The organism is Streptomyces sp. NPDC059909 (genome assembly GCF_042730885.1).
GTDB lineage: Bacteria > Actinomycetota > Actinomycetes > Streptomycetales > Streptomycetaceae > Streptomyces.
This window is the reverse complement of sequence record NZ_JBHWKX010000010.1, coordinates 1-56223: the sequence shown is the minus strand read 5'-3', so window position 1 is coordinate 56223 and position 56223 is coordinate 1. Positions and strand designations below refer to the sequence as shown.

Annotated in this window: 47 protein-coding genes and 5 pseudogenes; 25 read left to right on the top strand and 27 right to left on the bottom strand. The window is 71.4% G+C overall.

All coding sequences use genetic code 11. From position 1 onward, the window contains the following. Positions 1-215: 215 nt before the first annotated feature. Together ACFV9O_RS10030 and ACFV9O_RS10025 are read left to right on the top strand one after the other, a co-directional pair. Positions 216-527 carry a DUF1490 family protein gene (locus ACFV9O_RS10030; RefSeq protein ID WP_385414797.1) on the top strand — a complete coding sequence of 104 codons (312 nt, stop codon included), beginning with the start codon at positions 216-218 and terminating at the stop codon, positions 525-527. 229 nt (positions 528-756) lie between these two features. Then, positions 757-1065 (top strand): antibiotic biosynthesis monooxygenase, encoded by a 309-nt coding sequence (locus tag ACFV9O_RS10025; protein WP_385414795.1) that lies wholly within the window; start codon positions 757-759, stop codon positions 1063-1065. A 35-nt stretch (positions 1066-1100) separates the two neighbouring features. Here ACFV9O_RS10025 and ACFV9O_RS10020 read toward each other — a convergent pair. After that, positions 1101-1356: pseudogene (locus ACFV9O_RS10020) on the bottom strand (LLM class flavin-dependent oxidoreductase); the annotation flags it as partial. Positions 1357-1545: 189 nt separating this feature from the next. Here ACFV9O_RS10020 and ACFV9O_RS10015 point away from each other — a divergent pair. From ACFV9O_RS10015 to ACFV9O_RS10000, 4 genes are all read left to right on the top strand, one after another. After that, a complete protein-coding gene (locus ACFV9O_RS10015; protein ID WP_385414793.1) occupies positions 1546-2334 on the top strand; it encodes a VOC family protein in 789 nt (262 codons plus the stop codon). A 400-nt stretch (positions 2335-2734) separates the two neighbouring features. Beyond that, the gene (locus ACFV9O_RS10010; RefSeq protein ID WP_385414790.1) at positions 2735-3181 is read left to right on the top strand and encodes an SRPBCC domain-containing protein; all 447 of its coding nucleotides are present in this window, start codon (positions 2735-2737) and stop codon (positions 3179-3181) included. Beyond that, complete coding sequence (locus tag ACFV9O_RS10005) at positions 3178-3561, top strand: ArsR/SmtB family transcription factor (protein WP_385414788.1); 384 nt, start codon at positions 3178-3180, stop codon at positions 3559-3561. The genes ACFV9O_RS10010 and ACFV9O_RS10005 overlap by 4 nt, the downstream gene beginning before the upstream one ends. Continuing rightward, on the top strand, positions 3533-4330 hold the full coding sequence (locus ACFV9O_RS10000; protein WP_385414785.1) for a DUF899 domain-containing protein: 798 nt from the start codon (positions 3533-3535) through the stop codon (positions 4328-4330). Before ACFV9O_RS10005 ends, ACFV9O_RS10000 begins: the two co-directional genes overlap by 29 nt. A 462-nt stretch (positions 4331-4792) precedes the next feature. Here ACFV9O_RS10000 and ACFV9O_RS09995 read toward each other — a convergent pair whose 3' ends face one another. From ACFV9O_RS09995 to ACFV9O_RS09980, 4 genes are all read right to left on the bottom strand, one after another. Continuing rightward, complete coding sequence (locus tag ACFV9O_RS09995; RefSeq protein ID WP_385414784.1) at positions 4793-7021, bottom strand: molybdopterin cofactor-binding domain-containing protein; 2229 nt, start codon at positions 7019-7021, stop codon at positions 4793-4795. 9 nt (positions 7022-7030) lie between these two features. Further along, positions 7031-8014 (bottom strand): FAD binding domain-containing protein, encoded by a 984-nt coding sequence (locus tag ACFV9O_RS09990; protein WP_385414782.1) that lies wholly within the window; start codon positions 8012-8014, stop codon positions 7031-7033. Further along, complete coding sequence (locus ACFV9O_RS09985) at positions 8011-8580, bottom strand: 2Fe-2S iron-sulfur cluster-binding protein (RefSeq protein WP_385414779.1); 570 nt, start codon at positions 8578-8580, stop codon at positions 8011-8013. The genes ACFV9O_RS09990 and ACFV9O_RS09985 overlap by 4 nt, the downstream gene beginning before the upstream one ends. Positions 8581-9785: 1205 nt before the next feature. Further along, a complete protein-coding gene (locus tag ACFV9O_RS09980; protein WP_385414777.1) occupies positions 9786-11021 on the bottom strand; it encodes an IS1634 family transposase in 1236 nt (411 codons plus the stop codon). Between the two features lie 47 nt (positions 11022-11068). Between ACFV9O_RS09980 and ACFV9O_RS09975 the strand changes: the two genes are divergently transcribed. Continuing rightward, on the top strand, positions 11069-11464 hold the full coding sequence (locus ACFV9O_RS09975) for a hypothetical protein (RefSeq protein WP_385414775.1): 396 nt from the start codon (positions 11069-11071) through the stop codon (positions 11462-11464). 381 nt (positions 11465-11845) lie between these two features. Here the strand turns inward: ACFV9O_RS09975 and ACFV9O_RS09970 are convergent. Further along, positions 11846-12040, bottom strand: a pseudogene (locus ACFV9O_RS09970) (LysR family transcriptional regulator); the annotation flags it as partial. Here ACFV9O_RS09970 and ACFV9O_RS09965 point away from each other — a divergent pair. Next, on the top strand, positions 12014-12334 hold the full coding sequence (locus ACFV9O_RS09965) for a hypothetical protein (protein WP_385415001.1): 321 nt from the start codon (positions 12014-12016) through the stop codon (positions 12332-12334). The pseudogene ACFV9O_RS09970 and the gene ACFV9O_RS09965 overlap by 27 nt on opposite strands. Here ACFV9O_RS09965 and ACFV9O_RS09960 read toward each other — a convergent pair. From ACFV9O_RS09960 to ACFV9O_RS09940, 5 genes and pseudogenes are all read right to left on the bottom strand, one after another. Beyond that, on the bottom strand, positions 12288-13220 hold the full coding sequence (locus tag ACFV9O_RS09960; protein ID WP_385414772.1) for a hypothetical protein: 933 nt from the start codon (positions 13218-13220) through the stop codon (positions 12288-12290). The genes ACFV9O_RS09965 and ACFV9O_RS09960 overlap by 47 nt on opposite strands. Then, the gene (locus ACFV9O_RS09955; protein ID WP_385414769.1) at positions 13217-13702 is read right to left on the bottom strand and encodes a hypothetical protein; all 486 of its coding nucleotides are present in this window, start codon (positions 13700-13702) and stop codon (positions 13217-13219) included. The genes ACFV9O_RS09960 and ACFV9O_RS09955 overlap by 4 nt, the downstream gene beginning before the upstream one ends. Positions 13703-13705: 3 nt before the next feature. Beyond that, positions 13706-14929, bottom strand: a complete 1224-nt coding sequence (locus ACFV9O_RS09950) for a macrolide family glycosyltransferase (protein WP_385414768.1) — start codon at positions 14927-14929, stop codon at positions 13706-13708. Then, a complete protein-coding gene (locus ACFV9O_RS09945; protein ID WP_385414765.1) occupies positions 14926-15825 on the bottom strand; it encodes a patatin-like phospholipase family protein in 900 nt (299 codons plus the stop codon). The genes ACFV9O_RS09950 and ACFV9O_RS09945 overlap by 4 nt, the downstream gene beginning before the upstream one ends. Before the next feature lie 427 nt (positions 15826-16252). Then, a pseudogene (locus ACFV9O_RS09940) lies at positions 16253-16912 on the bottom strand (nitroreductase); the annotation flags it as partial. Positions 16913-17052: 140 nt separating this feature from the next. On the opposite strand from ACFV9O_RS09940, the pseudogene ACFV9O_RS09935 reads away from it, so the two are divergent. Then, a pseudogene (locus ACFV9O_RS09935) lies at positions 17053-17381 on the top strand (FMN-dependent NADH-azoreductase); the annotation flags it as partial. Positions 17382-17698: 317 nt separating this feature from the next. Then, positions 17699-19093 carry an MFS transporter gene (locus ACFV9O_RS09930; protein ID WP_385414762.1) on the top strand — a complete coding sequence of 465 codons (1395 nt, stop codon included), beginning with the start codon at positions 17699-17701 and terminating at the stop codon, positions 19091-19093. 126 nt (positions 19094-19219) lie between these two features. Here ACFV9O_RS09930 and ACFV9O_RS09925 read toward each other — a convergent pair whose 3' ends face one another. The 4 genes from ACFV9O_RS09925 to ACFV9O_RS09910 all read right to left on the bottom strand — a co-directional run bounded on the left by ACFV9O_RS09925 (position 19220) and on the right by ACFV9O_RS09910 (position 23633). Beyond that, positions 19220-21115, bottom strand: a complete 1896-nt coding sequence (locus ACFV9O_RS09925; RefSeq protein ID WP_385414759.1) for a helix-turn-helix domain-containing protein — start codon at positions 21113-21115, stop codon at positions 19220-19222. A 177-nt stretch (positions 21116-21292) separates the two neighbouring features. Continuing rightward, positions 21293-22120, bottom strand: coding sequence for a 3-hydroxybutyrate dehydrogenase (locus ACFV9O_RS09920; RefSeq protein ID WP_385414756.1), 828 nt, complete (start codon positions 22118-22120; stop codon positions 21293-21295). An 84-nt stretch (positions 22121-22204) separates the two neighbouring features. Further along, positions 22205-22687, bottom strand: a complete 483-nt coding sequence (locus ACFV9O_RS09915) for an NUDIX domain-containing protein (protein ID WP_385414754.1) — start codon at positions 22685-22687, stop codon at positions 22205-22207. Positions 22688-22697: 10 nt separating this feature from the next. Continuing rightward, positions 22698-23633, bottom strand: a complete 936-nt coding sequence (locus ACFV9O_RS09910; protein WP_385414753.1) for a hypothetical protein — start codon at positions 23631-23633, stop codon at positions 22698-22700. Positions 23634-23758: 125 nt separating this feature from the next. Here ACFV9O_RS09910 and ACFV9O_RS09905 point away from each other — a divergent pair, with 125 nt between their 5' ends. Beyond that, positions 23759-27199, top strand: coding sequence for a tetratricopeptide repeat protein (locus tag ACFV9O_RS09905; RefSeq protein ID WP_385414750.1), 3441 nt, complete (start codon positions 23759-23761; stop codon positions 27197-27199). A gap of 68 nt (positions 27200-27267) precedes the next feature. Here ACFV9O_RS09905 and lnt read toward each other — a convergent pair whose 3' ends face one another. Next, positions 27268-28878, bottom strand: coding sequence for an apolipoprotein N-acyltransferase (lnt, locus tag ACFV9O_RS09900; protein ID WP_385414747.1), 1611 nt, complete (start codon positions 28876-28878; stop codon positions 27268-27270). 236 nt (positions 28879-29114) lie between these two features. Here lnt and ACFV9O_RS09895 point away from each other — a divergent pair, with 236 nt between their 5' ends. Beyond that, positions 29115-30287: an O-antigen ligase family protein gene (locus ACFV9O_RS09895; RefSeq protein ID WP_385414744.1), complete on the top strand. Its 1173-nt coding sequence runs from the start codon at positions 29115-29117 to the stop codon at positions 30285-30287. A gap of 36 nt (positions 30288-30323) precedes the next feature. On the opposite strand, the gene ACFV9O_RS09890 is transcribed toward ACFV9O_RS09895, so the two are convergent. Then, positions 30324-30884, bottom strand: coding sequence for a hypothetical protein (locus ACFV9O_RS09890; RefSeq protein WP_385414743.1), 561 nt, complete (start codon positions 30882-30884; stop codon positions 30324-30326). Between the two features lie 133 nt (positions 30885-31017). Beyond that, complete coding sequence (locus ACFV9O_RS09885; protein WP_385414740.1) at positions 31018-31821, bottom strand: glutamate racemase; 804 nt, start codon at positions 31819-31821, stop codon at positions 31018-31020. Positions 31822-31879: 58 nt separating this feature from the next. On the opposite strand from ACFV9O_RS09885, the gene ACFV9O_RS09880 reads away from it, so the two are divergent. Next, a complete protein-coding gene (locus ACFV9O_RS09880) occupies positions 31880-33064 on the top strand; it encodes a glycosyltransferase (RefSeq protein ID WP_385414737.1) in 1185 nt (394 codons plus the stop codon). Positions 33065-33077: 13 nt separating this feature from the next. Here the strand turns inward: ACFV9O_RS09880 and ACFV9O_RS09875 are convergent, their stop codons facing one another. After that, entirely contained in the window at positions 33078-34373 is a 1296-nt protein-coding gene (locus ACFV9O_RS09875; protein WP_385414736.1) for a TerD family protein, read from the bottom strand. A gap of 251 nt (positions 34374-34624) precedes the next feature. On the opposite strand from ACFV9O_RS09875, the gene ACFV9O_RS09870 reads away from it, so the two are divergent. From ACFV9O_RS09870 to ACFV9O_RS09855, 4 genes are all read left to right on the top strand, one after another. Next, entirely contained in the window at positions 34625-35083 is a 459-nt protein-coding gene (locus tag ACFV9O_RS09870) for a DUF6643 family protein (RefSeq protein ID WP_385414733.1), read from the top strand. A gap of 70 nt (positions 35084-35153) precedes the next feature. Then, complete coding sequence (locus tag ACFV9O_RS09865) at positions 35154-35978, top strand: MOSC domain-containing protein (RefSeq protein ID WP_385414731.1); 825 nt, start codon at positions 35154-35156, stop codon at positions 35976-35978. A 290-nt stretch (positions 35979-36268) separates the two neighbouring features. After that, a complete protein-coding gene (locus ACFV9O_RS09860) occupies positions 36269-36877 on the top strand; it encodes a hypothetical protein (protein ID WP_385414728.1) in 609 nt (202 codons plus the stop codon). 87 nt (positions 36878-36964) lie between these two features. Further along, positions 36965-39397 carry a right-handed parallel beta-helix repeat-containing protein gene (locus tag ACFV9O_RS09855; RefSeq protein ID WP_385414725.1) on the top strand — a complete coding sequence of 811 codons (2433 nt, stop codon included), beginning with the start codon at positions 36965-36967 and terminating at the stop codon, positions 39395-39397. On the opposite strand, the gene ACFV9O_RS09850 is transcribed toward ACFV9O_RS09855, so the two are convergent. Beyond that, complete coding sequence (locus tag ACFV9O_RS09850; protein WP_385414724.1) at positions 39367-41889, bottom strand: hypothetical protein; 2523 nt, start codon at positions 41887-41889, stop codon at positions 39367-39369. The genes ACFV9O_RS09855 and ACFV9O_RS09850 overlap by 31 nt on opposite strands. Before the next feature lie 190 nt (positions 41890-42079). On the opposite strand from ACFV9O_RS09850, the gene ACFV9O_RS09845 reads away from it, so the two are divergent. From ACFV9O_RS09845 to ACFV9O_RS09835, 3 genes are all read left to right on the top strand, one after another. Continuing rightward, positions 42080-42916: a DeoR/GlpR family DNA-binding transcription regulator gene (locus ACFV9O_RS09845; protein WP_385414721.1), complete on the top strand. Its 837-nt coding sequence runs from the start codon at positions 42080-42082 to the stop codon at positions 42914-42916. Then, positions 42913-43365, top strand: coding sequence for an SRPBCC family protein (locus tag ACFV9O_RS09840; protein ID WP_385414718.1), 453 nt, complete (start codon positions 42913-42915; stop codon positions 43363-43365). Before ACFV9O_RS09845 ends, ACFV9O_RS09840 begins: the two co-directional genes overlap by 4 nt. A gap of 66 nt (positions 43366-43431) precedes the next feature. After that, a complete protein-coding gene (locus ACFV9O_RS09835; protein WP_385414715.1) occupies positions 43432-43911 on the top strand; it encodes an SRPBCC family protein in 480 nt (159 codons plus the stop codon). 1 nt (position 43912) lies between these two features. On the opposite strand, the gene ACFV9O_RS09830 is transcribed toward ACFV9O_RS09835, so the two are convergent. Then, complete coding sequence (locus ACFV9O_RS09830; protein WP_385414712.1) at positions 43913-45028, bottom strand: PLP-dependent cysteine synthase family protein; 1116 nt, start codon at positions 45026-45028, stop codon at positions 43913-43915. Between the two features lie 229 nt (positions 45029-45257). Between ACFV9O_RS09830 and ACFV9O_RS09825 the strand changes: the two genes are divergently transcribed. Beyond that, complete coding sequence (locus tag ACFV9O_RS09825; protein ID WP_385414709.1) at positions 45258-45590, top strand: hypothetical protein; 333 nt, start codon at positions 45258-45260, stop codon at positions 45588-45590. 273 nt (positions 45591-45863) lie between these two features. Further along, positions 45864-46301 (top strand): annotated as a pseudogene (locus ACFV9O_RS09820) (ATP-binding protein); the annotation flags it as partial. A 358-nt stretch (positions 46302-46659) separates the two neighbouring features. Here ACFV9O_RS09820 and ACFV9O_RS09815 read toward each other — a convergent pair. From ACFV9O_RS09815 to ACFV9O_RS09800, 4 genes are all read right to left on the bottom strand, one after another. Next, on the bottom strand, positions 46660-49230 hold the full coding sequence (locus ACFV9O_RS09815; protein WP_385414708.1) for an ABC transporter permease: 2571 nt from the start codon (positions 49228-49230) through the stop codon (positions 46660-46662). Next, complete coding sequence (locus ACFV9O_RS09810; RefSeq protein ID WP_385414705.1) at positions 49227-50051, bottom strand: ABC transporter ATP-binding protein; 825 nt, start codon at positions 50049-50051, stop codon at positions 49227-49229. Before ACFV9O_RS09810 ends, ACFV9O_RS09815 begins: the two co-directional genes overlap by 4 nt. Next, positions 50048-50326, bottom strand: coding sequence for an SHOCT domain-containing protein (locus ACFV9O_RS09805; RefSeq protein WP_385414702.1), 279 nt, complete (start codon positions 50324-50326; stop codon positions 50048-50050). The genes ACFV9O_RS09810 and ACFV9O_RS09805 overlap by 4 nt, the downstream gene beginning before the upstream one ends. Positions 50327-50714: 388 nt before the next feature. Next, entirely contained in the window at positions 50715-51407 is a 693-nt protein-coding gene (locus tag ACFV9O_RS09800; protein WP_385414699.1) for a TetR/AcrR family transcriptional regulator, read from the bottom strand. A 256-nt stretch (positions 51408-51663) separates the two neighbouring features. Here ACFV9O_RS09800 and ACFV9O_RS09795 point away from each other — a divergent pair, with 256 nt between their 5' ends. From ACFV9O_RS09795 to ACFV9O_RS09785, 3 genes are all read left to right on the top strand, one after another. After that, positions 51664-52275, top strand: a complete 612-nt coding sequence (locus ACFV9O_RS09795) for a hypothetical protein (RefSeq protein WP_385414986.1) — start codon at positions 51664-51666, stop codon at positions 52273-52275. Beyond that, a complete protein-coding gene (locus ACFV9O_RS09790) occupies positions 52209-52820 on the top strand; it encodes a hypothetical protein (protein ID WP_385414697.1) in 612 nt (203 codons plus the stop codon). Before ACFV9O_RS09795 ends, ACFV9O_RS09790 begins: the two co-directional genes overlap by 67 nt. A 136-nt stretch (positions 52821-52956) precedes the next feature. After that, complete coding sequence (locus ACFV9O_RS09785) at positions 52957-53814, top strand: SDR family NAD(P)-dependent oxidoreductase (protein WP_385414694.1); 858 nt, start codon at positions 52957-52959, stop codon at positions 53812-53814. A 165-nt stretch (positions 53815-53979) separates the two neighbouring features. On the opposite strand, the gene ACFV9O_RS09780 is transcribed toward ACFV9O_RS09785, so the two are convergent. Both ACFV9O_RS09780 and ACFV9O_RS09775 read right to left on the bottom strand, forming a co-directional pair. After that, positions 53980-54765: an SAM-dependent methyltransferase gene (locus ACFV9O_RS09780; protein WP_385414691.1), complete on the bottom strand. Its 786-nt coding sequence runs from the start codon at positions 54763-54765 to the stop codon at positions 53980-53982. A 90-nt stretch (positions 54766-54855) separates the two neighbouring features. Then, positions 54856-56082: an ROK family protein gene (locus tag ACFV9O_RS09775; protein WP_385414688.1), complete on the bottom strand. Its 1227-nt coding sequence runs from the start codon at positions 56080-56082 to the stop codon at positions 54856-54858. Between the last annotated feature and the right edge of the window lie 141 nt (positions 56083-56223).

Genomic DNA, 56223 nt, shown 5'->3' with positions numbered 1-56223 from the left:
GGCCGGAACGGGAAGCCCGGCCCGCGCCGGTGATCAGTCTGCGGGGCGCCGGCCTGGCTTACGGCGACCGTGAACACACGCTCCGCACCCGAGCGGTCCGCAGCGGGTCTGAACGGTGCGCTCGACGCCGGCGGCCTCGGTTCGCCGCCGGAAGCGGCGCGGGCGCAGACTGGAAGCCGAGGTCCGTCGTTCGGCGGAGACGGAAGGAGCCCTCCATGCATCCCCTCGCTCTCGCCGGTTCCGCAGCCGGGCGTCTCGCGCACGACGCGGTCTCCGGCGTGGTGGGCGGCCTGTTCATCCAGGGGGTCTCTGAGCGCCTCCCTGACGGCACACCGGCCGTCCGGAAGGTCCGCCTCGGGGGTATCGCGAACGGCATCGTCGCCGGCCGCTGGGTCGCCTCGGCTGCCGAAGAGGCGTGGCTCGAGGCCGGGGACATGACCACGGAGGCCAGGACCACGCTCGGCGAGGTGGCACCGCCGCCCTCAGCGGTCACCGTAGAGATCCACGATCACGGACACGAGCACTGATCATGCCCGGCGTGGACGTGTGCTCCGTTGCTGCGGGCCGTGCCAGGCTGACCGTCCCCTGGGGTCGGGCCGGCTCGTCAGCCACACCCCGCGCCTGCCCCCGGCCGACGAAGAGTTGCACGCCGCCTCGCTGGAGGACCGCCGAGTGCGTTGACGCCTGCCACGAGCACCAGGTGCGCAGGAGAACCGAAAGAGCTCCGACACGGGAGCCGTTCACAAGGAGACTGCGATGCAGGAGCACTTCGTCTGGGTGACGACGCGGCGCATCAAGCCGGGCACACTCCAGGACTTCGAGCGGGCATGGCGCCCGGGCACGCCCCCCGGCGGCATGCTCCGCGCCTACGCGTACTGGTCCGAGGACGGACAGGAGATCACCGGGGTGTCGTTCTGGGACTCCAAGGAATCCTGCGACTCCTGGCGCTCCTCCGACGCGGAGAGGCAACGGCGCGAGGCCATGGCTCCCTACGTCGCCGAGGAGCGGGAGGGCTTCTACCGCGGCGGTGAACTCACCGTCCCGGCAGAGCACTCCGGAGCCTGAGGCAGCCGAGGTGCCTGCCGCACGGCATCAGAAACTGCCTCCTGCGGTTGTTCGTGCTGGTCGGCAACGCGCCCCGGAGAGTCCACGAACTGGGTGTCGACCCGCTCGGCGATCAGTGCCCGGTCCGCCTCGGTCCAGGCGTGGCGCGGGCCTGCTCCGGGGCCGGGAAGCGATGGCGCCCTCGGCGGTGCGGATGCTGCGGACCCACAGGCCGTAGCCGGTGGCGAGTTCGCGGGCGGTCGCGTCGTCCTCGGCGACGACGGCATCGGCGGAGACACTGACGTCCGGGCGTGCCCCGCCGGGGCGAAACTCCCGCCGCTCCGGTCCGGGCGGACCACTGCTCGAGAAGTCGCGGACGGCGCACTCCGTGGCATCACCCAAAGAATTGACCATGTGTTCGATTTCTTTGCCGTGTGCGGCACCTGATCCACGAATACCGTGGCAAGCCAGACACCCACTCGAGCAGGAGGCAGTCAGGCCATGGCCGTGAAACCTGAGGGCGCGCCCTGTTGGGCCGACGCGATGTTCCCCGACCTGGAGGCCGCGAAGAGCTTCTACGGTGAACTGCTGGGCTGGACCTACGGCGAAGCGTCGGAGGAATACGGCAACTACACACAGGCGTACTCCGGCGGCAAGAACGTCGCCGCACTCTCCCCCCAGATGCCCGGCTGGGAAGGCCCGCCGGCCTGGAGCATCTACTTCGCATCTCCGGACATCGACGCCACCGCCGCCAAGATCCGCGACAACGGCGGTGAACTCATGATGGAGCCGATGGCCGTCGGCGACTTCGGCAAGATGCTCATGGCCAAGGACCCGAGCGGCGCCGTCCTCGGCGTCTGGCAGGCCGGCACGCACAAAGGCTTCGAGAAGGAAGGCGAGCCCGGTTCGTACTGCTGGGCCGAAGTCACCACGCGCGACGCCGCGAAGGCTGACGCCTTCTTCCCCGCCGTCTTCGGCTACGGGGTGAGGACCATGGAGGACGAGGCCATCGACTTCAAGCTCTACAACCTCGGCGACGACACCGTGCTGGGCCGGATGAAGATGACGAAGGACTGGCCCGCCGAGGTCCCGCCGTACGTCAACATCTACTTCGCCGTCGAAAACTGCGACGAAGCGATCGCCACCGTCACCAAGCACGGTGGCCAGGTCCACTTCGGACCGCACGACAGCCCCTTCGGCCGCTTCGCTGCCGTCTCCGACCCCCAGGGCGCGACCTTCTCCGTGATCGACCTGCAGACGACACAGGGGGAGATGCCCAAGATCACCTGACCCGCGCCTGACGAACGTCCCCCTTCTCCCGGCTTCGGCCCGCGGCTGCCACAGCCGCGGGCCGAAGCTCGTTACCGGCCGGCCAGACCGTAGCCACCGCCTCGGGCGGCACCCACACATGCGACGACAAGCGGCGCCCCCAAGTCCACGACGACGCCGCGAAGATGCAGGGCTTCGCCTGCGAGGCACGTGGTACCCGTCGTTCGACGACCAGTCCGCGCGGGTGCCGCCGTACGCCGGCGGTCCAACTGGTTCGCCCTGTCCGCCAGGCGGAGCGCCGTGATGGGAAACCGGGTGAAGCGGTGTCGCTCGATCGGAGTGCAACTCACGGGTTGCACCTGGAGGGGTCGACGTGCAACTCTGGAGTTGCATCAATTGGCGACGGCGAAGGAGTCCCCTCATGAGCGAGGACCGAATCGAGCGCGAAACCCTGATCGCGGCGCCCCTGGAGCGGGTCTGGTCGCTGGTGGCCCAACCCGGTTTCTGGGTGGCCGACAAAGCGAGCCTGCCCGGCACTGTTGCCAAGGAAGGCGAGTCGATGGTGGCGAGAAACGCCGAGCACGGCGACTTCCCGGTACGTGTGGAAAAGGTCGAGCCGCCGACGTACCTGGCCTACCGCTGGACCAGCGCGTTCCCCGGAGAAGAGCTGCGCGAGGACAACAGCACCCTCGTGGAGTTCACGTTGACCCCTGAAGGCGACCGGACACGGCTGCGCGTCGTCGAGAGCGGGTTCGCGGCGCTGGCCGGGTCCGAGGAGCTGCGCACCCAGAACCTGAAAGACCACAGCGAAGGCTGGCCCCTGGAGCTCGACGCGCTCAAGAAGCGCGCCGAACAGCCCTCCACGTGACGGACGACCGTATAGGCGCCGCCGAGGCGGTCGACAGCGTCCTCGCGGCGCTGGCCGACCCGACGCGACGTCAGCTGCTTGATCTGCTCGCCGCACACGGCGAGGCCACCGCGACAACACTCGCCGCACGACTGCCCGTCTCGCGGCAGGCGGTGGTCAAGCACCTCGCCGTCCTGGACGCCGCCGGGCTGGTTTCCGGCGGCCGGGTAGGACGCGAGGTGCGGTACGCGGTGCGGCCCGCGGCTCTGGACGCGACGGCGCGGTGGATGGCCGCGCTCGCGGCCGACTGGGATCGGCGGTTGGCGAACATCAAGCGCGTCGCTGAGGCAGCAGAGCGGGAGGAGAGGAGCAATGACCGATCACAAGACCGGAACACGTGAAGAATGGCTTGCGGCCCGGCTGGAGCTGCTCGAGTCCGAGAAGGCGCTGACGCGGCGCAGCGACGAACTGGCGCGCAAGCGGCAGGAGCTGCCCTGGGTTCGGATCGACAAGGAGTACCGCTTCGCGACCGACGAGGGCACAGCGTCCCTCGCCGATCTCTTCGGAGGACGCTCGCAGCTCCTCGTCTACCACTTCATGTTCGGGCCCGATTTCGGGGCAGGGTGTCCGTCCTGCTCGGCGATCGCGGACGGCTTCGACGGCTCCGTCGTCCACCTCGCCCATCACGACGTCACGCTCTGCGCGGTGTCGAGGGCTCCGCTCGCGAAGCTGCAGGCGTACAAGCGGCGGATGGGCTGGACCTTCCCCTGGGCGTCGTCGTTCGGCGGCGACTTCAACCATGACTTCGGCACGTCGATCACCGAGGAGCAGCAGCGCTCCGGAGTCGTCGAATACAACTTCCGGTCGATGGACGTGACGCCGACGCCGGAGCCCGGCGACAGCCCCATCGCCGACATCGCCGCCGCGCTCGGAACGGACGCCGCGACGTACAGGCGCGAGTTGCCGGGGATGAGCGCCTTCGCACTCGAGGACGGCGTCGTCCACCACACCTACTCGGCGTACGCGCGCGGGCTGGACGGCCTCTGGGGCATGTACCAGTGGCTCGACCGCGCACCACGCGGGCGCAACGAGACCGGCATTTGGTGGCGCCGCCACGACGAGTACGACAACCGGCCCGAGCCTGATTCGCGAAGCTGCTGCGGATCGTGAGGGCGGTCGTGTTGCCGGAGGAGTCGGGCCGGCTTCTCCAGCCCTGAGACCAGGCGCAGTCGCCACTGCCGGTGCCCTTGCGGTGAAGCGCCTGGTGGTAAGGACAGTGAGCGGCCTGCGCTCAAGGACGGTTGGCCATCCTGCTCGGAGACGGGCCGCTGCGGTCTCGACTTCTTCGCGGCCTCAGTAGCCAGGTGGCCGGAAAGACGGCCGCTATGACGCGAAGATCAGTGACGTAGCGGCTTGCCTGGACGGCGAGCGATCCGCGGCGCCGAGCCGCACAGGTCAGCAGCACGGAGACGCCGTTCGAGACGAAGCGGCTCGCACCTACCGGCAATTGCGCCGGTGCATCGGTATCGTCCGCCCCAATGCTTCGGGCCGCGGCACGGCAGCCCGCAAGGAGGAATATCACACTGCCGGCTCACGCCTACTGGCAGGCGAACCGGCACCGTCGTCACAGATTCAGGCATCCATCGGTGGTAGACCGGGCAATAGCTTCTCGATGGTGATGGGGAAGTCGCGCACGCGCACGCCGGTGGCGTTGAACACCGCGTTCGCGACCGCCGCACCGGCCCCGCAGATGCCCACCTCCCCGACGCCCTTCGCGCCCAGGACGTTGGCCTTGTCGTCGAACCCGTCAAGGACGACGGCGTCGACGTCGGGGATGTCGGCGTGGACCGGCACCAGGTATTGCGCGAGATCCCGGTTGACGAAGGCGCCGGATCGCGGGTCGACGACGGCCTCTTCTTCGAGGGCCGCGCCGGCCCCCCAGATCATGCCGCCGATCAGCTGCGAGCGGGTCGTCTTCGAGTTGAGCACGGTGCCCACCGAGAACACGCCGAGCATCCGCCGCAGACGGATCTCCGCGGTGTCCGCGTCGACCCCCACTTCGGCGAAATGGGCCCCGTAGGTGTTGATCGAGTAGTCCGTGTAGTTCGGATCATCGGCCATGAAGCGGGTCACGCCCTCCGCCTCGACACCTTCGGGATGGTCGCGTGCGACGATCTCGCTCAGCGCCTCGGACGCGCCACCGATACCCACGTTGCCATCGGAGAACACGGCGTCTGCCGGGTCCAGGCCGTAAAGCGGAGAGCGCGTGTCGCCGCGCGCCGCGACCAGCACCTTCTCGCGCAGGGCCGTACACGCCCCATGCACCGCAGTGCTCGAGCCGGCGCCGCCCCACGAGCCACCGGACCCCCAGCTGGTGGGAAGCTCGGAACGCCCGAGCTCGATCCGCACCCGATCGGGCGGCAGTCCGAGCCCGTCGGCCGCGACCTGGGTCAGGATGGTGTAGGTACCGGTGCCGATGTCGGTCATGTCCGTCTGGACGACGGCGGTGCCGTCCGCCTCCAGCCGCACCCGCGCAGTTGTCGGCCCTTGGAAATGCCCGCGAATAGCGGCCGACATGCCGTAGCCGACCAACCACCGTCCGTCGCGCACACTCGCCGGGGTGGCGGGGCGGTGCTCCCAGCCGAACCGGCGCGCGCCTTCGCGCAGGCACTCGACCAGGTGCCGGTCGCTGTACGGCACATCTCGCTCGGGATCGACGGCGGGCTCGTTGCGGATCCGCAGCTCGACCGGGTCCATCCCGAGCGCATGGGCCAGCTCGTCCATCGCCGACTCGACCGCCAGCATGCCCGGCGCCTCGCCCGGCGCGCGGACGTCCGTCCCGGGCGGCAGATCGAGCGGCGCCAGCCGGTGGCTGGTCAACCGGTGGGGCGCGGCGTAGAGGCTGCGGGTCGTGGCGGCGGTCTGCTCGGCGTACTCCACATCGGGGTTGGTGTGCATGGTGACGTCATGGGCGATCGCAGTCAGCCGTCCGTCGCGCCCCGCGCCCAGCCGAACCCGCTGGCTGGATATGGGACGCATGCCGACGAGCTGGAAGATCTGCTGCCGGGTCATCGCGACCTTGACCGGTTGGCGCAACGCGCGAGCGGCGAGCGCTGCCAGGATCGTCTCGGAATGGATCCCCAGCTTGGAACCGAATCCCCCGCCGACGAAGGGGGCGACGATGTGAACCCGCGCCGGGTCGATCCGAAGCGTGCTGGCGATCGAGGCCCGCGCCGCATCGACGATCTGGCAGCTGACGTAGACGACCAGGTCCTCGTCGCGCGGTTCCACCAGACACGCGTGCGGCTCCATCGGCATCGAGAACTCGTACGGCGTCGTGTAGTACTCGTCGACCCTGACCGCCGCGCTGTCGAACCCGGCATCGAAATCGCCCACCGCAGTGTCGGTGGGGAGACCGGCATTGACCACTTTCGGGATGTACACCTCATCTTCCTGCTCGGCAAAGTCGAAACGTCCCCGCCCGCCGGTGTATTCGACTTCGACGAGATCGGCCGCCGCTCGGGCCTGCTCGAGGGTCGCGGCGACGACGAGTGCCACCGGCTCGCCGTAATGGTGAATGTCGGGGCCGGTCAGCACCGGCTGGGCGCGCCAGTATTCGAACGGAATGGACTCATCGCGGTGGCCTTGGGCCGGGGCATTGAGATGGGTCATCACCATGTGCACGCCGGGTGCCTGTTCGGCGCTCTCGGTGTCGATCCGCGTGATGCGGCCTTTGCCGATCGTCGCGCCGACGATGAAGCCGTAGAGCGGTTGGCCGGCCTCCCAGTGCTCGTAGGCGTAGGTGGCCCGGCCGGAGACCTTCGACGGGCCGTCGACGCGGCTCACAGCTTGCCCGATCATGCCGCCTCCTCAGCTCGTCCCTGCCACTTGCGCCAGCGTGCGGCACAGCGTGCGCTTGGCCAGCTCGATCTTGAAGTCGTTGTGCCCCTGCCCGACCGCGTCGCGCATCGCCGCCTCGGCGGCGGCGCCATAGGTGGCCATCGTGGCCGGACGGCCGGTCAACGCGGCCTCCGCCTCGACGGACCGCCACGGCTTGTGCGCCACACCGCCGAACGCCACCCGTGCCTCACTGATCGTTCCCTGATCGGTCGAGACGACAGCCGCCACGGAGACCAGGGCGAACTCGTACGACGCCCGGTCGCGAACCTTGCGGTATTTCTGCCGGCCCGGCGGCGGCGGGGGCAGGACGACGCTCGTGATCATCTCGCCGGGCCGCAGCACGGTCTCGATGTGCGGCGTATCGCCCGGCAGCCGGTAGAAGTCCGTGATGGCGACGCGGCGTACCGCCTGATCGGCGTCGAGCAGCTCGATCTCCGCCTCCAGCGCGGCCATCGCGACGGCCATGTCCGAGGGGTGGGTAGCGATGCAGGAGTCGCTGGCACCGAGGATCGCGTGTATCCGGTTGAACCCGCCGATCGCCGAGCATCCGGATCCGGGATTCCGTTTGTTGCAGCCCGCGGCAGTGTCGTAGAAGAAGGGGCAGCGAGTGCGCTGCAACAGGTTTCCACCGGTGGACGCCTTGTTGCGCAACTGGCCCGAGGCGCCGGCCACCAGCGCCTCCGACAGCACCGGATAGCGGGTGCGCACTCGGGCATCGGCGGCCACTTCGGAGTTCGCCGCCTGCGCGCCGATGCGCAGTCCGCCGTCCGGGAGCTCCTCGATGTCCCGCAACGGAAGCCGACTGATGTCGACCAGATGGCTGGGTTTCTCGATGTCGAGCTTCATCAGGTCGAGCAGATTGGTGCCGCCGCTGATGAACTTCGCGCCGGTTCTGGACACCGCGGCGACGGCGGCCTGTACATCCGTCGCTCGCTCGTACGTGAAGGACCTCATCCCGGGCCTCCCTCCGCGATGCTACGGATGGCCGCGACGATGTTCGGATAGGCGGCGCACCGACAGATGTTGCCGCTCATCCGCTCTCGGATCTCCTCATCGGTCAACGCGATCCGCGGCGAGGCCACGTCAGCGGTGGCGTGGCTGGGCCAACCCGCCTCCGCCTCGGCGAGCATTCCGACAGCCGAACAGATCTGGCCGGGAGTGCAGTAGCCACATTGGAAGCCGTCACTCTCGATGAAGGCGCGCTGCATGGGGTGCAGGCCATCGGGATCGCCCAGGCCCTCGATCGTCACGATCTCGTCGTCCTCGTGCATGACGGCGAGCGTCAAACAGGAGTTGACGCGCCGGCCGTTGATCAGCACGGTGCAGGCGCCGCACTGCCCGTGATCGCACCCCTTCTTGGTTCCGCTCAGGCGCAGATGTTCGCGCAGCGCGTCGAGCAGCGAGGTCCGCGGATCCACCTCAAGCCGCCGCACCTGATCATTGACGCTCAACCTTATCGCCGAGAGTTGGGCCATCTCGCCCTGGCTCCGCCCGGCGGCGCCCGTATCTGAATCGCTCATCACAGCCCGCCTTCCTCGCTAGGTGCGGGTGTCACGCTGGGTATGCGTCGCCGCTGTCGGGCGCGCTGCCCGTCGCCACTGCCGGGCGCGCGCCTCCCCAGCGTCTCGCAATTGCCGTCGCACCGCGATTCATACCGTTGACCGGGTCTGTGGACGCGTCGTCACCGGCACCGCGGGGTGCTGATGCCCTGCCCACGCCGGTCGTCGGTTGGGGTTGGTGGAGCCGCGCCACCCGATCGAACGACTCGCTGTCACGACCGGCCGGCGGCCGGGCTCGATGCCATGGCCGGCGGCCACCGGGTCATCTTCCGATGCCGGCACTACTGACGATGATCGAGCAGCTTCGCACCGTGAACAACTCGGGGCCTGCGGCGAGGGGTGGTTCGGGGCGGAATGGCGTGTCAGCCGGCGCGATCCGTCCAGCGCAGCCGGGCGCCGTCCGGGCAGCGGCCTGGGGCGGGGTCCCATTCGAGGACAGCGACGAAGATGCCTTCGCCGGGGCCGGCCGTGGTCCCGGGTTCGTCGGCCGGCAGACGACCGCGCAGTCCGGGCACAGCCCGCCGCCGCGAGCCGTTCGATGACGGACTGGATACAGGGCTCGTGCGGCAGCGGAGCGACCGCGGCGCACGTACCGGTTCGGGCGGCGCCGCAATCGCCGACCTGGACGACGCACGGACCCGACTGCTCACCGCCGACGCTGCCGAGGACGAGCAGGCCACCCGTGACGTCACAGGTCAGTGGCATGTCCACCTGCAGCAGCTCGTCGGAGCCGGGTCCATCACCAGCGACGACCTGCGCGACTTGCTCACCTCTTGCAGCAACTCGCCGACACCTCAGCGACACGTCGGCACACGGCACCGACCCCAGGACATCCGTGACGGCGTCCTCCACGAGGTCGAACATGAAGTTCGCCGACCTCGTCGACCGCTCCCCGCCGCTTGGAGTTGGGGTGTTCGGCGAACCCCAGTTTTTCAGCGTCTTGGTGACAACGTCCGTGAGCGTTCCTTGGGCGGACGACGGCAGGAAGGCCGCCTTGGTATCGCGCCTGGTCAGCTAGAGCTTTGACCGCATAGGTTCGCCAGGTCGAGCGATCAAGGCAATGATGACGAGCGATCTGCCTCCCCATCAATTGCCTTTCCTGCTACGGACCTTGGCGTGTTCGCATCTCGGCACGGCACTAGACCCGGACTTCGCAGGTCGTCGTTTCAGGTCTGTGGCCAGCGGGTTCGCGTGATGTCTGTTTCGAGGAGATCAAGGAGGTGGAGTTGGACGCCGCGGGTGATCTGGATGGTGGGCGGATCGGTGGTGTTGCCGATCCGCAGGGTGAGTTCGCCGAGGTGGTAGAAGATCATGCGGCCGGTGGGGCGGACCCGGCGCTGGTCCGGGTAGAGGCCGACCATGGTCTGCTCGGACCCCAGAGCGCGTCTGACCTGCCGTTCGATCAGGCTGAAAACGAGCAGGGCCAGGCAGATGACCTGGATGAGAGCGGCGACACGCCGGTTGTGCTGCACGAACACCGGCGCGACCGCCAGGGGGCCTTTGAAGTCGTGGTAACGGCGCTCGACCGCGCCCTGGCCTTTGTAATGGACAAGGATCTGGTCCGGGCCAGCCTGCTCGGCCGGGATGCTCGTCAGCAGCGCCCACCAGCCGTCCACCGCAGCCTCGGCCGCCAGGACGTCCTGGTCGAAGTGCCACTGAAGGGCGGGAGGTTCGCCTTCGTCTCCGGTGATCGTCCAGCGGAGGCAGGAGGTGACGTGCCGCTTGGCTGCGATGACCCCGATCCGGGCCGTGATCTTCTGGTGGGTGCCGTAGTGCCAGCCGCACGCCGCGCCGGCGAGCTTGTCCATTTCCTCGCCGGCCCGGGCCAGTCGCTTCTCGCGGGCCCGGCGCTGGCCCGCCGCGACAGCGGTGGAGTGCACCAGGACCCGGCGCACCCGGTGCACCGGATCCCGCTTGCGGCGCCCGGCCATGGTGTGGACGTCCTCCAGCACCCGGTAGCTCTCCCGCTCGGCGGCCGGTTTGTCCACGTCCCGCTCGGGCACCCAGTCCACCGCCTGTGCCTGTGCAAGGTCCAGGGCCGCGTAGACCTCGTCCTTGACCTGGGCAGCCGGGACCGGCGCGATGAAATCCACGCCGGCCGCGAGCAGTGCGGAGATATTCGCATAGGACACCAGCTTGGAATCGGCGACCATCAAGAACTCCCGTGCACCAGCCATGCCTTGCAGGTCCTTCATCGCGCCGACGACCTGGCTGACCTCGGCCGCACCCCCGTCGAAGACACGGGCGTGGACAGGAATGCCGCCGTCGGCGGACACCGCGAGTCCGGCCTGCACCTGCTTCAGGTCCACCCGCCGGTCCTTGGGGCGCCCGTAGCCGATGACCGGGAACTGCTCGTCCTGGTCCTCGGCGGGGAAGTCACCATGGACAGACATGCTGGTCATGTCCCAGTGCAGCCTCGACACGTCGATCCCGAACTCGGCGATCGCCCGTGCGCCGACCGTCCCCGCCCTCGGTCGACGAGTTCGGGCGGGCCGTGACCGGTCGTCCGAGGAGGAGCCGCGCGAGCGAGGCCGTGCCCCTCGCCCGCGGGCTGCTCGCCGCCGTGGGCCGGCTCCCCTCCGGGGAGGACCTGGACCGGGACGCGCCGCTGCTCGGCCGGCTGGCGGCGCTCGGCAGGAGTCTGCGACCCGCGGACGACAGCGCGACCCCCGCATGGGTGCCGCTGACCGCGCAGTTCACCGAGGTGAGGACCGCCTTCCGGAAGGTCGTGCCGGGCGGCGTGCCCCTCACCCTGCTCCCCGCGTTCGTGCCGCTCTCGGCGCACGGCGCGGAGTTCGCGGCCGGTCTCCTGAAGGAGGCGGAGGGGCGGCGCGCGCACGAGTGACCACGGGGCGGGTCACCGTCCGCCGACGGGCGGACGGTGACCTGCTTCCGGCGGGCCGTCAGGACGCCGACCGCTCCGCGCGGACCCTGCGAACCGCCGCGACCATGCACCCGGGCTTGCCCTCCTGTCGTGTGTACGGAGGCTTCCTGTGATCGCCCTCCGAGCCCATGCGACGGCGCTGCACGGGGGCAAGGCAGCGGCACGGAACACGGCCTCCCTGGACCAAGATCCAGACCGTTTGCGAACCAGTGCCCGAGCGACCACATTTCGTCCCACCTGCGCGACCTTGCCGGCCCGCCACGCGCTCATCTCCAACCCTGGGTCGGCGACTGCTCCAGGAGCAACGTCTTCCACGACAGCCCGATCTGCCGAAGATGCCGGAGTGACGGCCGCGAGGGCATCGAGGGGCGCGACGATCCGGGCCGCGAATGCGTCCGCGTAGGGCGCGGCGGCGACACCTCGCGGCAGCCGCTCGAACAGCTCGCGCCCAAGCTGTCGCTCCAGGGCGCGGATCTGGGTGGTCACCGTCGGCTGCGACAGACCCAGCAGGTGCGCGGCGGCGGTGAAGGACCCGGACCCTGCACCGCGTTCACCGCCGACCTGCGCCGCCTGCTGATCGGCCTGTTCACCGAGGCGGGCACCGCGGGCGGCACCGAGCCGCCGAAGCGAGCGTGGGCATCCCTGACGGAGGTCGCGCCGGTCAGGGAGGGCAATGTCGTGTTCGTCTCCGGCGCGGCCGGCGCGGTGGGTTCGGTGGCCGGGCAGCTCGCCCGCAAGCTCCGCGCCGACCCTGCGCTGCGCGCTCTGGCCGAGGCCCTCATGGCTACGGGTCATCCGTCGCCACGGTCGCGCTGTGGTGGGCGCGGATGAGCGCGATCACGGTGTCGGCCGTGCGGTCGAGGTGGTTGCGGCCATCGGGCAACTGAGCCGTCGGGCTGATGTAGCTGCGCGGCCCGACGTGGGTGGCCGGGTCGAGCCGATGCACGGTGATCTTCCCGGCGCGGCGGGCCCGGTTCCATCCGCTGCCCCGGAACAGCCGCCAGCGCTGAGGGAAGATCCAGGTGCCGACCCGCTCCACCCGGTCGTATGCACTGGTGAGCTGGTGGAGGTGCTCGGCGTGGGTGAGGTCGTTGGCGCCGTTGAGGAAGCCACCGAGGTTGGCCAGTACGAGCGGGGAGCGTAGCTGGGTGTGCAGTTCGTCGACCGCGCCGGTGGCGACCTGGGCGCCGCCGCTGTAGCTGAGCAGCACCACGGGGATACCGCTGTCGGGCTGGTAGCCGGCGAGCCGGAGCTGAGTGGCGATCTGGGAGCCGACGGCCCGGTTGTAGAGCGGGCGGTACCGGTGGTCGGCGGCGACGAAGATCTGCATGACGTTGTGCAGGAACAGCAGCAGCCCGATGCGGCGGCGCAGCCACGTCCACACCGGTCGATCGGCCAGCGGGTCGGCCAGTGGCGAGTAGGGCTGCACCTGGCTCAGCACCCGCAGCTCCGGCGCTCCGGCGATCAGGGCCTTGACCAGCTGGCCGCCGTCGCGGCTGTCGCGGACGCGGCGTTTGCCGATGCCGTCGAGGTAGACCAGGTAGGCATCCGGGGGACGTTCGGCGGCCGCGCCCCGGGCGTAGGGCACGCCCTCCGGGAGTACGGTGACGGGGGCCCGCCAGCCGGCGCCGTAGGCCAGCACCTCGTAGCGGGCCAGCAGAGCTTCGGCGAGCAGAGCCGGCCCAATCGCGAAGACCCAGAGCACGAAACCGTTCATGCGATCGCCCCCCGCGCCTCGGCCGCGCTGATCCTCACGACCAGACGCCGAACGGCCTCTACAGCGACACCAAGCCCGGCCCCGGCGACGGCCACGCAACCGGCGGCGGCCCACCAGCCCAGCCCGCTCGCCGCGGCGAGCGGACTGGCCAGACCGGCCCCCACCCCGACGAAGAGCAACAGGTGGAGGAGGGGCCCGAGCAACGGGAATGCAAGGACGGCGGCGAGCATCAGCGGGGCAACCAGGCCCGGTGTCCACACCAACCCGGCGCCCGGCGGTGGTGAGGACAGCAGCAGCTCGGCCAGGGTCCACGCGGTCAGCGGCCACAGCGCGAACACAGCACCCTCGACGATGCCGCCGGCCAACAGCAGGCTGGCCACCAGAGTCCGCGACATGCCGGGGCGGCGCACTGCCAGAGGCAGGATGCGCCCGGCGGCCTCCGACACCCCGGCGAGCAGCAGCAGGACGACGACGGATGACATCGCTCAGCCTCGCTGTGACGGATCGACGGGAGCCGACTGACCGGACGAGCCGGCCGCATGCAGGTACCGCTCGAGTTCGTCGGCGGCGCGCCGGTATCCACCCGCCTCGTGCTGGGCAACCTGCAGGGTGACCCCGGCTGCCCAGAACCGGGGGTCGTCGAGCAGGCGCCCGGCGAGGGCACGCACGGAGCCCTCGGTCACGTCCTGGGTACGGATCGACAGGCCGGCGCCGAGCTCGACCACGCGACGGGCCACCATCGGCTGGTCGGCGCCCTGCGGGACCACCAACATCGGAACCCCGGCGTACATGGCCTCGTTGACGCTGTTCACCCCGCCATGGGTGACGAACAGCGCCGCGCGGGCCAGCACCTCCGGTTGCGGGACGAAACGGCGGGCGAGCACATTGGCCGGCAACGGACCCAGCGCGGCGGGATCGGTCTGCCCAGTGGAGACGATCACGGTCCCGCCCAGCGGGGCCAGCGCGGTGGCGAAGCTGCGCAGCAGTTGCGGGGCCGCGTTGAACACCGTGCCCAACGAGGCATACAGCACCGGGTCCTGCAGCCGGTCGACCGGGAACGACGGGTCGACGGGGCGGGCGCCGATGCTCGGGCCGACGAACCGGTAGGACTGGTCGAAGTCCTCGGCCGAAGGCTGGAACGCCCGTGAGGTATAGACCAGATTGAGGGGCTGGCGGATGTTTGCCACGTCGACCAGTGGCAGCCCGCGCGCATCGAACTGGCGGTGCAGCCTCCATCGCGCCCGCAGGTAGCCCTGGAGGCTGCGGGGCCGAGCCGTCGCATCGGACAGCAGGTCCCACGAGCCGCGGGTGGGGCTGGGCACGTGCCGGTTGTAGGCGAACGTGGTGAACGACGACGCCGCCGGCACCTTGAGTTCGCGGGCGGCGACCGCACCCCACAAACACGCGCTGTCGTGGACGATCAGTTCGGGCTGGACGCGGCGCAGGTCGGTGAGCACCCCGGGCAGAAAGCGGACGGCGGTGCGCGCCAGCCCCTCCATCAGCGTGACCGGCACCGGCGGATCGGGGAGCGGCTGGTCGCCACCGGGGTAGAGATGCACCCTCGCGCCGGTGGCCTCGATCTCCTCACCGAAAGCGGGCGAGGTGTGGTACGTGACGGTGTGGCCGCGCCGAACAAGCTCGGCCACGACCGGCAGCGTCGGGTTGACGTGCCCGTGCATGGCGATGTTGAGGAACGAGATGGTACTCACAGGGCGACCCCCGATACGGAGGAAGTCGATGCCTCGCCCGGCCCGGCCGACGCCGCCCGAGGATCGTCGACCCGATACAGGCCCGGCCCACTGATGCGCAGCCCGTCGAGAAAGCGTCCCGCCGTGCGGGACGCGGTGCTGATCAGCCGCTGGGAATGGCCGAAGTCCCATGGGGCGGGCCAGGCCTCGATGCCGGTCGGCAGCACGACGGTCGGGATGTGCCTCGACACCTCGTGCAGATCACGCTCGATCTGATGGTGCATCAGCAGCAGCCCGGCCCTTGCGGCGATCGCGCTGGCCCGTCGGCGCGGGACGGTCGGGCGCAACGGCGAGCTCTCCGGCCCGGTCGACAGCACCACCACGCTGGCCGCCCTGGCCTGCAGGGCCGCCAGTACCGGGACATAGGCGATCACCCCGCCGTCGACGAGCGTCCTGCCCTCGCGGTCCACCGGGGGCAGGATCCCGGGAACGGCCGCGCTGGCCAGCAGTGCGGACTCGAGGTCCCCGTGGTCGAGCAACGCCGGAGCGCCGGTGCCCAGGTCCATGGCCACTGCGGTGAACGGGACGGCCAGCTCCTCGATCCGAGACGGCAGCCCGGACTGGGCAATCAGTCGACGCAGGCCGCGATCGGTGAAGATGCTGGCCCGTGAGGGCAGGTAGCCGAGCGGATACACCTCACGGCGACGCAACTGGGTCCACACGCGGTCCAGCCACGGCGCGGACCCGTCGGGGTGGGCGGCCGCGATGGCCCCGACGAGGGCGCCCACCGAGGTTCCGATGATCATGTCCGGGACGAACCCGCGCTTCTCCAGCGCGTACCCGACACCAACATGCGCCGCTCCGAGCACGCCACCGGCGCCCACCACCACGGCCACGGGACGGGGAAGGGCGCGCAAGCCCTCCGACGTGGGGTCTTCGGGCGGTCGGCTCGATGGCAGGGAACGCGTCCCCTTGTCGCCCGTCATCGTTGTACGCCTCTCGTGGCTACGACCACTCGTCGAGTCGCCCCCACTGAAGCCCGAGCGAGCCCACGAGACCGTATCCGGCCACAAGCAATCATCATGATCCATCTTTCTCGCCACGGCACGGAATCGGATTGGTTTCTCAACCAGCTCCGGGCGGCAACCCGATCTGGGACGCCGACCGCCCGACGTGTCTGGCGAAGCCGTCACTGAGACGTGCGACAGGCTGTATCCGTCGGCCGCGAGGTGCATGGCGCCTCGCGAGATCCGTGGTTCTGGTCCCAGGACCGTGAAGCTTTGAGGAAGAGCAGGTCGCTGCCGTCCCCTCCGGGGACCGAGCTCGGCGTGCGGTGTCCACTGTGTCGACGAATGTGACTGTCTCGTCGAGCGGCGCCCGGCCCGTACGGGTGTAACCCACCGTGACGTCCTCGAACCCGATCGACATGCCACAGAAGAGGATGAGCTCGTCCGGGGGTGACAGGACCTCCGCGACGGTCGTGTGATACTTCGCCCATGCCATCTGCGGGCAGCTGTGCACCCCTTCGGCGCGGAGCAGCAGCATGACGGTCTGCAGATACATGCCGAGGTCGGCCCATTGGGCCGGGCCCAGATCGCGGTCGATGTAGCAGAACAGGGCGGCGGGCGCGCCGAAACAGTCCCAGTTCGCGGAAGCGGCCCTCTGGCGCGCCTCCAGGTCCTCGCGCGGAATACCGAGTGCGCCGTAGCGCTGCTCGCCGAAGGCGGATCGGCGCTCGCAGTACGGGGACTTCAGTGCGGGCGGGTACTGCTGGTACTCCGGCTCGTCCCAGGGGTCGCCCGCGGCCAGGCGCTTGCCGGCGCGCTTCTTGAGCTCGGCCAGCGGCCCACCGGTCAGCACATAGACGCGCCACGGCTGGAGGTTCGATCCGGATGGCGCCCAAGCCGCGGCGGACAGCACGCGCTCCAGCACCTCCCTCGGGACATGCCGGTCGGTGAATCCGCGCACTGCCCGTCGGCTCGTGACCGCCTCATAGACGTCCAACATCGCCCACCTCCCATCTGCTCAATCCTTCGCTTAACTCGCGATAGTATCACTCAATACCATCTTGAGTGAAACTATCGTCGGATATGAATCCCAGCTCTTGGTTGCCCGCCTCGGGCACCGCTCTCTGGAGGAAGTCCATGGCCACGCTGCTGCACATCGACTCGTCCGTGTTCCCCGGCGAGGCGTCCTCGTCCCGTTCGGTCGCGGACGCCTTCCGCAAGGCCTGGGAGGAGCGGCACCCGGAGGGCACGGTGGTCTACCGCGACGTCGCCGCCGACCCTGTCCCGCACATCACCGCCGACGCCCACACCGCCGGTTTCGCCGCCCCGTCCGAGCACACCCCGGAGCAGTCCGCCGCGTTCGCCGCGCGCGTGAAGCTCATCGAGGAACTGGAGCAGGCGGAGCCGTCCTGATCGGCGCCCCCATGTACAACTACTCGATCCCGTCGACCCTCAAGGCGTGGCTGCCAGAAGCCGGAGCAAACCCCGGATCAGGGCGAACCTGTACACCACTTCCCTGGACGCAACCGTGATGACGTGGGCTTTCAGTCAGCACCAAACCAGCACGGGAGTCAGCACGACGTCGCAAATCATGCCCGCAACTCGGACAGCCTCCTTCGCGGGCCTCGTCGAAGCCGTCGCGGAGACCCCGGCCGCCTCCATGGTGGTCGCGCGCACAGCAGGCGACTGAACTATGGTGTCCCACCACATGTGCCACTGACCTGCGTGTTTCTACGGTGTGGCGACACGAAATCGTCCCCGTCTCCGCTCGGAAGTGGTATCCATGACCGCCTCGGCAACCGCTCCACCCGCCCCCGGCTCGCTCAAGCGCATCGTCGCCGCGAGCCTCATCGGCACCACCATCGAGTGGTACGACTTCTTCCTCTATGGATCGGCGGCGGCGCTGGTCTTCAACAAGCTGTTCTTTCCGGAGCAGGATCCCCTGGTCGGGACCCTGCTGGCGTTCCTGACGTACGCCGTCGGCTTCGCCGCGCGGCCGCTCGGGGCGCTGGTGTTCGGGCACTACGGAGACCGGCTCGGGCGCAAGAAGCTGCTGGTGCTGAGTCTCCTGCTGATGGGCGGGGCCACGTTCGCGATCGGGCTGCTGCCGACCTACGCGACGATCGGCTCGGCCGCTCCCGTGCTGCTGACCGTTCTGCGGCTGGTGCAGGGGTTCGCGCTCGGCGGTGAGTGGGGCGGGGCCGTGCTGCTGGTGTCGGAGCACGGGGACGCCAGGCGGCGTGGGTTCTGGGCCTCGTGGCCGCAGACCGGGGCGCCGGCCGGGCAGTTGCTGGCGACCGGTGTGCTGTCGGCGCTGACCGCGCTGATGTCGGACGCCGCGTTCACGTCGTGGGGCTGGCGCATACCGTTCCTGCTCTCCGGGGTGCTGGTGATCGTCGGTTTGTGGATTCGTCTGTCTGTCGATGAATCGCCCGTGTTCAAGGCGGCAAGGGCCCAGGCCGAGGAGCGGAAGGCCGCCGCGGGGATTGCCGAGAAGATGCCACTCGTGGCGGTGCTGCGGCACCACTGGCGCGACGTACTGATCGCGATGGGCGCGCGGATGGCCGAGAACATCAGCTACTACGTGATCACCGCCTTCATCCTCGTCTACGCGACCACCCAGGTCGGGCTCAGCAAGCAGACCGCCCTCAATGCGGTCCTCATCGCTTCCGCGGTGCACTTCGCGGTCATTCCGGCGTGGGGTGCGCTGTCGGACCGGATCGGGCGGCGGCCCGTGTATCTGATCGGGGCCGTCGGCGTGGGCCTGTGGATGTTCCCGTTCTTCACGCTCATCGACTCCAAGTCGTTCGGCAGCCTGCTGCTGGCCGTCACCGTCGGACTGGTGCTGCACGGCGCGATGTACGCACCACAGGCGGCGTTCTTCTCCGAGATGTTCGCGACGCGCATGCGCTACTCGGGCGCTTCGATCGGCGCCCAGTTCTCCTCGGTGGCGGCCGGTGCGCCGGCCCCGCTGATCGCGACCGCGCTGCTCAACAACTACGGCAGCTCGACGCCGATCGCCCTCTACGTGATCGCCGCCGCACTGCTGACGATCGTCGCCATCGTCTGCGCCCGGGAGACCCGTGACCGGGACCTGGCCGATGTCGCGGCAGGGCAGGGCAGCCGTGACGCGTCGCACGACGCGGTGGCGACCGCCGACGCGCCGACTACGGCCTGAGCCAGGGCAGGATCCGCAGGCAGAGCATCCGAGCCGCGTGGAACGCTGTGAAGCAGCGTTCCACGCGGCTCGCTGCGTGCCATCGCGCTGCGTGCCGTCGGCGGGCACGCGGATCGCTCCGAGCCGTCAGCGGGCGACGGCCGCCGATATCGCGTGCAGCTGGAGTGCCAGCTGGAGCTCCAGGGCGCGGGCCGGTGACTGCCAGTCGTCCCCGAGGAGCCGTCCTATGCGCTCGAGCCGCTGCGCCACCGTGTTGACGTGGACGTGGAGCTCGTCCTTCGTACGGGCAGGGCTCATGCCGCTCGCGAAGTACGCGTCGAGCGTGCGCACCAGGTCCGTGCCGCGCCGTTCGTCGTAGTCCGCGACCGGGCCGAGCGTGCGCTGGACGAAGCCCTCGATGTCGCGTGTGTCGGCGAGGAGCAGGCCGAGGAAGCCCAGGTCCTCGGCCGCCGCGCCCTCTCCGGAGCGGCGCAGCAGCCGCAGGGCCTCGACGCAGCGGCGCGCTTCGGCGTAGGCGGTGGCTGTCGCGCCACGGGCGGTGGCGGGGGTCTGGACCGGGGACGAAGCGCCGACGGTGACGGGCTCGCGGAGGGTGCCGCCGAGTTGTCCGGCGGTCTGGCGGGCGAGCTCGGTGGCGCTGCCCGTGGGGCCGAGCGGCAGCAGCAGAACGGCTCCGCCGTCGCGGGCCGCGGCGAGGCCGTGGCGGGTGGCCGCGAGGTGGGCGGCGGCGGAGGCGAGGCGCTGACGGTCGGCGGTGGCGCGCTCCGCGCTGTCCCCTGTGGGGTGGGCGTCGATCCGGGCGGCGAGCACCACATGCGGGGCGTCCAGGTCGGCGTGGAGCCGGATCGCCCGGTCCCGTAGCAGCCGGGGATCGCGGTCGGGGGCGTCGAGGAGGTCGTCGAGCAGTTCGCCCCGCACCCGCTGCTCGGCCTCGCCGGCGGAGCGCCGGGCCAGCAGCAGGAGGGACGTCACCATGGCGGCCCGCTCCAGCGTGCGCCGGTCGACGGGATCGAGGGACGGCTGGCCGTGCAGGACGAGCGCGCCCAGCAGCTCGCCACCGGCGGACACCGCGGCCACCCAGTCGTCGGCATGCGCGATCGCGTGGCCGTCGGTGCCGTCCAGTTGCAGCGCGGCGAGCCAGGGTGCGGCGGGGTCGGCGAACTCGACGGTGCCGTCGAGGACCTCGGAGAGTGCGTCGGCGACATCGTGGACACCGCCGCCGTGCAGCACGAGCTCCGTGAGCCGGTCGTGCACGTCCGAGGCGCGCTCGATGACGGCACTGTGGTCACGGATGATCTCGTTGGCCCGCTCCAGCTCGGCGAGCGCGGTGCGGGTCTCGGCGAGCAGGTTGGCGGTGTCGATGGCGACCGCGGCATGGGCGGCGAACGAGCCGAGCAGCGCCACCTGCTCGCGCTCGAAGACGCGGGCGCGGCGATCGGCGGCGAAGAGCACGCCGATCACCTGGCTGCCGAGCATCAGCGGTACGCCGAGGATCGCGACAAGGCCCTCGTCCCGCACGCCCGAGTCGATGGCGCGGGTGTGCTGGAAGCGTTCGTCGTCGAAATAGCTGTCGGTCACATACGGTCGGGCGGTCTGGGCGACGAGTCCGCCGAGCCCCTCCCCCATACCGAGCCGCAGCTGCTGGAACCGCGCCGAGACCGAGCCTTCCGTGACACGCATGTACGTGTCGCCGGCGGCCGGGTCGTTGAGGCTGAGATACGCCACCTCCGTGCCGAGCAGCGAACGGGCGCGCTGCACAATGGCCCGGAGGACCGCGTCGAGGTCGCGCAGACCCGCGAGATCGTGCGCGGTCTCGAAGAGCGCCGACAGCTCGGCCTCGCGGCGCCGCCGGCCCTCCAGCTCGGCGCGCACGCGCAGCGCGAGCTGCTTGGCATGCTCCAGCCCGGACAGCGTCTCGGGGGCCGCGCCGCTCGCACGGGCGAGCAGCAGGGGCCGGTCGTACGCCTCCGCGGCGGCGCCGCGGGCGAGGAGCTCCAGGTAGGAGGCCTGATCGTGGGACATGAACACAGGGATACCTGCCGTGCGGGGGGTCGCACCAGCCCCTGTGGACGACGCGGCCCCTGTGGACAACTCCGTCACCCCCGCCACCGCCCCGGCCGGTACGAGCCGGCATGAGTCCGTTACGAGTCCGGTGCCGGGGCGGCAGTGGGTCAGTGGCATCGCGCCGGGCGACGCGCCTCAGTGCGCCGACCAGCCTCCGTCCATCGTCAGCGACGTGCCGGTGATGAAGGACGCCTGCGGCGTGCAGAGATAGGCGACCGCCTCGGCCACCTCCTCCGGCTCGATGAGCCGCTTGAGCGCGGAGTCCTTCAGCAGGATGTCGGCGACGACCCGGTCCTCGGGAACACCATGAGCCGCCGCCTGGTCGGCGACCTGCTTCTCGACCAGTGGGGTGCGCACATAGCCGGGATTGACGCAGTTGGAGGTGACCCCGTGCGAGGCGCCCTCCAGCGCGGCGGTCTTGGAGAGCCCCTCCAGACCATGTTTGGCGGACACATACGCGGACTTGTAGGCCGAGGCCCGCAGCCCATGAACGGAGGAGATGTTCACGATCCGGCCCCACCCCTGCCCGTACATGTGCGGGAGCGCGCCCCTGATCAGGCGGAAGGGTGCCTCGAGCATGACGGTGAGCACGGTGTGGAAGACGTCCGGCGGGAACTCCTCGATGGGGCGCACCAGCTGCAGCCCTGCGTTGTTGACAAGGATGTCGGTACCCGCGGCCGCCGCCTCCGCCGCGTCGAGGTCGGTCAGGTCGAGGACGTGCGGTTCCAAGGAACCCGTTGTCCCCGGCCCCAGGGACTGCTCGACGAGGGCGTCGAGTCCGTCCGCATCCCTGTCGACGGCCCTGACCTTGGCCCCGGCGGCCGCGAGCCGCAGCGCACAGGCGCGGCCGATGCCACCCGCCGCTCCGGTGACGAGTGCGGTACGGCCACCGAGGTCGAGGGCGAGACCGACGGAGGGCGTGGACGCCAGGGCATGGGGGGCGGGACCCGGATTCATGGTCATGTTCCGCACCCTAGGCAGCGCTCACGCACCGACCGATGTGGGCAGCGCCCACAGTTCATTCAGGCTCAGTGGCGTCGAACCACGTCACTCAGGCAGGGTGGCGTCGAACCACGTCGGTCCATCGCTCAGCGCTTGCTTGATCCGGAAGAGGGCGAACTCCTGCAGCTCCGGCAGCGCGTCCACCGAGAACCAGCCCACCTCCAGCGACTCCTCGTCATTGACGCGCGCCTCGCCGCCGACAGCACGGCAGCGCAGGCACACGTCCATGAACTGGCACTGGTCGCCGTTCGGGTACGTCACCGGCTTCGGCAGCGCCTGCACGAGCACGACCCGCTCCGCGACACAACGCACCGCGGTCTCCTCGTACACCTCACGCACGGCCGCCGCCGCGGGCTGCTCCCCCGGCTCCGGGATGCCGCCGATGATCGACCACTTGCCGGTGTCGGCCCGTCTCCCCAGCAGCACCCGTCCCTCGTCGTCGAAGACGATCGCGCTGACGCCCGGCAGATACAGCAGTTGGGTGCCCGCGCTGGCCCGGATCCGACTGATGAAATCAGGAGTACCCATACCGCCGACCCTATGCGGTGATCCCGCGCGCCGCCTTCAGGGCCTCGACGAGCGGCATCACGGTCTCGCGATGGCCCAGGTACTTGACCGCAGGATGGGCGTCCAGCCCCGGGTTGCTCACTCTGCGCGTCGGCTCGAGCACATCGTGCGGCCCCAGCAGCACCTTGCGCAGCTCGAGCGAGGCCACGATGTAGTCGTCGCGGTCGGCGACGTTCACCCACCGCCCCAGCCCCTCCGGGGCGCACGGCGGCTGCGGGCGCACCCTCTCCCGGACGATCGTCCGCAGCCCGAGCGGCGAACCGAAAGTCACCAGCAGCGGCAACGACTGCGACCGCTCGAGCCGGTGGATCGCCTCGTACGCGACGACCGTCCCCAGCGAGTGGGCGTAGACGGCCTTCGTCTCGGGGCCGATCTCCGTCAGCACGGCCGCCACCGCCCGCTCGCGTACCGCCTCGTCGTCGAGGTACGCGGCCACCTGTGCCAGATTGCGCAGCAGCACGGTCTTGAGCGCGGCGAAACCGGCGCGGGCCACGACGCCGCAGCGCGCGAGGCTGCCGATCGTCAGCCGCAGCACCTCGGCCATCCCCTGCTCGGGCCCCAGCTGCTCACGGAACGCCGCCAGCTCGCGGGCCGCCTCCTCCCGGTCGGCCGGATCGCCCGCGTGCTCCTCCACGTTCAGGAGGAAACCCTCGCCGACCCTCTGGGCCGTGCCGGCCATCGACTCCGGCAGCGGGTCATCCCATTTGTCCTTGGGTTCGTACGGCTTGAACAGGTCGCGGTAGTACGCCATCGCCGTCGTCACGTGCCCCTGTGCCAGCCCGTCGGCGAGAGCGTGCTCGTCCGCCGCGCGCAGCGTGTCCGCGATGGCCGCCACCCACTCCGTGTGCAGTTCCTCGGCAGGCTGGTCGACCGGCCCGATGCCATGTACGAGTACGACTTCCGCCACGCTGCCCCGTCCCCCTCCACCTTCACCCCGGCCCGACCGTCCCGGTGCCGGACTCAGCATCGCTTCCGTCCTGACCGATGGTCAACTTCCCGCCCGGGAGCCTCGGTTGCCTGGATAATGATCCAATGCACAAGCGCTATGCACTGGTCGTCGCGTCGCAGTGGGACGCCCCGGGCCGCCATCTGGACGAGCTTGCCGCACAGGCCGAGCAGCTGCGGTCGTGGCTGCTCCACCCCGACCGGGGCCGTTGCGCCCCCGCCCACGGCGACGGACTCCTGCTCGACCCCGGCTCCGTGGACGAGGTGAGGGACGCGGTGGCCGGTGCCTTCGCGCACGCGGCCGCCTCCGCCGCCTCGGCCTCCTCCACCGGACGGGCACGGGCCACGCTGGTGCTGGCCTTCCTCGGCCACGGCGTCGGCGTGCGCGACCAGGAATTCCTCTTCCCGGTACGCGACACTCCCCTGTCCCCGGACGCCACGACGGCGTACGCACTGCCGGAGGGGCTGCGCGACGGGCTCGCCCGCAACACGGACGTCCGCGCGCTCGCGGTCGTGGTCGACACCTGTGAGTCGGGGGTCGCCGCGCTGACCGGCGCCCGCGAGTGGATCCCCGTGTCGATGGAGCAAGGGCGGGAGATCGGACTGATCACCTCGTCCTCCAGCGATCAGCCGTCGTACGGCATGGCGTTCGTCCGGGGTGTCAACAAGGTTCTGGCCGACGGTGACGCGCGGCTCGGCGAGAGTCTCTACGACGACGACGTGCGCTGGGCGGCGGGCCTCACCGTGCGCGGGCAGCAGCCGCAGACGCTGCGCCACGGCGGCAGTTACAGCGATGAGCGGGGGCCCGTCCGGCAGCACTGGATCGCCCAAAACGTCGCGCATCTGCGCCCGTACAGCGTGCTCGCGAGCACCGCGCCCGGGAAGGCCCAGCTCCAGCATCTGCGGTGGTTCCAGAAGCCCGCGCATCTGACGGAGGTGATCACGGCCGCGACCGGACACCGCGCGGTCGCGGTCGTGGGGCGCAAGGGGCACGGCAAGAGCCTGCTGACAGCCGCACTGTGCCGGCCCGAACTGCTCCCGCATACCGCCCGGTTGTCGGTCCCCGCCCTCGCCCATCTGACCGCCGATTCGGTCGACGACAGCGTGCTCGCACGGATCGGCCGCCAACTGGAGCAGTATCTCCCGGGGTTCGCCGATGCCGTGGCCGCCTTCCACCAGGAGGTGGCGAAGCCGGAGCGCGACCAGATGCCGCCGGAACTCCGGCTGGTGGCCGAGCCGTTGCGGCGGTACAGCCGCGCAGACGAGGCAGCGCCGGTACGGATCGCCGTCGACGGGCTCGACCAGCTCGAGCCGAGCGTGCTCCGCCGGCTCGCCGACGCCCTGTGCCGGCTGGTCGAGGCGGCCCCCGACTGGTTCGGGATCGTGGTGACGGCGCGCGACGGACTGGACCTGCCGCCGGAATGGCACACCGTCATCCTCCCTCCGGCCACCGAACGCGAGCTCGGCGGTTTCCTCGACGCACAGGCGTACGACCCGGAGGGGCGCGCGGATCTCCTCCGCAGGGCCGCGGGGAACTGGCAGATCGCGAGTCTGCTGGTCACCTATGGTGCCGAGGCCGGAGACCTGCCGACCGAGGACGAGCTGTACGAGGAGGCGCTGGGCCGTGCCCGCAAGCGGGCGCCCGACGGCCGGGAGGAGTGGGTCGACGCCGTGCTCACCGTGCTCGGCGCAGCGGGCCAGGGTCCGGTTCTGCCCCGCTCGCTGCTGCGCGAGGGCGCGCGACTGCTCGGCGGGCCCGAGTCGGACACTGCGCTGGACGAGGTCCTGGCGCTGCTTCCGGGGCTGCTGAGCCGCGTGCGGGTGTCCGCCGGCTCAGACGGTCACGGCCGCCCCGAGGACTTCGGGTACGCGGACGATTCCGGTGCCCCGGCGGTGGAGGTGATCGGCATCGACCACCAGACCCTCGTCGAGCACATCGAGCACTTCGAGCACGGGCTGTCGCTCGCCGAAGGACACCACGCGCTCGCCGAAGCCTTGGTGGGAATGGCCCCCATGGACCAACACAGGCAAGGAGATCCGTTGCACGACTACGCCCGCGAGGCCGAGCCGGTCCACCTGTGGGAGACGGGGGCGTACGACCGGCTGCTCGACAGCCTGGAGCAACGGGGCTCGGGCGACGCTGCCGCCAACCGCGACCGCTGGGAGGCCTGGTGCGCCCGGCTCGCGCAGCCGGGCAGGCCGGGCCCCGAGCACCCGACGACGCTCCGGGCGCGTCAGCGGGCCGCGTACTGGGCCGGGCGCGCGGGCTCGTACCGGCGTTCCCGCGCCATGTACGAGGACGTGCTCGCCGTCCAGTCCCGGGTGCTCGGCACCGACGACGAGGATCTGCTGGAGAGCCGGCACCGCATCGCCTACGCGGCGGGCCAGACCGGGAGCTTCGCGGAGGCCGTCGAGCTGCACTCCGCGCTGCTCGCCGACCAGTTGCGGGTGTTCGGCCCCGACGACCGCCGCACGCTGGAGACCCGCCACCACATCGCGTACTGGACCGGGCGCGGCGGAGCGATGGCGGAGGGCCTGCGGCTCCACGAAGAGCTGCTGCCGCACCAGACACGGGTACTGGGGCACAAGCACAAGGACGTCCTGGAGAGCCGCCACTACATCGCGTACTGGTACGGGCGCACCGGACGGCAGGAGGAAGCCCTCGTGTTGCACGAGGAACTGTTGCGCGACCGCATCGGGGTCTTCGGCGAGGCGGACGAGCAGGTGATGTTCAGCAGAATGAACATCTGCAAGTTCACCGCCGAAGCGGGGCGTCTGCGGGAGGCCCTGGACGCCTACCACGAGCTGCTGCCCGTGGTGGAACACCACAAGAGCGCCGACCACCCGGACACGCTGCTGGTGCGGCTGAACATCGCTCGCTTCACCTGGGAACTCGGCGACCGCGAGGAAGCGCTGCGGCTGCATGTCGCGCTTCTCGACGACCAGCGACGGGTCAACGGGGAGCGCCACCCCACCGCGCTGATCACCCGGCACAATCTGGCCTGGCTGCACGGCGAACTGGGCGATGCGGCGCGGGCCGCGAGCGAGCTGGCCGCCCTGTTCGACGAGCGGGCCGAGGTCTACGGCTCGGAACGTCATCCGGAGGTGCTCACGACCCGGCTCGGCGTGGCCTGGTGGACGGCGGAGGCCGGCGACCCCGCGGCCGGTGCCGCCCTGCTGCGCGAGGTGCTCGACGAGCGCGTGCGGGTGCTCGGACCGGACCACCCGGATGTGCTCGACGCACGTTCGCGGCTGGGCGAGCTGCTCGGCAGAGTGGGTGGGGAGCATACGGCCGAGGCGGTGACACTGTTGCGCGCCACTGTCGCCGAGCAGTCGGAGCGCAACGGGGCACGGCATCCGGGCACGCTGGCGTCACGGGCCCGGCTCGCCGATGCACTCCTGCGTGCGGGGCGAAGGGAGGAGGCGCGGGCACTTCTCGCGGAGCTGCTGCCGCATCAGTCGGCGGTGCTGGGACCCGAGCATCCGTACACGGTCCGCACGCGGGAAGAGCTCGGGGCGGGCGGCTGAGCGGGCCCAACGGCCCCTGGTGGCGCGCAACGCCACCAGGGGCCTCAGGGCTCGTCGGCCCGTCGGCTTCAGTCTTCCTGGCGCCCGCGTCCGCCGGCCCGGATGCGCGCGTAGCCCACCCAGCCGAGCGCGCCCGCCGCGAGCGCGGCCAGGACGCCCTCGGGCAGCGTGCCCATGCGGGTCGCGGGGGTCAGCGAGGAGCGGAGCGGGACCTCGGCGACCAGGGCGTCGGGGGTGAACATCTTCGTCTGCTGGACGATCTTCCCGTCCGGGCGGATCACCGCGCTGACGCCGCTCGTGACCGGGACGACGACGGCACGGCCGTGCTCGACGGCCCGTACCCGCGACATCGCCAGCTGCTGGTACGTCATCTCGCTGCGCCCGAAGGTCGCGTTGTTGCTGGGCACGGAGATGAGCTGGGCACCGTGCGTGACGGTGTCCCGGACCGCCCAGTCGAAGGCGGCCTCGTAGCAGGTGGCGAGGCCCACCTTGGTGCCGGCGAGGTCGAAGACGCCCACCTTGTGCCCGGGGCCGAAGTCGCGGCGGACGCGGTCGACGTTCGAGTTGAAGACCCGGACGAAGGACCGCATCGGGATGTACTCGCCGAACGGCTGGACGTGCCGCTTGTCGTACGTGGCGACGGGGCCGCGCTCCGGGTCCCACTCGATCAGGGTGTTGCGGAGTTTGCCGGTCTCCGGGGTGACGACCGCGCCGATCACGGTGGGCGCGCCGATCTTCCTCACGGCCTCGTCGATCACGAGGCGCGCGTCACCGTTGCGGTACGGGTCCAGGTCGGAGGAGTTCTCCGGCCACAGGACGAAGTCGGGCTTGGCCACCTTGCCCGCCGCGACGTCGGCCGCGAGCTGCTCGGTGCGGCGCGCGTGGTTGTCGAGGACCGCGCGGCGCTGTGAGTTGAAGTCGAGTCCGAGGCGCGGCACATTGCCCTGGATCGCGGCGACGGTCGCGGTGCCGTCCTCGGCCGAGTCGTCGACGAGCGGCAGTGCGGCGAGCGCGGCGGTGACGGGCACGAGGACGGTGAGCGCCGCTGCCGCGAGAGGGCCACGGGGCAGTTCGCCGGTCCTCCGGTACGCCACGATCCGCCGCCCGGTCTCGTACAGCCCGAAGCCGCACAGGACGACGCCGAAGCCGAGCACGGGCGTGCCCCCCACCGCGGCGAGCGGCAGGAAGACACTGTCCGCCTGACCGAAGGCGATCTTGCCCCAGGGGAAGCCGCCGAACGGCACACGTGCGCGGACGCCCTCGCCGAGGATCCAGACGGCCGCGCCCCACACCGGCCACCACGGCAGCCGGCTCACGAGGGCGATGCCCACACAGGTGACGGCGATGAAGAGCGCCTCGACGGCGGCGAGCGCGAGCCACGGGCCGGCTCCGACCTCCTCGCCGGTCCACACGAGCAGCGGGAGCAGGAAGCCGAGGCCGGAGAGATACCCGAGGCCGAGGGCCGCGCGCCAGCGGCGCCCTCGCAGGCACCAGCCGAGCAGCGCGAAGCCGGGCAGCGTCAGCCACCACAGGGGCCGCGGCGGGAAGCTCAGGAAGAGCAGCACCCCGGACAGTGCGGCCGCGCCGGGCCGTACGAGCCGCCGCAGCAGCCGGTGGGCCCGGTCTCGGGGGGCTTGGACGGGCTGCTCGGTCTCGACGGAGGTCATGGTCGCGCTCACGTGCCGGAGTCTACGGGCGCGGGATGGATGGACGGCAGTGCGGCCCAGTGCGGGCCACCCTCGACGGGGGTCGGCGGACCCGGCGGTGGTCCGCAGACCGAAGCCCCAGGGACACAGTTCCTGCGCAATCCATCCACAAACCCTCGTCCCTGCCGTTACCGTGTGCGCCAGTCCTGTCCCCCTGCCCTTCCAACAGGCGGCAGACAGGGCCCGTCACAGGTCGGGGGGTCGACGGGATGGCAGCACCGCCGGGCCGGTCGCCGGCCGTACGGGAGCACGAGGAACGGGAGCCGCAGGGCCGGGAGTCACGGGACCGGGAGCGGCAGGACCGGGGCAGCGCCCCCGACGCCGTCGGTGTCGCCGCCCTCGGCTGCTGCGCGGCCTGGGCGCTGGTCAGTGCGGCCGGCCGGGACGCACGCCCCGAGGGGGTGCTGCTCGCCGTGCTGGCCGTCGCCGCGGGGTACGCGTGCGGGCGGATCTGCGGAACGCTGCTGCCGGTGAGTGCCGCGGCCGCCGCCGCGCTCGGCGGGCTCGGCCTGGCGATCGCCTTGCCGCACGGGATGCCGGGGGTGATGACCATGGCGCCGGCCCCGCCGGGATCCACGGGTGCGGCCGCCGCGTTGCTGGTCCTGGCGACGGGAGCGGCGTGCTGCGCCGCGTCGGCGGCCCGGCCACTGGCCGTCCGCCTCGTGCTCCGGCTGCTGGCCGTCGCCGTCGTCTGTACGTCGCTCGTGCTCGGCTCGGTCGCGGGGTTCGCGGCGGCCCTCGGCGTGCTGCTGTGTTCGCTTGCGGCGGCCCGGATGCGCCGCCGGCTGCTGGGGCTCGCGGGCTTCGCGCTGGCCACGGCGCTCATGACGGGCGGCTCATGGGCGATGGCGCAGGATGCGCTGCCGGACGGGCTCACGGTCTCGCTCCAGGGGCAGCTCACCCAGCACCGGGTGCAGCTGTGGCACGACGCGGCCGCCCTCGCGGAGCAGCATCCGGTGCTCGGCGCGGGCCCCGACCGGTTCGGCGATCTGAGCCCGACGGTGCAGGAGTCGCTGTACTCCGACGGCAAGCCGCACTCGGCCCCGCTGCAGCAGGCGGCGGAGCAGGGGTTCGTGGGCGCGGGGCTGCTGGGGGCGCTGTACTGCTGGATGCTGTACGGCCTGTGGCGCTCGTCGCGGTCCACGGCGGTGGTCCTGAGCGCGGGTGCCGCGCTCACGGCGCTCGCCGCGCTGGCAACCGTCGGCAATCCGCTGAGCTTCACGCCGGTCACCGCGGGCGCCGGTCTTCTCGCCGGCCTGGCCACGGCCCGCCCGGCCGCGGACGGCTTCCCGGCCCCGGACGCGTTCCCCTTCACTCCGTTGCCCCCGGCGCGCAGCGCCGGACCGAAGGACGCCGCTCAGGACACCCGTCATCCGGCCTGACGCCGGCCGGGCAGGTGGGCGGGGATCCCCGGGGCCTCAGGCCCCTGCCGCCGTCCCCGTCGCGGCCAGGCGCAGTCGGTGGCGGATCACCCGTACCGCGGACTCGGCATCGTCGACGGTGACCGTGAAGGTCCTGCCGTCGCCGAGTCGCAGGACGATGCCCTCGCCGCGGCGCACGATGACGGCCGTGCCCTTCTCGGGGCGCCAGCGATAGCCCCAGCCTCCCCATTGGCGTGGGCAGACCCTGGGGACGAACTCGGCGCCCACCACGGACGCGAGGGGGATCCTCCGGCGGGGCACGCCGATGTGACCGCAGCGCACCTCCAGGGCCTCGTGGTCCACGGTGACCGCGACATGAACGAAGGCAAGGGTGCCGAAGAGCATCAGCAGCCCGGCCGCGACGCAGCCGATCACCGACATCAGGAGCGCGATGACGCCCGAGGTCCAGGGTGAGTCGACGGCGAGTTCGATGCCGAGCGCCATGCAGCCCGCACCGGCGGCCGCGAGTACCCATTGGATGCGGTTGCGCGCGCGGCCGGTCCAGATCTCGGGCAGTGGCTCAGCGGCCTGCCCCTCGGTTCGAGGCTGGTCCGTCATGCGTAGCAGCGTACTCACGTTCCGCTCGCGTGGCACCGGCTCCCGGCGCCCGGGAAACGCGACCGCGGCAGCCTGGCGCACCCCCGTCGTCGCAGGCAGGAACGGGGACCGTCCGGCTCGCGCCGCGGTCTGCTCAGTGCGCGGGAGTGACCGGATTCACGGCGCCGAGCAGCCGGCCCTCGGCGTACGTCAGCGCCGCCCCGGGCAGTGCTCCCTCACGCCCGCTGAGCAGCACGGTCAGCCGGGTGGTCGGGGTGGCGGCGGGCTCGGGCCTGGCGTCGATGCGGCGCAGGGCCTGGGCGGCGACGGCCCCGGCGGAGCCATGTAGCGCGACCGGCGGCAGCCCGTCCGGGCGGCCCGCGGAGACGGCGGTACGGATGCGCTCGGCGACGAGCTCGTAGTGGGTGCAGCCGAGGACCACCGCGCGTACGTCCATCGGAGTGAGTTCGGCCGCCGCGGCGACGGAACGGTCGATGGCGTCCTCGTCGGCCTGCTCGACGGCGGCCGCGAGTCCGGGGCAGGGGACCTCGGTGACGTCGGCGCCGTCGGCGAAGTCGCGGATGAGGCCGCGCTGGTAGGGGCTGCCGGTGGTGGCGGGGGTGGCCCAGATGGCGACGCGGCCGCCGCCCGCGGCGGCGGGCTTTATCGCGGGGACCGTACCGATGACGGGCAGGCCGGGCTCCAGTTCGGCGCGCAGCGCGGGCAGCGCGTGCACGGATGCGGTGTTGCAGGCGACGATCAGCGCGTCGGGGCGGTGGGCGGCGGCGGCGCGGGCGGTGGCGAGCGCGTGCTCGGTCACGTCGTCCGGCGTGCGCGGGCCCCAGGGCATCCCGTCGGGGTCGGAGGAGAGGACCAGATCCGCGTCCGGCCGCAGCCGGCGCACCGCGGCGGCCGCCGCCAGCAGACCGATTCCGGAGTCGATGAGCGCGATCTTCACCCGGTCACCCTAGCCGACGGCCCTTGCGGTCCCGCCAATGTGGGGCACACTGCGGCGAATGAGCACCATTGCGTGGATCGCCGTGGGGTCCCTGGCCGCGTGGCTGTGGCTGCTGCTGGGGCAGGGCTTCTTCTGGCGTACGGACCAGCGGCTGCCGCGGCGTACGGCGCCGCTGCCCTGGCCGTCCGTCGTGATCGTCGTACCGGCCAGGGACGAGGCCGGGGTCCTGCCCGAGAGCCTGCCGTCGCTGCTGCGGCAGTCCTATCCGGGCGAGGCGGAGGTGATCCTCGTCGACGACGGCAGCACGGACGGTACGGGCGAACTCGCCCGCAAGCTGTCCGTGCGGTACGAGGGGCTGCCGCTGACCGTGACCTCGCCGGGTGAACCGGAACCGGGCTGGACGGGCAAGCTGTGGGCGCTGCGGCACGGCATCGCGCTCGCGCGGAGCCGGGGACCTGAGTATCTGCTGCTCACCGACGCCGATATCGCGCATGAGCCGGACAGCCTGTGCGAGCTGGTGGCGGCGGCCCGCACCAACGGCCTCGACCTCGTATCCCAGATGGCGCGGCTGCGGGTCGCCACGGCCTGGGAGCGGCTCGTGGTGCCGGCCTTCGTCTACTTCTTCGCCCAGCTCTATCCGTTCCGCTGGATCAACAGGAGGCGGGCCTGGACGACGGCCGCGGCGGGTGGGTGCGTGCTGCTGCGCACGGACGCGGCCGAGCGGGCGGCGATCCCCGACTCCGTGCGGCAGTCGGTCATCGACGACGTGGCGGTGGCGCGGGCGGTGCGGCGGGCCGGCGGCCGGGTGTGGCTGGGGCTCGCCGAGCGGGTGGACAGCATCCGCCCGTATCCCCGGCTGGCGGATCTGTGGCGGATGGTGTCGCGCAGCGCCTACGCCCAGCTGCGGCACAATCCGCTGCTGCTGGCGGGGACGGTGGCGGGGCTCGCGGTGGTGTATCTCGCGCCGCCCGCCGCGGTGTGCGCCGGGCTGTTCGGTGCGGACGCCCCCGGCGACACGGTGGCGGGCTGGGCCGGGTTCCTGGCGTGGGCGGTGATGACCGGGACGTACGTGCCGATGCTGCGGTACTACCGGCAGACGCTGTGGCTCGCTCCCCTGCTGCCGTTCACCGCCCTGCTCTACCTCCTGATGACGGTCGACTCGGCGGTGCAGCACTACAGGGGACGCGGTGCGGCCTGGAAGGGGCGTACGTACGCCCGTCCCGAAGCCGCACCGGACCGTTGACGCCGGGCGTAGGTCACTTCCTGCCGGGTGTCCAGTTCATGCCCCATCCGTAGGCGTAATCGATGGTGCGCTGGGGGCTCACACCGCGCTCCGGTACGAGATAGCGCGCCTCGCGCTGGACGACGAGGTCTCCGCCCTGGTTGGTGAGGAGGGCGAGGGCGCAGACCGTGGAAGGGACGGTGCACTCGTCGAGGGAGAAGTCGATGGCGGCGCCGTGCTGCGGCTGGAGGGTGACCGTGGCGTGGAGGTCGGCGAAGCTGCGGGCGCCTTCGTAGATGGTGACGAAGATGACGACGCGGCGGAGCTTGTCCTTGTGGTCGAGGTTGATGGTGAGGTTCTCGCCGGTGGCCACGGCGCCGGTGCGGTCGTCGCCGTCGAGATGGATGTACGGGGGCTGGTGGAGCGCGCCGTACGCGTTGCCGAGGGCCTGGACGACTCCCTTGCGGCCGTCGGTGAGCTCGAAGAGCGCGCACAGGTCGAGGTCGAGATCGGAGTGCACGGCCACGGCCCGGCCGAGCTTGGCGCCCCAGCCCTTGAACTGCTTGCGCACCTCCCAGTTGAGGTTGACGCGCATGGCGCCGGATGTGCCGCCCTGTTTGTTGAGCGAAACGGTCGGCGCCTCCTTCGTCAGCGTGACCTTGGTGAGGCGCACGGGCGCGGGGGGCGCCGCGGGCGCAGGCGGGGCCATGGGCGCCGGCGGGGGCACGGGCGCGGGAGCGGGCATCGCAACCGGAGGCGCCGGGGCCGCTACGGGGGCAGGGGGCGCCGCGGCCTGCTGGGGTTCGTCGACCGTGATGCCGAAGTCGGTCGCGAGGCCCTCGAGTCCGCTCCCGTACCCCTGGCCGACCGCGCGGAACTTCCACGCGCCCTGGCGCCGGTACAGCTCACCGAGGATGAAGGCGGTTTCGACCGTCGCGTCCTGGCTCTCGTAGCGCGCGATCTCCGTGCCCCCGGCGGCGTCGAGCACGCGCACATAGAGGCCCGGCACCTGCCCGAAGCTGCCACCGTCCGCCGATGCGGCGAGGACGATCCGCTCGATGGCCGGCTCGACGCGGCTCAGGTCGACGACGAGGCGGTCGGTCGTCCCGCCCCCTGCGGTGCGCTTGCCGTCGTGGCGCACCGCGCCCGAGGCGTGTTGGGGCTGGTTGTAGAAGATGAAGTCCGCGTCGGAGCGGACCTTTCCGGATCCGGAGTCGAGCAGCAGGGCCGACGCATCGACGTCGGGTACCCCGTTTCCCGAACGCCAGCCCAACTCGACATGAACGCTCGGCGCGGGTACTGGAACATTCGCTCCCTTGAGCATGGACATTCTCGCCCCCATCACGGGTCCTCGTGCCCGGACAATTCCGTGCCGACAACCTAGCCGCGGCGTCGCCCCGGCGCCCCCCGCGACCCGTGGGTAACCCCTTCTCAGCTTGCCCTTTACACGATCTAGACATCGCGCGACGACCGTTTTTCCCGAATTCGCTCGCATTGGGGATCCACGGTCACTTGTAACACGTCAAACAACCCTCTTATCGGGCTCCCCAACCAGCACATCGTGGGCTTAACTTATGTGCCATGACCTCCCCCCGCTCCACCTACGGCGGCGGTTACTACGCCGCGCCGTCGTTCCCCGACACCCCGATCTACGACTCCCTGGTCGCTGAGCGGGGCACGCCTCAGATCGCCCCGATCCGAGTGCCTGCCGCATACGACACCGTCGGCAGCTATCTGCCGGCGCTGCCCGCGGCGCTGCCCGCCCTCCCGGCGGCTCCCTCGCACCCCACTCCCGCGCCTTCGTACGGCTACCCGCAGCCGATGCAGCAGCCCGTCCCGCTTCAGCAGGCGCCCGCGCCGTACATCCCGCAGCAGCCGGCCGCCCCCCGCGGCTACCCGGGCGCGCAGCCTCAGCCCATGGCCCGTCCGATGGCGGGCGGCTACGAGTCGATGCGCCCGGCCGCGGCACCGCGCCCGATGCCCACCCCGGCTCCGTACGAGGACCCGTACAACCGTCCGTACCAGGGCGGCGGGTACTGACCGACGGGTTCCGAGCGGGGCGGCAGGCGTCGCCCGGCGGGACGCGCGGTGTTGCTGGCAGGATGACTGTATGCCGAATCCAGTGCTCCGTTCCGTCCATGTCCACCCGGTCAAATCCGTCGCGGGATACGCGCCGGACGCTGCCGTCGTGGAGCCGTGGGGCCTCGCGGGTGACCGCCGCTGGATGGTCGTCGACCAGACGGGCAGGGCGGTCACGCAACGCCAGCACGCCCGGCTGGCCTTGGCCTCTGCCGAGCCACTCGCGGACGGCGGTGTCCGGCTGTCCGCGCCCGGCCTGGCGCCGCTGGCGGTCGCGGTGCCCGGGACCGTCGGTACGGCGGTCGTGGAGCTTTTTGGGGAGAAGGTGGAGGCGGTGCCCGTCGGCGCCGCCTCCGACGCATGGTTCGGCGCGTTCCTGGGCGTGCCGGTCCGGCTGATGCACCTCGACGACCCGGCGCACCGCCGCCCCGTCGATCCCGACTACGCGCTGCCGGGCGAGACGGTGTCCTTCGCCGACGGCTTTCCGCTGCTCATCACGTCCGTCGCCTCCCTCGACGCACTGAACTCCCTCATCGCACAGGGCGACCACGCCGACGAAGGCCCGCTGCCCATGAACCGTTTCCGCCCCAATCTCGTCGTGGACGGCACACCGCCGTGGGCCGAGGACGACTGGAGGCGCATCCAGGTGGGCGAGGTCCGCTTCCGGGTGGCCAAGCCGTGCGGCCGCTGTGTCGTGACCACCACCGACCAGCAGACCGCGGAGCGCGGCAAGGAGCCGCTGCGCACCCTCGCCCGGCACCGCCGCTTCGGGGACCGGCTGGTCTTCGGCCAGAACCTGGTCCCTGAGCACACCGGCACCGTGCGGGTCGGGGATCCCGTACGGATCCTCGGCTAAGCCGCGCCTCGTCGATCATCGGCTGCCTTCCCGAGTCCCCAAACCCGCACCACGCCGGCCGGTCGGAAACCGGGTGCGGACTGGACGGCCCCGGGCTGTTGCGGCTGACGATCGCTGCCCGGTTTCTCCGGACACGAGCATGGCACCCGTCCGCCGGCCACCCCGGGGAACCTCGCGCGGACCCCGGCACGTTGGGTAGGTGAACGGGTGAGCTTGCTCTCTCTTCGCTCCACCCGCGCGTACGCGCTGCCCTACGGGTCTATGACGGAGAGGGAAGGGGGTGCGGGACAGTGCGCGCAATCACCGGACTCTGGCGCTGGCGGCACAATCCCCTGCGTCGCGCCACCGATCTCGTCGAGGCATGGGCGGCACTGGCCGCCGTCCTGCTGCTGACCCTCGCGGTGCCGGCCGCCGGGTGGCTCTGCGGCGGGTTGGCCGACGCCGAGCTCCGCGAATCCGTGCGCGCCCAGCGGGCGGAGCGGCACGCCACGACGGCACGGGTGCTGCGCGCGGCGCCGAAGCCGCGGCAGGCCGTGGCCGATCCGGAGGCGGGGATGGACCACCGGTCCCGCCGGATGGTGGTCGCCGAGTGGACCGGTGCGGACGGCAGCCGGCACACCCGCACGATGGCCACCGGCAACCGGACGGCGGACCCCGGTGACACGTTCCGGATATGGACGGACGACGAGGGGAACGCGGTCACCCGCCCCATGGACACGGACACCGCGCGGGCGCACGCCGTGCTCGCGGGCTTCGGCGCGGCCGTCGTCGCGGCCGGTGCGGTGGAGGGCGCACGGCGGTTGTTCGTATGGCGGCTGATACAGCGGCGGTATGCGCGGCTCGACCGTGCGTGGGCGAAAGCCGGTCCCGACTGGGGCCGTACGGGCGCGGGCAGCTGACCGGTCAACTCCCGCCCGCCGCGCGCGCTACGGTGGTGCGACGCGTGGCACGGCAGTCGACCGACGGGGTGGGGGCAGATCAGCACCATGGCACAGGGCACGGTCCAGGTGACGCACACCGGCACATCGCGGTGGCGGCGCCGCACGGGCGAGTACGCCTCCCTCGCCGCAGCCCTCGAGGCCGCCGGTGACGGTGACGTCCTCACCGTCGCGCCCGGTACGTACCGGGAGAATCTGGTGGTGCAGCGCGCCGTGACCCTGCGCGGGACCGAGGGGTCGGTCGGCTCGGTGCGGATCGCCCCGCCCGAAGGGGTTCCCCTGACCGTGCGCGCCTCGGCGACCGTGCAGGACCTTCATGTCGAGGGCCAGGACACGGCGGCACCCGCGCTGCTCGTCGAGGACGGCGCACCGGAACTGACGGACCTGCGGATCGTCACGCGGTCCGCCGCGGGCATCGAGGTGCGTGGGGCGGCGCGCCCGACCGTGCGCCGGTGCACCGTCGACAATCCGGCCGGGGTCGGCATCGGCCTCCTGGACGGCGCGGGCGGTGTGTTCGAGGAGTGCGAGGTCGTCGCGGCCGGACAGGCCGGCGTCTCGGTGCGGGGCGGCGCGCATCCACGCCTGGAGCGCTGCCGGGTGCACCACGCCTCAGGCGCGGGGCTGAGCGTCACCGGCGAGGCCACTGCGCTGGAGGCGCTGGGCTGCGAGGTGTACGAGATCAAGGGCACGGGCGTGCAGATCGCCTCGCGCGCCACGGCCCATCTCACCGACTCCAGCGTGCACCGCACTTCGTCGGACGGCATCACCCTGGACACGGACGCGGTGCTCACGCTCTCCGACTGCGACATCCACGACGTTCCGGAGAACGCGGTGGATCTGCGGTCCCGTTCGGTGCTCACCCTGACCCGGTCGACGGTGCGGCGGTTCGGCCGCAACGGGCTGTCGGTGTGGGACCCGGGCACCCGGGTGGACGCCAACCAGTGCGAGATCCACGACAGTACGGGCGACTATCCGGCGGTCTGGGTCAGCGACGGCGCGACCGTCGTCCTCGACTCGTGCCGCGTCCACGATGTTCCGGATGCCCTCTTCGTCCTCGACCGCGGATCGCGGGCCGACGTCGTCGACAGCGATCTTTCCCAGGTGCGCAACACGGCGGTGTCGGTCAGCGACGGCGCCACCGCCCAGCTCGACGACTGCCGTATCCGGGAGGCCTCCACGGGCGCGTGGTTCCGCGACCACGGAAGCGGCGGCACGCTCAGCAACTGCACCATCGACCAGGCCCAGACGGGCGTCATCGTCACCAAGGGCGCCGATCCGTCGATCGAGCGCTGCACGGTGACATCCCCCGCCGAGGCCGGTTTCTACGTCTCCGCGGAAGGCCGCGGCACGTTCCACGGCTGCCGGGTGACCGGCAGCGGCGGCTACGGCTTCCATGTGACGGACGGCTGCCGTACGACGCTGACCCGCTGCCGCACCGAGCGATGTGCGCGCGGTGGCTACGAGTTCCCCGCAGAGGGCCTCGTCGTGGAGGACTGCACCAGCGACGAGAGCGGCGTACGGTCCGCACCGCGGCGGACACCGGCGGTGCTGACGACGCCCCCGGCCGACCGCTCGTCCGGCGGACTGCTGGGCACGATCCCCGGACAGCGCGTCGCCGAGCCCGCGCCCGGCCCCGCGCCCGCTCCCGAGGCGGACGCGGCGTCCCCCGTCCGTGCGTCGGCCGCCGTGCTCGGTGAACTCGACGGCCTGGTCGGCCTGGAGAGTGTCAAGCGGGAGGTCCGTACGCTCACGAACATGATCGAGGTCGGCAGGCGGCGCCAGGAGGCGGGCCTGAAGGCCGCCTCCGTCCGCCGTCATCTGGTCTTCACCGGCTCCCCCGGCACCGGCAAGACGACGGTCGCCCGCCTGTACGGCGAGATCCTGGCGTCGCTCGGGGTGCTGGAGCGCGGGCATCTCGTCGAGGTGTCCCGGGTGGACCTGGTCGGTGAGCACATCGGCTCGACCGCGATCCGCACGCAGGAGGCCTTCGACCGGGCACGCGGCGGGGTGCTGTTCATCGACGAGGCGTACGCGCTCTCCCCCGAGGACTCCGGACGCGACTTCGGCCGCGAGGCCATCGACACCCTGGTGAAGCTGATGGAGGACCACCGGGACGCGGTCGTGGTCATCGTCGCCGGGTACACGGCGGAGATGGAGCGGTTCCTGTCCGTCAACCCCGGTGTGGCGTCCCGCTTCTCACGCACCATCACCTTCAGCGACTACGTCCCGGACGAGCTGCTGCGGATCGTGGAGCAACAGGCCGAGGAGCACGAGTACCGGCTGGCCGACGGCACGGCCGAGGCGCTGCACAAGTACTTCACGGCGCTGCCGAAGGGGCCCGCGTTCGGCAACGGCCGGACCGCGCGGCAGACCTTCGAGTCGATGGTGGAGCGGCACGCGGGCCGGGTCGCCGAGCTCACCGAGGTGAGCACCGACGACCTGACCCTGCTCTATCCCGAGGACCTGCCCGAACTGCCCTGAGTCCGCAGGGTCCCGCCGGCCGCTGCCGCGCCGTCGCTGTCGACGGTGGTCCCGCCGCCCTCGCCGGCCGTCCCTCCGCGCTGGCGCGGCAGTGGGGGTGGCAGCCGGTCCAGAAGCTCCTCGCGCTCCTGGGCGAAGGCCGGGTCGGCCTGGTAGTCGGAGTGCCCGAGGACGGGCTCCGGCAGCGGATGCGTGTCCGTACGCCCGTACACGACCGGGTCCTTGAGGGCTTCCCGGTCGACCTCGGGCTTGCCGTCCTCGGCGGGGACCCGGACCGGGCCGCCGATCGGGTCGGTGTGCCGCCAGAGGTTGCGCCAGCAGTGCAGCTCCTGGTGGAGCGCGCGCAGCGGGGCGGGCCCGAAGTAGGCGGGGAACCAGCGGCCGTAGAGCCGCTCCAGCGGGGAACCGTAGGTGAGCAGGGCGACCCGGTGCCGGGTGCCCGGCGGGAGCTGCCAGACCGCGGCGGCGGCCAGCACACTGCCCTGCGAGTGGCCGGAGATGACGAGCCGTCCGCCGGTGCTGCCGGTCCAGGAGGCCATCCGCCAGGTGAGGTCGGGCACGGCGCGCTCGGCGTAGCAGGGCGGGGCGAAGGGGTGCGCGGCGCGCGGCCAGAACGTGCCGACGTCCCAGAGGATGCCGATGGTGCGGCGGGCGGATGCGTCGCGGTACGCCCGCCGGCCCCAGGTGACGAAGAGGAGGAAGCCGAGCCCGACGAGCCAGGAGCCGAGGGTCTGGGCGGCTTCGGCGGCGGCCTCCACGACCGGGTGGGCACGCTGGAACGCCTCCCCCGGGACATCGCCGCTCACCCAGGCACCGACCACCGCGCCCGCTCCGAGCAGCAGGGTCGCCACGCAGACGATGCCGATGACGGTGGGAGCGGCGTCGGTGAGCGCCGCCCTCGCCCTGGTGCCGGCGATCCGCCGGGTACGGACCTCGTCGGGCCGCTCGTCCGGGTAGTCCCCCTCGACCCGGGCGGCGAGGGCCCGGGCGGTTCGCCAGGTCCGTACGCCGAGGGCCGCGAGCGGGGCGAGCAGCAGGAACAGCAGTACGGGGATGACGGACGCCTGCCAGCTCAGCAGCACCGGCGGTCCGACGATGGGCCCTCCGCCCACGCCGGGGGTGCCGGCGCCGTCCAGCCAGTCGGCGACGCGCTGGGCGACCCCACCGGTCATGACACCGCCCAGGGCACAGGCGAGCAGCGCGACCGCGGGGCCGCCCATGCCGTACATCGCGGTACGGGAGTGCCGGACCCGGCGGTACAGGACGTGCGCGGTGACGGCGAGGGCGACGATCAGGCCCCCCTGGGCGAGGGTGATGACGCGGAAGGCGGTGTCGCCGGGGAGGGTGCCGTGGGAGACCCAGCCCGGCCGCGACCAGGACGCGTACAGCATCGACAGGGCGAGCAGGCCGAGGGAGACGCCGGGCAGCCAGCTGACGACGGCGTGGTCGATGCGGTTGTCGATGACCTTCTCGCTGCGGCCCCGGCGGAAGACGACGCCGACGACGACGGCCCCGGCGAGGACGAGTACCGACTCCAGCGCCCAGCCCGCGACCTCGAGGGCGAGTGTGTCGGCGCTGCGGTCGTGGCGTGCGGCCGCCCCGGCGACGGCGGCGGCGATGACCAGGAAGCCGGCGCCGGTGTGCGCGGCCCGAAGCCGGGCGACGACGCGCCGGCCGTACCAGAAGCCGGGTCGCCCGAGCGCGGGGTGAACCGCCGATTCCGCGTCCCGCGCGGTGTGTTGCTCACCGTCCTCGCCGTTCTCGCCGTTCTTCTCCTGGCCCTTGTCCGCGCCCTGCTCGTCATCCTTGTCCGCGTCCTGCGTCGTGGTGATGTTGGGCGGGCGCTGCGACTCGTACGCGCTCCACGTGCGGTTGGAGAGGTACCAGAGCAGCCCCACCAGACCGGCCGGCACCAGCGCCGCGAGCGAGAGGCGGCGTCCCGGCTGCGTCCACCAGCCGTCGCCCGCGGCGGAGAGGAAACCGAGCCAGGAGCGGTTCGCCGAGCAGGCGGCCGAGCCTGCGCACTGCCAGGCGGTCAGATCGAGCGCCACCTCGCAGGCGGCGGCGGTGAGCAGGGCGGTGAGGCTCAGCGCCACGAGCCGTACGAGCATCCCGTAGAAGCGGACCGCCCTCGCGGGACCCTTGGTCGTGGGCCGCATCCAGTGGGCCAGATTGCCCACCATGAACGGCAGGAGCAGCAGCCAGAGCGCGCGGGCGCCGTTCCCCGAGGTGAGGTTGGACCAGCAGTACGCCTCGGGGACGGGCCCGTTCCCGTACCGCTCGGGGTGGTTCTCGGCGTCGGCGTCCTCGGGCCGCCGGTACACGGCGGCGGTCGCGTCGCCGGTGATCCGGACCGTACGGGGATCGTCGAGCATGTCCTGCGGGGTGGCCCCGCCGACGCCGTGGACCAGCAGCTCCAGCGCGGCACCGCCGCGCTGCTGGACCGGGTCGGCCGGGACCGGGTCGGCCGGGACCGGGGTGGCAGGGGACACTTCTGTGACTCGCTCTCTGGTGGGATGATCGGCGCGCGACCAGAATCCCCGATCATGGGCCGCACCGCACCGTTCTCACCGAATCTCCCCCCACCCGTCGCGAACGGGGCGTGGCAGGATGAGCAGCCCTGATGAACAGCGGTGATGCGGCGAAGTCGAAGAAGTCGAAACGGAAGGACCGGCCCGGGCGGTGAGCGACAATCAGAACCTCCTCGCGGAACAGCGGCGCGCCCTGATCCTCGACGAGGTACGGCGACGGGGCGGCGTACGGGTCAACGAGCTCACCCGCAAGCTGAACGTCTCCGACATGACCGTGCGCCGGGATCTCGACGCCCTCGCCCGGCAGGGTGTCATCGAGAAGGTGCACGGCGGCGCGGTGCCCGTGGTCGAGGCCAGCACGCACGAACCGGGCTTCGAGGCCAAGTCGTCACTGGAGCTCAGCGCGAAGGAGGACATCGCGCGGGCGGCCGCGGCGATGGTGGTCCCGGGCAGCGCGATCGCGCTCTCCGGCGGGACCACGACCTACGCCCTGGCACAGCATCTCGTCGACGTCCCCGATCTCACGGTGGTGACGAACTCGGTGCGGGTCGCCGATGTTTTCCACGCGGCACAGCGGGCGGGCGCGGCGAGCGGTCAGCGGGCCGGGGCGGCGACGGTGGTGCTCACCGGTGGCGTGCGCACGCCCTCCGACTCGCTCGTGGGCCCGGTCGCGGACCAGGCGATCCGATCGCTCCACTTCGACGTGCTCTTCCTCGGGGTGCACGGCATCTCCGTCGAGGCAGGGCTGTCGACGCCGAACCTGGCGGAGGCGGAGACGAACCGGCGGTTCGTCCGGTCGGCGCGGCGGGTGGTGGTCGTGGCCGACCACACCAAGTGGGGGACGGTGGGGCTGAGTTCGTTCGCCCGGCTGGACGAGGTCGACACCCTGGTCACGGATGCGGGGCTGCCGGCGGAGGCGCGGGCGGAGATCGCGGAGCATCTGCCGCACCTGGTGGTGGCGGGCGAGCCGGCCGAGCCCCCGGAATGACCGTCTTCCGGGTCGTCCGCACGACGCCGCTGCCGGCCGGTGAGGCTTGGCGGCGGCTCACCGACTGGCCCGCCCACGCGGCACAGGTGCCGCTCACGCGGATCTCGGTGCCGACTGCGGGGTCCATGGCCGAGGGCGGCCGGTTCACGGCCCGCACGGGTGTGGGCCCGGTGGGCTTCGACGATCCGATGGAGATCGTGCGCTGGGAGCCACCGGGGGCCGGGCGGCCCGGGCTCTGCCGGCTGGAGAAACGCGGCCGGGCCGTGCTCGGGTGGGCGGAGATCGAGGTGCGGGAGGCGTCCGGCGGGACCTTGGTGACGTGGACGGAGGAGCTGCGGGTGCGGGGGCTGCCGCGCGCGGCGGACCCCCTGCTCGCACGGGCGGCCCGGCGCGTCTTCGCCCGGGCGGTGGACGGTCTGCTCGCCGGACGTACGGGACCCGCACGGTAGTGCCCATCTGACGGCTCGCCGGTTATCGTGTGCGGGCCCTGCCCGGCGTCCACGGAGGTACCTCTCATGGCTCACCGACTGAGGCCCGTCGAACTCGACTTCGCGGAGTCCGCACCGCTGCGGCTCGTCTTCGTGGCGGAGGTGCGGTCCGGGCCCGCGGCCGTGTACCGCGCGCTCGCGGAGGATGTCGAGGGCTGGCCCGCCTGGTTCACGGCAGTCACCTCGGCCAGGCCGACCGCAGGGGGCGCCGGCCGGGAGGTCCGGTTGCGCGGCGGCACCCGGTTCCAGGAGACGATCATGAGTGCGGAGCCCGGCGAGCGGTACGCGTACCGCGTCGACGAGACCAACGCGCCGGGCATACAGGCCATGTTGGAGGAGTGGCGCCTCACGCCCACCGGATCCGGGACCCGGGTGCGGTGGACGATGGCGGTCGACGGCACCGCACCACTGCGTCTTGTCATGGGACTTGCGCGCCCTGGTGTGGGCCGCTCCTTCCGCGACGCCGTACGCAACCTCGACCGCCGTCTCGCCTCCGCCGCGGCCTGAGTCAGTCCGGCCAGACGCCGCTGCCCAGGAACTGGTCGATCGCCTCGGTGTAGGGGGCGATGTCGAGCCCCTGTCCGGCCAGCCACTCGTCCGAGTAGTACTTGTCGAGATAGCGGTCGCCCGGGTCGCAGATCAGCGTGACCACACTGCCCTTGCGCCCCTCGGCCACCATCTCCGCGACGATCTTCAGGGCGCTCCACAGCCCCGTGCCGGTGGAACCGCCCGCCTTGCGGCCGATGGCCTGCTCCAGTGCGCGTACGGCGGCGACGGTCGCCGCGTCCGGCACCTTCATCATCCGGTCGATGGCGCCGGGCACGAAGCTCGGCTCCATGCGCGGGCGTCCGATGCCCTCGATGCGCGAGCCGCAGTCGCTTGTGACCAGCGGGTCGTGCCGGGTCCAGCCGTCGAAGAAACAGGAGTTCTCCGGGTCGGGCACACAGATCCTGGTGTCGTACTGCATGTAGTGCACGTAGCGGGCGATGGTCGCCGACGTGCCGCCCGTCCCGGCCGTGGCGACGATCCACGCGGGCTCGGGGTAGCGCTCCAACTTCAGCTGCTGGTAGATCGATTCGGCGATGTTGTTGTTGCCGCGCCAGTCGGTGGCCCGCTCGGCGTAGGTGAACTGGTCCATGTAGTGGCCGCCGGTCTGCGCGGCGAGCGCGGCGGACTCCTCGTAGATCTTCCACGCGTCCTGCACGAAGTGGCACTGTCCGCCGTGGAATTGGATCAGCCGGCACTTCTCGGCGCTGGTGGTACGGGGCATCACGGCGATGAACGGAACCCCGATCAGCTTCGCGAAGTACGCCTCCGACACCGCGGTCGAGCCGCTGGACGCCTCGATGACGGGCTTGCCCGGCCTGATCCAGCCGTTGCAGAGCCCGTACAGGAACAGCGAACGGGCAAGCCGGTGCTTGAGGCTGCCGGTGGGGTGGGTGGACTCGTCCTTGAGGTAGAGGTCGATCCCCCACTCCTCGGGCAGGGGGAAGCGCAGCAGGTGGGTGTCGGCCGAGCGGTTCGCGTCGGCCTGCACCTTGCGCACCGCCTCCTTCAGCCACGCCCGGTACTCCGGATCGCTGCGGTCGACATCGATGGTGGCCATCGCCTCGTATGTACCCATGCGCCCCGCTCCTCACCTTGTCGGCTTCACTGCCCGCTGCACCGCCGCCCGCCGGCCGTTGCCCCAGCACACTCCCCACTGACCACCATAAGCCCCTCACCTGCACAAACGTTCACTTTGGGGTTCCATAGCACCTCCTTGTGGGACGGTGCCGGAATGCGCTCTGGTGTCCGTGCGCAGACGTGGGCAGACTGAGGTGCAGGAGTTGGTGCGAAGGGGGCGGACGGCCATGCGGGAGCCGGAGTTCAACGCCACGGGTGTGCGGATCGAGCGGTGGCCCCGCTCGCTCACCAAGGCCGGTCAAGTCCTCATCGAGGACGGCCGTCTCGCGCTGCTGACCAGTTACGGCCGGGTGATCGACAGTGCGCCGGTGGAAGCGGTACGGGCGGGGAAGCCCTGGTTCGCGGGTGACGAGAGCATGGTCGCGACGGTCAACGGCACGCGCTACCGGCTGACCATGGACCGGCCCGGCCGGGCGGACGACGGCCGCACGCTCGACGGTACGGCGATGGCGGGGCGGTTCCTGGACGCGCTGCGCAAGGCGGGCGGCAGCAGCGACTGACCGTGCCCATCCGGTGCCGACCGTGGCCCTGGGCGGCGCACCTGCGAGGCACCAGGCGTGGCACAGCTGTGCCCTCTGTGGTGCGTGAGCCGTTGATCGCCTCGTGTGCGCGGAGTTGCGAAGTCGTCACCCCGGGTTCACGCTTGACTACATCACTCAGGGTTCACCGGCGGTGACACTGTGACCCAGCCCGCCGGCGCAAACAGCAGAGGCAGCCAACTGCTGGATCCGTTCCTTCGTCTTCTTCCGGACCTATTTCGGGGAGTCGCAGCCGTGATCAGCGAGGCAAGCAGGCATTGCAGGGTGGAGCTCCAAGCCCTCCCGTCGCGGATCGGTCAGGTCCGCAGGATCGTCTCGGCGCAACTGCGCTACTGGCAACTCGATCCCTTGATCGACCTTGCGGCGCTCGGCGTCACAGAGCTTCTGACCAATGTCCACCGGCACGCCGAGCCGGACAAGGTCTGCACCGTCGAGATCGAGCTGCTGCTCGACCGTCTCACGGTCTCGGTGCACGACCACGACCCCCGGCTTCCCGTGATCGGCACCGCCGAACCGCTGGAGACCACCGGGCGCGGGCTCGCGCTGATCGAGGCCCTCAGCGAGAGCTGGGGTGTGCTGTCCAAGGGCGAGCACGGCAAGGTCGTCTGGTTCACGCTCCCGACGACGCTTCCCATGGGCGCGGCGAAACCTCCGTACGTGGTCGCCGGTGCGTACAGGGCGAGGGCCGGCGTGCCGGTGGCCGTCGATGCTCCCGTCGCCGCCGGCTCTCCCGTGGCCGTGGAGCCCGTGGCCGCCGGCTCCCCCGTGGTCGCCGAGCCTGTGGCCGCCGGCTCCCCCGTCGTCGCCGAGCCTGTGGCCGCCGGCTCTCCCGTGCCGGCCGGCGTTTCCCTCGCGGCTGACGCTCCCTCGGCGGCCGGCTCCCCTGTGCCGGCCGGCGCTCCCTTCGCGGTCGTGGAGCCCGGGGCCTCGTCCGAGCCCCGTACACCCGCCGCCGTCCGGCCGGCCGTTTCCGGCTGACCGGGCGGAGCGGGTCACTTCGTCCGTCCGCGGCAGGAGCCCGGCCCATCGTTCACTCCGTGGCGATGGCCCGCAGTACGTCGAGGCGGGCCGCCCGGCGTGCGGGCCGCAGGCCCGCGACCGCCCCGGCCGCGAGCCCCACCAGCGCGACCACTGCGAGCCGTTCAGGCGGAAGCGCGAACGCGAAGGCCGTGTCGCTCGCGCCGTCGGACGCCTTGACCAGCACCCAGCCGAGGAAGCCTCCGAGCGCGAGCCCGCCGGCCGTACCGAAGGCGGCGACCAGCACCGACTCCCAGCGCACCATGGCGCGCAGCTGGGACCTGGTCTGGCCGACGGAGCGCAACAGGCCCAGTTCGCGGGTGCGTTCATGGATCGCGAGGGTGAGGGTGTTGGCGATGCCGAGCAGGGCGATGAGCACGGCCAGCGCCAGCAGCGCGTAGACGAGGGTGAGCATCATGTCGATCCCGCCCGCCGACGACGCTGCGTACTCGTCGCGCGTCTGCACCTCGGGGTTGCCGTACGCCTGCGCGACCCTTTCGACCGCGGCCCTGCCGTCGGCGGCGTCCACGCCGTCCGTGAAGGAGACGGCGACGAGTGTGTCGGCGTCCTGGGTGCGGTGAGGGGCCCAGGCCTCGCGGGTAAGGAGGTAGTCGCCGACCAGCTCGGACCGGTCGTAGACGGCTCGGACCGTGAAGGACCGCTGCGTGCCGTCGGTGAAGGTGAGTTCGGTCGTGCTGCCGAGCCGCAGACCGCGGGTCTCCGCCTCGTCGCGGGTCAGGGCGATGCCGTCGCCGCCGAGTCCGGCGAGGGCGCCCGCCACCGTGCCGAGGTCGAAGACCTCGCCGACGGCGGCCGGATCGGCGACGGTCAGGGCGCGGCCCTGTCCGTCGACCTCGGCGACACCACGGCCGAGGCCGACCGCGGTCGCCACCTCGGGCTGCCGGTCGAGCGCCGGGGCGAGCCGGGGGCTGAGGCCGCTGCCGCCCGCGCCGAACGCGGGGGCGCTGACCGCCACATCGCCCGCGAAGGAGCGGGACACCGTCCGGTCCATGGTCGCCTTCAGCGAGGCGCCGAACACCGTGAAGAGCGAGACCACGGCGACACCGAGCATCAGCGCGCTCGCGGTCGCGGCGGTGCGCCGGGGGCTGCGCAGCGCATTGCGCACGGCCAGCCGTCCGGTGACCCCGCGCAGCCGGTCCAGCGGCGCTCCCAGGATCCGTACGGCTGTCGAGGAGGCCACGGGGCCCAGAACGACGAGCGCGGCGAGGGCCAGGACTCCCCCGGCCCCCGCGAGCCACAGGGACGGCGTGGCGAGAACACCGGCAAGCGCCGCTCCCACGGCGGCCAGAACCAGCACGACACCCGTGACGGCGCGTCCACGAGAGGCCCCGGACCGGTCGACGGCGGTCTCGCGCAGCGCGGCGAGGGGCGCGGTACGTCCGGCCCGTACGGCCGGCAGCAGCGCGGAGCCGAGGCAGACGGCGATGCCGACGACGAACGGCAGCGCAAGGGACAGCCCACTGACGACGAGGTCACCCTCGGGGAACGGGAAGCCGATCGCGGGGAACAGCGCCTGCAGCCCCGCGGAGACGCCGATGCCGCCGACGAGTCCCGCCGCGGAGGCGACGACGGCGACGACCGCGGCCTCGGCGAGCGTCGATCCGAGGACCTGGCGCCGCGACGCGCCGAGCGCACGCAGCAGCGCGTTCTCACGGGTGCGCTGGGCGACGACGATCGCGAACGTGTTGTGGATGGAGAAGGTGGCGACGAGCAGGGCGACGCCGGAGAAGACGAGCAGGAAGGTGGTGAACAGGGTCAGGAACTGGCCGGAGATCATGTCCGTGTTCTCCTGCGCGGACTCCTGGCCGGTGATCGCCTCGATGCCCTGCGGGAGTACGGGCGTGAGCGCGTCGACGAGGTCCTGCTGACCGGTGCCGGGTCCGGCCCGTACGAGGATGCTCGACGCCTGCCCCGGCTTCGGGGTGAGGTACTTCTCGGCGTCGGCGCGGGTCATGCCGGTGAAGGTCACCTGGCCCATGCCGTCCTCGCCGCCGAAGGTCGCCAGGCCGACGACCGTGACCCGGACGGGGTCGGGGGTGCGCAGGACGGTCGTGTCGCCGGTCCTGAGTCCGCCGGTCCTGGCGGCGCCGCGGTTCACGACGACCTCGCCGGGCCTGGCGGGGTCCCGACCCTCGGCGAGCCGGTACGGGTTGAGCTCGGGGTCGTCGATCCAGTTGCCCGCGAGGGTGGGCGGGCCCTGGCCGCCGATCGGCTTTCCGTCGCGGCCGATGAGCTGGCCCGCGCCCTGGATGTTCGGTACGGCGGCGGCGACGCCCGGTGTCCTGGCGATCCGCTCGGCAAGCGCGCTGTCGACGGGCTCGCGGGTGCCCTGGGCCTCGCCGGGGACGGTGATGGTGTCGGCGCTGCGGACGACCGCGTCGGTGCCGCTCGTCGCATTGCCGAACATGGTGTCGAAGCCCGCCCGCAGGGTGTCGCCCATGACCAGGGTGCCGGCGAGGAAGGCGACCCCGAGCAGTACGGCGGTGAAGGTGCCGGCGAAGCGGCGTTTGTGGGCGCGCAGGGAGGCGACGCTGAGCCGGGCGGCGGTCGTTGCGGCGCTCATGACCGCACCCTCGGGGCCGCCTTGGTGCCGGCGATGGCGTCGACGTCGTCGGAGATGTCGACGTCGTCGGAGGTGTCGAAGGCCTTCAGCCGGTCGAGGACCTTGCCTGCGGTGGGCGCGTCCATGCGGTCGACGAGGCGGCCGTCCGCGAGGAAGACCACCTCGTCCGCGTGGGCCGCGGCGACCGGGTCGTGGGTGACCATGACGACCGTACGGCCGGTGCGGCGTACGGCATCGCCGAGCAGCCGCAGTACCTCCTCGCCCGAGCGCGAGTCGAGGTTGCCGGTCGGCTCGTCGGCGAAGACGACGTCCGGGCTGCCCGCGAAGGCGCGGGCGACGGCGACGCGCTGCTGCTGGCCGCCGGAGAGTTCGGCGGGCCGGTGGTGCAACCGGTCGCGCAGGCCGACGACGTCGATGAGGGTGTCGAGCCATCGCTGGTCGGGGCGCTCCCCCGCCAGATCGGCGGGGAGCGTGATGTTCTCGGCGACGGTGAGGGTGGGGATCAGGTTGAAGGCCTGGAAGACGAAGCCGATGCGTTTGCGGCGCAGGAGGGTGAGTCCGCGGTCGTCGAGGGTGCTGAGGTCGGTGTCGCCGATGAGGGCGGAGCCGGAGGTGAGCGTGTCGAGCCCGGCCGCGCAGTGCATCAGCGTCGACTTGCCGGAGCCGGACGGCCCCATGATCGCGGTGAAGCGGCCGGCCGGGAAGCCGACGCTCACCCCGTCCAGGGCGCGGACCTCGGTGTCGCCCGCGCCGTAGACCTTGACGGCGTCCACGACGCGGACGGCGGTGCGGATGGAGGTGCCGGCGGTCGCGGTCGTCATGCCGCACCGCCCTTGGAGTGCGGGCCGAACTGCTCGTCCAGGACGGACAGCCGACGCCAGTACTCGTCCTCGTCGATCTCACCGGCGGCGAACCGGCGGCCCAGTACGGCAATCGGCGACTGCTCGCCGTTCATCGGACCGTGCTGCCACGGTCCGCGCCGGCCGCGCCAGACCGTGCGGCGCAGAACGGCGACGGCGCCGACGATCACGGCGGCCCAGATCAGCGGGAAGAACAGGATCCACGGGCCGGGCCCGTTGTGGGCAAGGGTGTTCATGGCTTTCGACTCCTCGGTGGCTCGTAACCGTCTTTCGTTGGTTCGAGGCTCGCTCCGGGAGGGGGTCCGAGTCGTCGTACGGCCAGCGACACTGCGCGTACCACCCGGGGAGTACACAGGGTTCTCGCGGATGCTCCCGACCATCGCCGGCGCATCCAGGAGCGTCAGATCGAGACCACCCGCGAGCTGCTGCGGGAGCACGGCTACGTCGGGGCACGAGCCCCCAAGGTGATCCAGGCATCAGGCGGGGGCCGGGCAGCGCGCCATGTACGACCCTTCGCGGGCAGGCCCGATCTCGTGCGCCGGCGGCGATCCGACGTGCGGCCGAGGAGATGCGCGCTGCCACCGAAGCCGTATTCGGCGGGCCCGGACCGGCGCACCAAGCGTCTCAGCGACTGCTGACGCGCCCGTCTGCCATGCAAACGATGCCGGTCACCATCATGCCGATGCCCAGCTCATGGTTGGAGTCCGGCCCCGTGCACGCCGCCAGAGCCCCTGCAGAAGCCACCACGCTGGGGTAGCGACGCGGTGACAGCGCGCTGAGTGCGGCAGTTTTGACGCGCAGGGCGTCGTCGCGGGATTCGGCGTCGGTTCCGTATGCCGAGCCTGGCTCGACGGACACGAGCGTGACCACTGCGGTGAGAAGGAAGCCACCGATGTCCGCGGACCGGTCCGCCGTGAATCCGGCCTGGCGCAGCAGCGAGAGAGTGCGTTCTGCGATCGCGAGTCCTGGTTCGCAGGAGAAGATGCGGTCACGGGCAAGCCAGGCAACCGAAGGGTGGGGTCGCAGTGCCGCGACGAGCGCCATGAGCACGGCCCGAAGCTGCTCATCCCAGGGCGCGGAATCGACGGGCGGGAACTGAACCTCCTGGAACAGCCGCTCGGCGATTCCGTCGAGCAACTGGTCCTTGTCCTTGAAGTGCCAGTACAGCGCCATGGGTGTCACCCCGTGGGACTGGGCGAGCCGCCGGATGGTGACCGCACCCAGACCCTCGGCATCAGCCAAAGCGATGGCGCCCGTCACGATGGCGTCGCGGCTCAGCCGCTCACGCGCCTCAGCGATGTCCCGCTTCTTCACCATGTTGACAACTGTACCTTGTACATGTTCGCCTATACGCCGTCCATGTACACCGTCCATGTACGTTGTCCAGGAACGCTCACCGCGTCGCTCTCAGAGAGGCAATCCGGGCTCTCATGTCACCTTCACCTCACGCCGGCCAAGCCGCGCTGTCCTCAGCCCTCACCCTGGGCTGCGGTCTCACCTTGCCCAATCGGCTCGCCAAGGCGGCGACCAGCGAGCACCTGGCTGACAGGTTCGGCGCCCCACCGCACAGCTCATCCAGGCGCACCGGGCCATGGCATCGTCCGGAGTCGGCCTGCTGATCAGCGGCAACGTCATGGTCGACGGCTCCTCGCTCGAGGCGCCGCGCAATGTCGTGATCGAGGACGATCGCCACATCGACAACTTTCGCCGCTGGTCAGCAGTGACCGCCGGCACACCGACCCGCTTCATCCTGCAGCTCTCACACCCCGGCAGACAGACCATGCGTGGCAACGCACTGCCGGGACGCCGGCAGGACGTGACAGCACCCTCCGCCGTTCCCCTGTCCACAGGGGTCGATGGCCTCTTCCGTAGCCCACGCGCCCTGCGGGAAGCGGAGATCACAGACATCATCGGCCGCTTTGCCCGCGCCGCCGAGGTCGCCGCGGCTGCCGGCTTCCACGGAGTTCAGCTGCATGCCGCCCATGGCTACCTCCTCAACCAGTTCCTGTCTCCCCTGAGCAACCAGCGCACCGACCAGTGGGGTGGCTCGCTGGAGAACCGTATGCGGCTGCTCATCGAGGTATTCCGGGCTGTCAGGAAGGCCACCCCTGAGAATTCATGGTCGCCGTCAAGCTCAATTCCGCTGACTTCCAGCGCGGTGGATTCGAGCCCGATGACTCCCTGACCGTGGCCAAGGCCCTGGAAGCGGAAGGCGTCGATCTCATCGAAATCTCAGGCGGCACCTACGAAAATGCCGCCATGCTCACAGGAATCTCGCCGCGCGCTTCGACCCGCCAACGCGAGGCCTACTTCCTGGAGTTCGCTGAACGATTCTCCAAGGAAGTATCCACACCACTGATGCTGACCGGTGGTTTCAGGACCCGCCAGGGCATGACGGACGCGCTGACCAGCGGCGCAGTGGACGTCGTCGGTCTCGCCCGACCCATAACCCACGACCCCGGCTTCCCCCGTGATCTGCTGACCGGCAACGCTGAACGGAGCCTGGCCCGGCAGCTGATAACAGGCAGCAAGGCTGTCGATGCGTTCCTCGACAGTGCCTGGCACCAGCAGCAACTGGCCCGCCTCGGCCGCAATAAGGATGTCAAGCCGAAGCGAGGCCCTGCCGCCGCTCTGCTCATCGGCACGTTTGTCACCATACGTGACATTCTTGCGCCCAGGCTTACGTGGCCTTTTCGGTCCCGTGGAACCAGAGCGACATCGGCCGCATAGCTCAGCGTGCCCCACCGCCATGAGGCACTGTCCGCAGGTGGAGCGAACCCCTGAACCGTGGACCAGCGGCGGAAGACCGATCCGGCCGCTACTGCCAACGCCCACAGAGAAACGAAATCCGGGAGAGAAAACAGCCATGACCAACGAAACACCCCTGAGTGGCAAGCGTGCTCTCATCACGGGAGGCTCGGCCGGCATCGGCGAATACGCAGCCCTGGAACTGGCCCGCCTCGGGGCACATATTGTCATCACAGGACGTCGCGAGAAGGTGGCCTCCGAGGCGGCGGAGAGGATCCGCCGCGAGACCGGCTCCACGGTCGACGTCCTGACGGCAGACCTGTCTTTGATGAAAGGCACGCAGGCTTTCGCCGAAGCGTACATGGAACGCTACGAAGCTCTTGACATCCTGGTGCACTCTGCAGGAGGCACGGCCGTGCGGCGCACTCTCACTGCCGAAGGTGCGGAGCTCACCTATGCCACCCAGTACCTTGCTCGCTTCTACCTCAACAACCTCTTCCTCCCGGTCCTCAAGGGTCGGGACGCGCGTGTCATCGCGGTTTCAGGAGGCGGTTCGGTCACCAAGCGACTGGACCGGACCAACCTTCACGGCGAGATCAGCTACTCGAGCCTGAAGGCCATCGAGACCATCTCCATCGCCAACGACTACTTGGGCATTGAATTCCACGAACGCCACGGCCGAAGCGGCATCCGCAGCTACGTGTACGGCCCTGGGCCGGTGCGCGGAACCGGACTGAGCGCTCCGTTGCCCTTCCTTACCCGCAGCATGTTCACGCTCTCGAGCTTCGTCATCGGAAGCACTGTGGCCGAAGCGGCTCGAGACGTCCTCCACCTGGCCACCGGCGAACATCCTTCGGGCCTCTACCAGCGGCGCCTCAAGCAGGCCAAGCCGAGCAAACACCTCCAGGACGCCGCCGAGCGCAATGCCGTATGGCAGGACACGGAACGAGAGATCGCACAGCGAAAGGCCAGTTGACGCGGAGCCGAGGGGGCCGCCGCCCACGCGTGCAGCGAGCCCGTCCGGTAGGTGCGTTGCGCGGTCTTGCCGTGGCAGGGCTGTCGGCGACCGCTTCCAGGTGCTCCATGTGTCAGCGCCCCGTCGCATCGAACTCCCACCGGTGTGAGAGGAAGTGACGTATCGTCAACCAGCCGGGACCAGCGTGAGGTAGACGATGCCCAGGATCCCGCGGTAGCCGCGTAGCCAGCTCGCCCGGTGGCGGTCCACGCGGGCACGGATCTCGGCGGCCCGTGGGTGCCCGTCATGGGCGGCGAGCCACTCCTCGTCGTCGGCGAGATAGCCGGACTCGAAGTACTCCCACTCCTCCTCGGTCGCCGTTTCGATCCATTCGACACGGAATCCGGCGTCGGTGGCGGCCTCCACGATCACCGGGAGCGGCAGATGGTCGTCCGGGCGGGCGCCCGGCCACATGGCGGTCAGCTCCTCCGGAGTGGGGGTGCGCTGCCAGAACCCCTCCCCGAACAGCACGCGCCCGCCGGGCGTGACCAGGGCGCGCAGGGCCCGCAGTGCGGCGGTGGTGGCGGACAGTGCCGACTCCTCGTCCGCGGCCGATTCCGCGTCGAGCAGCGCCTGACCGGAGCCCACGCACAGCACGACGTCGGCCGGTCCCCGTGTCGTACCGGTGGCGGACTCCTCGATGAACTCGACCCGTCCGTCGAGCCCGCGTTCCGTGGCATTGCGCCGCCCGCGCGCGAGATCGACGGCATTGAGGTCGAGCCCCACGCCCTTGGCGTCCGGTGCCGCGTCCAGCACCCGCAGCATCAACTCGCCCCATCCGCACCCGATGTCGAGCACGGAGGAAGGACTGTGCCGCGCGAGGCGGGCGACCAGCTGGGCGGCCCGCGCTTCGGAGATGGGGCCATGGAAGGTGAGCCGGGTGAGTCGGGTCGGAAGATCAGCGGCAGACATGCTGCGGACGGTACGACACACGGGTCCGCCCGCACACCTGAATTCCGCGCGGTGCGGCAGGCGGCGGCCGCACCCGTCCCGCAGCCCGGATCAGGACGCGCGCGCCGGCAGCACGGTCAGCGGGTCGTCCAGGACCGGCTGCCACGCCAGTTCCGCTGCGCCCACGAGGCTGTTGTGGTCGAGGGTGCAGGGAAGGATGGGGACTCCGCCGCTGCGGCCCCAGAGGCTGCGGTCGGCGACGACGGCGCGGAGGCGTTCGGGGTCGGCGTCGAGGAGTTCGCGGTGGAGCCCGCCGAGGATGATGCGGTCCGGGTTGAGGATGTTGACGAGGCCCGCGAGGCCGAGCCCGAGGCGGTCGACGAGCTCCTCCGCGGCCGCGCGTACCGAGGGGTCGTCGTACTCCGTGCGGAGCAGGTCGCGCGACCGCTGGAGCAGGGACACCTCCGGACCCGGCTCGCGGCCCGCGGCGGTGAGGAAGGCGAGGGGGTCGGCCTCGACGTCCAGGCAGCCGCGGCTGCCGCAGTGGCAGGGGCGGCCCTCGGGGTTGACCGTGAGGTGGCCGACCTCCAGGGCGAGGCCGGAACTGCCCGTGTGCAGGCGGCCGTCGAGGACGAGGGCGCCGCCGACGCCGCGGTGGCCGGTGGCGACGCAGAGCAGATGCTGGGCGCCGCGGCCCGCGCCGTGGCGGTGCTCGGCGAGGGCGGCGAGATTGACGTCGTTGCCCGTGAAGGCCGGTCCCGTGATGCCGGCCGCGCGAACGCGTTCGGCGAAGATGTCGCGGACGGGGGCGCCCGCGGGCCAGGCGAGATGCAGCGGGTTGAGCGCGGTGCCCTCCGGTTCGGCCACGGCCGACGGGACGGCGAGTCCGGCGCCGATGCAGAGGCGGCCGCTGTGACGCAGCAGAGCGGCTCCGGCGTCGACGACCTCGCCGAGCACCTGGGCCGGGTCGGCGGAGACCGTGACACAGCCGGGCGCGGTCGCGACGATCCGCCCTCCGAGGCCGACGAGCGCGGCCCGGAACCCGTCCGCGTGCACCTGCGCGGCGAGCGCGACGGGTCCGGTGTCGTCGACGGACAGCCGGTGCGAGGGGCGGCCCTGGGAACCGGCGGCGGCGCCCGGCCGGGAGTCGACGCGGATCAGCCCGAGGGCTTCTAGTTCGGCGGCGACGGCGCCGGCGGTGGCGCGGGTGACGCCCAGCTCGGCGGTGAGCACGGCCCGGGTGGGTGCGCGGCCCGTGTGTACCAGTTCCAGCGCAGGGCCGAGCGCGCTGCGGCCTCTCTCCAGCCTCGTCCGGGCCGACGTCACCTTGCCGTTCATGGAGGCGAGTCTCCCATGATCCAGGGGGAGGGTGGGGGCCCTGTGGGGGTTTGGAGCTGCTGCCGTTGAAGTGCACTCAAGCGTGTTCTGGTGAGCGGGGGTGAGTACGGGTGGTCTTTGCGTGCCTTGGTCATCGCGCCC

Coding starts and splice junctions, on each gene's coding strand:
- ACFV9O_RS10030 (WP_385414797.1), top strand. CDS start 216: ATGCATCCCCTCGCTCTCGCCGGTTCCGCAGCCGGGCGTCTCGCGCAC.
- ACFV9O_RS10025 (WP_385414795.1), top strand. CDS start 757: ATGCAGGAGCACTTCGTCTGGGTGACGACGCGGCGCATCAAGCCGGGC.
- ACFV9O_RS10015 (WP_385414793.1), top strand. CDS start 1,546: ATGGCCGTGAAACCTGAGGGCGCGCCCTGTTGGGCCGACGCGATGTTC.
- ACFV9O_RS10010 (WP_385414790.1), top strand. CDS start 2,735: ATGAGCGAGGACCGAATCGAGCGCGAAACCCTGATCGCGGCGCCCCTG.
- ACFV9O_RS10000 (WP_385414785.1), top strand. CDS start 3,533: ATGACCGATCACAAGACCGGAACACGTGAAGAATGGCTTGCGGCCCGG.
- ACFV9O_RS09995 (WP_385414784.1), bottom strand. CDS start 7,021: ATGATCGGGCAAGCTGTGAGCCGCGTCGACGGCCCGTCGAAGGTCTCC.
- ACFV9O_RS09990 (WP_385414782.1), bottom strand. CDS start 8,014: ATGAGGTCCTTCACGTACGAGCGAGCGACGGATGTACAGGCCGCCGTC.
- ACFV9O_RS09985 (WP_385414779.1), bottom strand. CDS start 8,580: ATGAGCGATTCAGATACGGGCGCCGCCGGGCGGAGCCAGGGCGAGATG.
- ACFV9O_RS09980 (WP_385414777.1), bottom strand. CDS start 11,021: ATGACCAGCATGTCTGTCCATGGTGACTTCCCCGCCGAGGACCAGGAC.
- ACFV9O_RS09960 (WP_385414772.1), bottom strand. CDS start 13,220: ATGAACGGTTTCGTGCTCTGGGTCTTCGCGATTGGGCCGGCTCTGCTC.
- ACFV9O_RS09955 (WP_385414769.1), bottom strand. CDS start 13,702: ATGTCATCCGTCGTCGTCCTGCTGCTGCTCGCCGGGGTGTCGGAGGCC.
- ACFV9O_RS09930 (WP_385414762.1), top strand. CDS start 17,699: ATGACCGCCTCGGCAACCGCTCCACCCGCCCCCGGCTCGCTCAAGCGC.
- ACFV9O_RS09925 (WP_385414759.1), bottom strand. CDS start 21,115: ATGTCCCACGATCAGGCCTCCTACCTGGAGCTCCTCGCCCGCGGCGCC.
- ACFV9O_RS09920 (WP_385414756.1), bottom strand. CDS start 22,120: ATGACCATGAATCCGGGTCCCGCCCCCCATGCCCTGGCGTCCACGCCC.
- ACFV9O_RS09915 (WP_385414754.1), bottom strand. CDS start 22,687: ATGGGTACTCCTGATTTCATCAGTCGGATCCGGGCCAGCGCGGGCACC.
- ACFV9O_RS09905 (WP_385414750.1), top strand. CDS start 23,759: ATGCACAAGCGCTATGCACTGGTCGTCGCGTCGCAGTGGGACGCCCCG.
- ACFV9O_RS09895 (WP_385414744.1), top strand. CDS start 29,115: ATGGCAGCACCGCCGGGCCGGTCGCCGGCCGTACGGGAGCACGAGGAA.
- ACFV9O_RS09890 (WP_385414743.1), bottom strand. CDS start 30,884: ATGACGGACCAGCCTCGAACCGAGGGGCAGGCCGCTGAGCCACTGCCC.
- ACFV9O_RS09880 (WP_385414737.1), top strand. CDS start 31,880: ATGAGCACCATTGCGTGGATCGCCGTGGGGTCCCTGGCCGCGTGGCTG.
- ACFV9O_RS09875 (WP_385414736.1), bottom strand. CDS start 34,373: ATGTCCATGCTCAAGGGAGCGAATGTTCCAGTACCCGCGCCGAGCGTT.
- ACFV9O_RS09870 (WP_385414733.1), top strand. CDS start 34,625: ATGACCTCCCCCCGCTCCACCTACGGCGGCGGTTACTACGCCGCGCCG.
- ACFV9O_RS09865 (WP_385414731.1), top strand. CDS start 35,154: ATGCCGAATCCAGTGCTCCGTTCCGTCCATGTCCACCCGGTCAAATCC.
- ACFV9O_RS09855 (WP_385414725.1), top strand. CDS start 36,965: ATGGCACAGGGCACGGTCCAGGTGACGCACACCGGCACATCGCGGTGG.
- ACFV9O_RS09840 (WP_385414718.1), top strand. CDS start 42,913: ATGACCGTCTTCCGGGTCGTCCGCACGACGCCGCTGCCGGCCGGTGAG.
- ACFV9O_RS09835 (WP_385414715.1), top strand. CDS start 43,432: ATGGCTCACCGACTGAGGCCCGTCGAACTCGACTTCGCGGAGTCCGCA.
- ACFV9O_RS09830 (WP_385414712.1), bottom strand. CDS start 45,028: ATGGGTACATACGAGGCGATGGCCACCATCGATGTCGACCGCAGCGAT.
- ACFV9O_RS09825 (WP_385414709.1), top strand. CDS start 45,258: ATGCGGGAGCCGGAGTTCAACGCCACGGGTGTGCGGATCGAGCGGTGG.
- ACFV9O_RS09815 (WP_385414708.1), bottom strand. CDS start 49,230: ATGAGCGCCGCAACGACCGCCGCCCGGCTCAGCGTCGCCTCCCTGCGC.
- ACFV9O_RS09810 (WP_385414705.1), bottom strand. CDS start 50,051: ATGACGACCGCGACCGCCGGCACCTCCATCCGCACCGCCGTCCGCGTC.
- ACFV9O_RS09805 (WP_385414702.1), bottom strand. CDS start 50,326: ATGAACACCCTTGCCCACAACGGGCCCGGCCCGTGGATCCTGTTCTTC.
- ACFV9O_RS09800 (WP_385414699.1), bottom strand. CDS start 51,407: ATGGTGAAGAAGCGGGACATCGCTGAGGCGCGTGAGCGGCTGAGCCGC.
- ACFV9O_RS09790 (WP_385414697.1), top strand. CDS start 52,209: ATGGTCGCCGTCAAGCTCAATTCCGCTGACTTCCAGCGCGGTGGATTC.
- ACFV9O_RS09785 (WP_385414694.1), top strand. CDS start 52,957: ATGACCAACGAAACACCCCTGAGTGGCAAGCGTGCTCTCATCACGGGA.
- ACFV9O_RS09780 (WP_385414691.1), bottom strand. CDS start 54,765: ATGTCTGCCGCTGATCTTCCGACCCGACTCACCCGGCTCACCTTCCAT.
- ACFV9O_RS09775 (WP_385414688.1), bottom strand. CDS start 56,082: ATGAACGGCAAGGTGACGTCGGCCCGGACGAGGCTGGAGAGAGGCCGC.